Annotated in this window: 48 protein-coding genes (1 of these 48 running past the window's edge); 32 read left to right on the top strand and 16 right to left on the bottom strand. The window is 61.7% G+C overall.

The genetic code is table 11. The features are described from left to right. Positions 1 to 147: the end of a S9 family peptidase gene (locus tag V8G57_RS19285; protein ID WP_342830725.1), read on the top strand. The gene continues 2,004 nt to the left of window position 1, outside the view; the window shows 147 of its 2,151 coding nt (coding positions 2,005-2,151); its start codon lies beyond the left edge, outside the window; it ends in the stop codon at positions 145 to 147. A gap of 92 nt (positions 148 to 239) precedes the next feature. Next, positions 240 to 2,384: a prolyl oligopeptidase family serine peptidase gene (locus V8G57_RS19280; protein ID WP_342830724.1), complete on the top strand. Its 2,145-nt coding sequence runs from the start codon at positions 240 to 242 to the stop codon at positions 2,382 to 2,384. Between the two features lie 28 nt (positions 2,385 to 2,412). Here the strand turns inward: V8G57_RS19280 and V8G57_RS19275 are convergent, their stop codons facing one another. Both V8G57_RS19275 and V8G57_RS19270 read right to left on the bottom strand, forming a co-directional pair. Next, entirely contained in the window at positions 2,413 to 3,435 is a 1,023-nt protein-coding gene (locus tag V8G57_RS19275) for an alpha/beta fold hydrolase (protein ID WP_342830722.1), read from the bottom strand. A 31-nt stretch (positions 3,436 to 3,466) separates the two neighbouring features. Further along, entirely contained in the window at positions 3,467 to 4,528 is a 1,062-nt protein-coding gene (locus V8G57_RS19270; protein WP_175501103.1) for an AraC family transcriptional regulator, read from the bottom strand. A 183-nt stretch (positions 4,529 to 4,711) separates the two neighbouring features. On the opposite strand from V8G57_RS19270, the gene V8G57_RS19265 reads away from it, so the two are divergent. From V8G57_RS19265 to V8G57_RS19215, 11 genes are all read left to right on the top strand, one after another. Then, entirely contained in the window at positions 4,712 to 6,112 is a 1,401-nt protein-coding gene (locus tag V8G57_RS19265; RefSeq protein ID WP_342830721.1) for a flavin-containing monooxygenase, read from the top strand. Further along, the gene (locus tag V8G57_RS19260) at positions 6,109 to 6,957 is read left to right on the top strand and encodes an SDR family NAD(P)-dependent oxidoreductase (RefSeq protein WP_342830720.1); all 849 of its coding nucleotides are present in this window, start codon (positions 6,109 to 6,111) and stop codon (positions 6,955 to 6,957) included. The genes V8G57_RS19265 and V8G57_RS19260 overlap by 4 nt, the downstream gene beginning before the upstream one ends. A 129-nt stretch (positions 6,958 to 7,086) precedes the next feature. After that, positions 7,087 to 8,310 (top strand): MFS transporter, encoded by a 1,224-nt coding sequence (locus V8G57_RS19255; protein WP_092400195.1) that lies wholly within the window; start codon positions 7,087 to 7,089, stop codon positions 8,308 to 8,310. 64 nt (positions 8,311 to 8,374) lie between these two features. Further along, a complete protein-coding gene (locus V8G57_RS19250; protein WP_342830719.1) occupies positions 8,375 to 9,751 on the top strand; it encodes a DUF1329 domain-containing protein in 1,377 nt (458 codons plus the stop codon). 52 nt (positions 9,752 to 9,803) lie between these two features. Beyond that, the gene (locus V8G57_RS19245; protein WP_342830718.1) at positions 9,804 to 11,750 is read left to right on the top strand and encodes a DUF1302 domain-containing protein; all 1,947 of its coding nucleotides are present in this window, start codon (positions 9,804 to 9,806) and stop codon (positions 11,748 to 11,750) included. A 31-nt stretch (positions 11,751 to 11,781) separates the two neighbouring features. After that, entirely contained in the window at positions 11,782 to 14,199 is a 2,418-nt protein-coding gene (locus V8G57_RS19240) for an efflux RND transporter permease subunit (RefSeq protein WP_425458307.1), read from the top strand. 8 nt (positions 14,200 to 14,207) lie between these two features. After that, positions 14,208 to 15,203: a WD40/YVTN/BNR-like repeat-containing protein gene (locus V8G57_RS19235; RefSeq protein WP_342830717.1), complete on the top strand. Its 996-nt coding sequence runs from the start codon at positions 14,208 to 14,210 to the stop codon at positions 15,201 to 15,203. Between the two features lie 220 nt (positions 15,204 to 15,423). After that, positions 15,424 to 15,717 carry a nuclear transport factor 2 family protein gene (locus V8G57_RS19230; protein WP_342830778.1) on the top strand — a complete coding sequence of 98 codons (294 nt, stop codon included), beginning with the start codon at positions 15,424 to 15,426 and terminating at the stop codon, positions 15,715 to 15,717. Positions 15,718 to 15,767: 50 nt separating this feature from the next. Further along, complete coding sequence (locus V8G57_RS19225; protein ID WP_342830716.1) at positions 15,768 to 16,625, top strand: helix-turn-helix domain-containing protein; 858 nt, start codon at positions 15,768 to 15,770, stop codon at positions 16,623 to 16,625. Positions 16,626 to 16,694: 69 nt separating this feature from the next. Further along, entirely contained in the window at positions 16,695 to 17,240 is a 546-nt protein-coding gene (locus V8G57_RS19220) for a DUF3455 domain-containing protein (protein ID WP_342830715.1), read from the top strand. 192 nt (positions 17,241 to 17,432) lie between these two features. Beyond that, positions 17,433 to 18,317, top strand: coding sequence for an amino acid ABC transporter substrate-binding protein (locus V8G57_RS19215; RefSeq protein ID WP_254785183.1), 885 nt, complete (start codon positions 17,433 to 17,435; stop codon positions 18,315 to 18,317). A gap of 9 nt (positions 18,318 to 18,326) precedes the next feature. On the opposite strand, the gene V8G57_RS19210 is transcribed toward V8G57_RS19215, so the two are convergent. From V8G57_RS19210 to V8G57_RS19190, 5 genes are all read right to left on the bottom strand, one after another. Beyond that, entirely contained in the window at positions 18,327 to 19,313 is a 987-nt protein-coding gene (locus tag V8G57_RS19210; protein WP_342830714.1) for a nucleoside hydrolase, read from the bottom strand. A gap of 15 nt (positions 19,314 to 19,328) precedes the next feature. Next, the gene (locus V8G57_RS19205) at positions 19,329 to 20,474 is read right to left on the bottom strand and encodes a nucleoside hydrolase (protein WP_342830713.1); all 1,146 of its coding nucleotides are present in this window, start codon (positions 20,472 to 20,474) and stop codon (positions 19,329 to 19,331) included. 57 nt (positions 20,475 to 20,531) lie between these two features. Then, on the bottom strand, positions 20,532 to 21,479 hold the full coding sequence (locus tag V8G57_RS19200) for an alpha/beta fold hydrolase (RefSeq protein WP_342830712.1): 948 nt from the start codon (positions 21,477 to 21,479) through the stop codon (positions 20,532 to 20,534). A gap of 93 nt (positions 21,480 to 21,572) precedes the next feature. Continuing rightward, entirely contained in the window at positions 21,573 to 23,825 is a 2,253-nt protein-coding gene (locus tag V8G57_RS19195) for a TonB-dependent receptor (RefSeq protein ID WP_175501102.1), read from the bottom strand. 476 nt (positions 23,826 to 24,301) lie between these two features. After that, positions 24,302 to 25,030: a GntR family transcriptional regulator gene (locus tag V8G57_RS19190; protein WP_254785181.1), complete on the bottom strand. Its 729-nt coding sequence runs from the start codon at positions 25,028 to 25,030 to the stop codon at positions 24,302 to 24,304. Positions 25,031 to 25,334: 304 nt separating this feature from the next. Between V8G57_RS19190 and V8G57_RS19185 the strand changes: the two genes are divergently transcribed. From V8G57_RS19185 to V8G57_RS19170, 4 genes are read left to right on the top strand one after another with little or no spacing between them, the layout of a single operon-like run. Further along, positions 25,335 to 26,873 carry an ABC transporter ATP-binding protein gene (locus V8G57_RS19185; protein WP_342830711.1) on the top strand — a complete coding sequence of 513 codons (1,539 nt, stop codon included), beginning with the start codon at positions 25,335 to 25,337 and terminating at the stop codon, positions 26,871 to 26,873. Next, a complete protein-coding gene (locus V8G57_RS19180; RefSeq protein WP_342830710.1) occupies positions 26,866 to 27,954 on the top strand; it encodes an ABC transporter permease in 1,089 nt (362 codons plus the stop codon). The genes V8G57_RS19185 and V8G57_RS19180 overlap by 8 nt, the downstream gene beginning before the upstream one ends. 5 nt (positions 27,955 to 27,959) lie before the next feature. Further along, complete coding sequence (locus tag V8G57_RS19175; protein ID WP_092400169.1) at positions 27,960 to 28,880, top strand: ABC transporter permease; 921 nt, start codon at positions 27,960 to 27,962, stop codon at positions 28,878 to 28,880. 22 nt (positions 28,881 to 28,902) lie between these two features. Beyond that, a complete protein-coding gene (locus tag V8G57_RS19170) occupies positions 28,903 to 30,045 on the top strand; it encodes a BMP family ABC transporter substrate-binding protein (RefSeq protein WP_342830709.1) in 1,143 nt (380 codons plus the stop codon). Between the two features lie 99 nt (positions 30,046 to 30,144). Here the strand turns inward: V8G57_RS19170 and V8G57_RS19165 are convergent, their stop codons facing one another. Further along, entirely contained in the window at positions 30,145 to 30,549 is a 405-nt protein-coding gene (locus V8G57_RS19165) for a hypothetical protein (protein WP_342830708.1), read from the bottom strand. A gap of 991 nt (positions 30,550 to 31,540) precedes the next feature. Between V8G57_RS19165 and V8G57_RS19160 the strand changes: the two genes are divergently transcribed. Further along, positions 31,541 to 31,954 (top strand): GFA family protein, encoded by a 414-nt coding sequence (locus V8G57_RS19160; RefSeq protein WP_092400156.1) that lies wholly within the window; start codon positions 31,541 to 31,543, stop codon positions 31,952 to 31,954. Positions 31,955 to 32,364: 410 nt separating this feature from the next. Here V8G57_RS19160 and V8G57_RS19155 read toward each other — a convergent pair whose 3' ends face one another. Beyond that, positions 32,365 to 34,569 carry an OsmC domain/YcaO domain-containing protein gene (locus V8G57_RS19155; protein WP_342830707.1) on the bottom strand — a complete coding sequence of 735 codons (2,205 nt, stop codon included), beginning with the start codon at positions 34,567 to 34,569 and terminating at the stop codon, positions 32,365 to 32,367. Positions 34,570 to 34,884: 315 nt separating this feature from the next. On the opposite strand from V8G57_RS19155, the gene V8G57_RS19150 reads away from it, so the two are divergent. The 3 genes from V8G57_RS19150 to V8G57_RS19140 all read left to right on the top strand — a co-directional run bounded on the left by V8G57_RS19150 (position 34,885) and on the right by V8G57_RS19140 (position 37,116). Next, positions 34,885 to 35,274, top strand: a complete 390-nt coding sequence (locus tag V8G57_RS19150; RefSeq protein WP_342830706.1) for a hypothetical protein — start codon at positions 34,885 to 34,887, stop codon at positions 35,272 to 35,274. Between the two features lie 56 nt (positions 35,275 to 35,330). Continuing rightward, positions 35,331 to 36,746, top strand: a complete 1,416-nt coding sequence (locus V8G57_RS19145; RefSeq protein WP_342830777.1) for an SH3 domain-containing protein — start codon at positions 35,331 to 35,333, stop codon at positions 36,744 to 36,746. A 91-nt stretch (positions 36,747 to 36,837) separates the two neighbouring features. Further along, positions 36,838 to 37,116, top strand: coding sequence for a hypothetical protein (locus V8G57_RS19140; protein ID WP_092400150.1), 279 nt, complete (start codon positions 36,838 to 36,840; stop codon positions 37,114 to 37,116). A gap of 72 nt (positions 37,117 to 37,188) precedes the next feature. Here the strand turns inward: V8G57_RS19140 and V8G57_RS19135 are convergent, their stop codons facing one another. Further along, positions 37,189 to 37,635: a nuclear transport factor 2 family protein gene (locus V8G57_RS19135; protein WP_342830705.1), complete on the bottom strand. Its 447-nt coding sequence runs from the start codon at positions 37,633 to 37,635 to the stop codon at positions 37,189 to 37,191. Between the two features lie 254 nt (positions 37,636 to 37,889). Here V8G57_RS19135 and V8G57_RS19130 point away from each other — a divergent pair, with 254 nt between their 5' ends. The 5 genes from V8G57_RS19130 to V8G57_RS19110 all read left to right on the top strand — a co-directional run bounded on the left by V8G57_RS19130 (position 37,890) and on the right by V8G57_RS19110 (position 41,852). Next, positions 37,890 to 38,729, top strand: a complete 840-nt coding sequence (locus V8G57_RS19130) for an NAD-dependent epimerase/dehydratase family protein (protein WP_342830704.1) — start codon at positions 37,890 to 37,892, stop codon at positions 38,727 to 38,729. A gap of 145 nt (positions 38,730 to 38,874) precedes the next feature. After that, a complete protein-coding gene (locus V8G57_RS19125) occupies positions 38,875 to 39,630 on the top strand; it encodes an amino acid ABC transporter permease (protein WP_342830703.1) in 756 nt (251 codons plus the stop codon). After that, a complete protein-coding gene (locus tag V8G57_RS19120; protein ID WP_092400142.1) occupies positions 39,627 to 40,280 on the top strand; it encodes an amino acid ABC transporter permease in 654 nt (217 codons plus the stop codon). The genes V8G57_RS19125 and V8G57_RS19120 overlap by 4 nt, the downstream gene beginning before the upstream one ends. Then, entirely contained in the window at positions 40,264 to 41,004 is a 741-nt protein-coding gene (locus V8G57_RS19115) for an amino acid ABC transporter ATP-binding protein (protein ID WP_092400140.1), read from the top strand. The genes V8G57_RS19120 and V8G57_RS19115 overlap by 17 nt, the downstream gene beginning before the upstream one ends. A 50-nt stretch (positions 41,005 to 41,054) precedes the next feature. Continuing rightward, positions 41,055 to 41,852, top strand: coding sequence for a transporter substrate-binding domain-containing protein (locus V8G57_RS19110; protein ID WP_342830702.1), 798 nt, complete (start codon positions 41,055 to 41,057; stop codon positions 41,850 to 41,852). Between the two features lie 65 nt (positions 41,853 to 41,917). On the opposite strand, the gene V8G57_RS19105 is transcribed toward V8G57_RS19110, so the two are convergent. From V8G57_RS19105 to V8G57_RS19095, 3 genes are all read right to left on the bottom strand, one after another. Next, positions 41,918 to 43,495, bottom strand: a complete 1,578-nt coding sequence (locus V8G57_RS19105) for an aldehyde dehydrogenase (NADP(+)) (protein ID WP_342830700.1) — start codon at positions 43,493 to 43,495, stop codon at positions 41,918 to 41,920. 602 nt (positions 43,496 to 44,097) lie between these two features. Continuing rightward, the gene (gene kdgD, locus V8G57_RS19100) at positions 44,098 to 45,009 is read right to left on the bottom strand and encodes a 5-dehydro-4-deoxyglucarate dehydratase (RefSeq protein WP_092400132.1); all 912 of its coding nucleotides are present in this window, start codon (positions 45,007 to 45,009) and stop codon (positions 44,098 to 44,100) included. A gap of 270 nt (positions 45,010 to 45,279) precedes the next feature. Then, positions 45,280 to 46,038, bottom strand: coding sequence for a FadR/GntR family transcriptional regulator (locus V8G57_RS19095; RefSeq protein ID WP_092400130.1), 759 nt, complete (start codon positions 46,036 to 46,038; stop codon positions 45,280 to 45,282). Positions 46,039 to 46,351: 313 nt separating this feature from the next. Between V8G57_RS19095 and V8G57_RS19090 the strand changes: the two genes are divergently transcribed. The 3 genes from V8G57_RS19090 to V8G57_RS19080 are packed head-to-tail and all read left to right on the top strand — an operon-like array spanning position 46,352 to position 50,371. Then, positions 46,352 to 47,698 (top strand): MFS transporter, encoded by a 1,347-nt coding sequence (locus tag V8G57_RS19090; RefSeq protein ID WP_342830776.1) that lies wholly within the window; start codon positions 46,352 to 46,354, stop codon positions 47,696 to 47,698. Beyond that, positions 47,695 to 49,278 (top strand): galactarate dehydratase, encoded by a 1,584-nt coding sequence (gene garD, locus V8G57_RS19085; protein ID WP_342830699.1) that lies wholly within the window; start codon positions 47,695 to 47,697, stop codon positions 49,276 to 49,278. Before V8G57_RS19090 ends, garD begins: the two co-directional genes overlap by 4 nt. 10 nt (positions 49,279 to 49,288) lie before the next feature. Beyond that, positions 49,289 to 50,371, top strand: a complete 1,083-nt coding sequence (locus tag V8G57_RS19080) for a lactonase family protein (RefSeq protein WP_342830698.1) — start codon at positions 49,289 to 49,291, stop codon at positions 50,369 to 50,371. A gap of 31 nt (positions 50,372 to 50,402) precedes the next feature. On the opposite strand, the gene V8G57_RS19075 is transcribed toward V8G57_RS19080, so the two are convergent. The 3 genes from V8G57_RS19075 to V8G57_RS19065 form a co-directional block, all read right to left on the bottom strand. Beyond that, the gene (locus V8G57_RS19075; protein WP_342830697.1) at positions 50,403 to 51,446 is read right to left on the bottom strand and encodes a questin oxidase family protein; all 1,044 of its coding nucleotides are present in this window, start codon (positions 51,444 to 51,446) and stop codon (positions 50,403 to 50,405) included. An 83-nt stretch (positions 51,447 to 51,529) separates the two neighbouring features. Further along, positions 51,530 to 52,840 carry an ATP-binding protein gene (locus tag V8G57_RS19070; RefSeq protein ID WP_342830696.1) on the bottom strand — a complete coding sequence of 437 codons (1,311 nt, stop codon included), beginning with the start codon at positions 52,838 to 52,840 and terminating at the stop codon, positions 51,530 to 51,532. Continuing rightward, positions 52,830 to 53,498 carry a response regulator transcription factor gene (locus V8G57_RS19065; protein WP_092400122.1) on the bottom strand — a complete coding sequence of 223 codons (669 nt, stop codon included), beginning with the start codon at positions 53,496 to 53,498 and terminating at the stop codon, positions 52,830 to 52,832. Before V8G57_RS19065 ends, V8G57_RS19070 begins: the two co-directional genes overlap by 11 nt. Before the next feature lie 238 nt (positions 53,499 to 53,736). On the opposite strand from V8G57_RS19065, the gene V8G57_RS19060 reads away from it, so the two are divergent. From V8G57_RS19060 to V8G57_RS19050, 3 genes are all read left to right on the top strand, one after another. Beyond that, on the top strand, positions 53,737 to 55,890 hold the full coding sequence (locus V8G57_RS19060; RefSeq protein ID WP_342830695.1) for a TonB-dependent receptor domain-containing protein: 2,154 nt from the start codon (positions 53,737 to 53,739) through the stop codon (positions 55,888 to 55,890). A gap of 50 nt (positions 55,891 to 55,940) precedes the next feature. Further along, positions 55,941 to 56,660: an acid phosphatase gene (locus V8G57_RS19055; RefSeq protein ID WP_342830694.1), complete on the top strand. Its 720-nt coding sequence runs from the start codon at positions 55,941 to 55,943 to the stop codon at positions 56,658 to 56,660. A 148-nt stretch (positions 56,661 to 56,808) separates the two neighbouring features. After that, complete coding sequence (locus tag V8G57_RS19050) at positions 56,809 to 57,585, top strand: hypothetical protein (protein ID WP_342830693.1); 777 nt, start codon at positions 56,809 to 56,811, stop codon at positions 57,583 to 57,585. The last annotated feature ends 86 nt before the right edge of the window (positions 57,586 to 57,671 follow it).

Below are 57,671 nucleotides of genomic sequence, written 5' to 3'. Positions count from 1 at the left end.
ACCGGCCACAATCCCCTGCTGCTCAAAGTGAACATGGGAGCCGGCCACGGCGGCGCTTCCGGCCGCTACGACGCGATCAAGGAACGCGCGTTTGAAATGGCGTGGATGCTGTCGCAATGGGGTTTGCTGCAGCCGGGCAAACGCTAGGCTGCACCTCGCAAAGATCATTCAAGTCATTTAATTTACCAAGGATTGTCATGCAATTTTTGAACACACCATCGCGGCTGTTTGCAGTTACTGTGGCCACAGCAGTTGCAACACTCGTCACGGCCTTGCCTGCCCACGCAGCCAGCGTCGCCCCGGTGCAGGACGTCAGCGACGTCTTGCACGGCGTCACGGTCAAAGATCCATACCGCTATTTCGAGAATGTGAAGGATCCCAAGGTGCAGTCCTGGCTCAAGGAGCAGGGCGAATCGGCGCGCAAGGAACTGGACCGGATAGAACTGCGCAACCAGCTGGAACAGCGCATCGCCGATATTTCCGCCGCCACCGGCGACGACATCCGCGACATCACGCGCATGCCGGGCAACCAGGTGTATTACCTCAAGCGCGCCCGCGGCGAAAAACAGTTCAAGCTGGTGATGCGCGACAGCCTGCAAGGTCCCGAGCGCGTCCTGGTCGATCCTGAACTGGACGCCAAGCGCACCGGCGTGCCGCACGCCATCAATTATTTCGTGCCGGCCTGGGACGGCAGGCACGTAGCCTACGGCGTTTCCGCCGGCGGTTCGGAAGATGCCTCGCTATATATCCTCGATACGGCAAGCGGGAAAAATGTCGGTGAACCGATTCCACGCGTGCATGAAGCCCTGCTCGGCTGGCTGCCGGACAGCAAGTCGCTCACCTACAACCAGCTCAAGGCGCTCAAGCCGGGCGACCCGGATTCAGAGACCTACCTCGACAGCAAGGTGATGTGGCTCAAGGTCGGCGCGCCGGCCGCCGAAGCCAAGGCGGTGTTCGGCCCGACCGTTACTACCGACCTGGGCCTGGCCCGTCTCGATGTCGGCGCTATCCTCTTCAATCCGGGCAGCCGCTGGATGGTTGCGCGCACCACCGACACCACCTTGCCGGAAGGTTTCCTGTTCGTGGCCGATGTCGCCGACCTCGACAAGCCGGCCATCGCCTGGAAGAAAATTTCCAGCTTCGACGACAAGATCACCGATGCCGAACTGAAAGGCAACGACCTGTACCTGCTGACGCATGACCATGCGCCGCGCAACCGCGTGCTGAAACTCGACTTGCGCCATCCTGACCTGAAACTGGCGCGCGAAGTGGCCAGCGCGCCGCCAGACGCGGTGCTGGAAAAATTCTCGCTGACACGCGATGCGCTGATCGGCGAAGTGCGCGAGGGCACCTCGATCGTGCTGCGGCGCTATGCGGCCGGCGACACCAAGGGCCAGAACATCCCCTTGCCGTTCAAAGGTGCCGCCACCGTCCATAACGATCCGGCCCATGCCTACAGCGATGTGCTGTACACCTTGAACGGCTGGACCGAGCTGCCGCGCACCCTGCTGCTCAAGGGCAAGCTGTCGAGCGACCCCGGCCTGCGCGTGAATCCGCCCATGCCTGGCCTGCCCGAAGTGGAAGTGGTCGACGTCAAGGTGACTAGCCATGACGGCGCGCTGGTGCCGATGACCCTGCTGTACAAGAAGGGCCTGAAACGCGACGGCAGCAATCCGACCTTGCTGGACGGTTACGCCGCTTACGGTTTTTCCCAGACCGCCGGTTTCTCGCCTGCCCGCATGGCCTGGCTTGAGCGCGGCGGCGTGCTGGCATTCGCCAACGTGCGCGGCAGCGGCGTCTATGGCGATGACTGGTACCGGGCCGGCTTCAAGGCCACCAAGTCGAATACCTGGAAAGACGGCGTGGCTTGCGCCAAATACCTGATCGCCGAAGGTTACGCAACGCCCAAGACCCTGGGCGTGATGGGCACCAGCGCCGGCGGCATCTTCGTCGGCCGCACCGTGACTAGCGCGCCTGAGCTGTTTGCGGCAGCGATCTTCAATGTCGGCATCATGGACGCCGTGCGCGCCGAAGACAGCGCCAACGGCATCACCAACATTTCCGAATTCGGCAGCGCCAGGAACCCGAAGGAATTCCCGGCCTTGCTGGAGATGAGCACCTACCACAACATCAAGGACAACACCGCTTATCCCGCCGTCATGCTGGTGCACGGCATGAACGACCCGCGCGTCGACGTCTGGCACAGCGCCAAGACCGCGGCCCGCCTGCAGGCAGCCACCAGCAGCGGCAAGCCGGTCCTGTTGCGGCTCGACATGCAGGCCGGCCATGGCGTAGGCAGCACGGCTACCCAGCGTTATGCCTTGTCTGCCGATATCTACAGTTTCCTGCTGTGGCAAATGGGGAAGGCAAAGCAGGCGGATTAGGCAACCCGCAGCCGCCCGGCCGCCGGCGTCAATGCGCCGCGAGCCACCCTAGCAAGGCTTTGTGGAACTCTGCCGGCTGCTCCATCTGCGGCGCATGGCCGAGGCCGGCAAACTCGACCAGCGTAGCTTGCGAAATCAGCTTGGCGGCTTGTTTGCCCAGCACCTTGTACCGGCCTATCTTTGCCTTTACCTCCGGCGAAGCGGCATCGCTGCCGATGGCGGTGGTGTCCGCATCGCCGATCAGCAGCAGGGTCGGCATGGCGAGATCCTTGAATTCGTAGACCACCGGCTGCGTAAAAATCATGTCGTAGACCAGCGCCGAATTCCACGCCACCAAGGCGTGGCCCGGTCCCTGGTTGAGGCCCGCCAGCATGGTCACCCAGCGTTCATATTCCGGCTTCCAGCGGCCGACATAGTAGGTGCTCTGTTCATAGTTGCGCAGGCCGTCGGCATTCAGCTTCAATTCGCGCTGGTACCACTGGTCGACCGTGCGGTACGGCACGCCCAGCGCTTTCCAGTCTTCCAGGCCGATCGGGTTGACCATCACCAGCTGGGTCGCCTGGTCCGGGTATAGCAGGGCATAGCGGGTGGCCAGCATGCCGCCGGTCGAGTGGCCGACGATGACGGCTTTGCGGATGCCCAGCTGCGCCAGCAAACCGTGGGTATTGATGGCGAGCTGCTGGAACGAATACTGGTAATGCTCGGGTTTGCTCGAGGTGCAGAAGCCGACCTGGTCTGGTGCAACCACCCGGTAGCCGGCGGCGCCCAGCGCCTTGATGGTCTGTTCCCAGGTAGCGCCGCAGAAATTCTTGCCATGCATCAGGACCACGGTGCGGCCGTTGGCGGCGCCGGTCGGGGCGACGTCCATGTAACCCATCTGCAGCTGCTTGCCTTGCGATTCGAAGGCGTAGTGTTTCAATTCGTAAGGATAGTCGAAGCCTTGCAGTTCAGGACCGTAGGCAGGCGCAGCAGGAAGCGCCGGCGCGGCGGCAGCAGATAACGCGGCGCTGAGCAGCAAGCTGCCGAGCAAGAAAGGCAAGCAATTCGGCATGCGGCAATCCTCCGGAAACGAAGCGGCTATCTTACTCCCGGATTTCGGTCGGCGCCACGCCGGTCCAGCGCTTGAATGCGCGCCGGAAATTCCTCACATCCTTAAAGCCGGTTTCGGCGGCGACATCGGCCACTGAAAACTTGGAATGCGACAGCAATTCCAGCGCGCGCGATTTCCTCACCGATTCCAGCAGGCCCTGGTAAGAAAAACCGGCATCGTTCAGGCGGCGGCGCAAGGTCCGCTCGCCGATGTTGAGCGTGGCGGCGATGCTCTGCAGCGACGGCAGGTCTTTCAGGTTGTCGCGGATCGCGCGCTCGATGGTGGTGGAAAGATCGACTTTTTCCTGTTCCACCGTAAGATTCTCTTCGATCAGTTTAATGGCCGTCTTGGCTACCAGGGCATCGTGGGTAGGCAGCGGATAGTTCATCCAGTTGACGTCGGTGATCAAGCGGTTGCGCGAGCAGCCGAAGCGCACCGGGCAACGGAAAATCGTATCGTAGATGGCGGCGTGCGGCGGCGGCTGGTACACCAGTTCGATCGCCGCCGGCGTGAACTGCGGCCCGACCAGGTGGCGCACGATATTGACCATGCTGGAAAACGCTTCCTCGATCAGGAACATCTCGATATCGGGATCGTAGAACTGCGGGTCGGCCACGATCGCGACCTGCTGGCCGCGCAGCTCCATGGCGATATGGATTAGCGAACCTGCTCCTTTCTGGTAGTGGATGCCGATTTCGCTGGCTTCGCCCAAGGTGGCGCAGGTCATCATGCCGAAGCCGACCAGGCCCCACGACACCAGCGTCTGCCGGCTGCCTACCGCCAGCCCGAGCCCGGTATCGCCGATCAGCTTCTGGCCGCGGCGGATCATCATGCTGCCCTGGCGGTAGGAGATCTTGAAATTGGGCTGGTTCAGGTCTTCCGCGCTGAAACCGAGGCCGCGGCAGAGGGACGCGGTGTCATGGCCGCGTTCGTGGGCGACGATCGACAGATAGCGCGGCGTCAGGGGATTGATCGATGCTGTCGAGTAGCGCGGATCAATCCGTTCGGGTTTGGCGGCGGCCGGTTTTGCGGCAGGTTTCGCGGTCGGTTTCATGCTTGCCATTGTGTCGGCAAGACAGGCGGTTGTCTAGCCTGCATGCATGCGACGGACAATATTCTGTCCGTTAAAGACCCTTCCGCCGTCCGTTTCGGCCCTCACTCCGCGGCCCGGACTTCGTTACATTGGATGGACGCCAGACAATTCAAACCAGCCCAGCCGATGTCCAGGAGATTGCCAATGAGTGCTTCATCCGTTTCCAGCAGCAACGCAGCAGTGTGCATTATCGGCGGCGGTCCCGGCGGCCTGAGCGCCGCCCGCGCCCTCAAGCGGCAAGGCATCAGCTACGAACAGTTCGAGCGCCACAGCGACGTCGGCGGCATCTGGGACATGGACAATCCGGGCAGCCCGATGTACGAATCGGCGCATTTCATTTCATCGCGCGACCTGTCGGGTTATGCCGATTTCCCCATGCCGAAAGACTATCCGGACTATCCGACCAACCGGCAGATCGTCGCCTACGTCAGGTCATTCGCGCGCGCCTTCGGCCTGTACGACAATATCCGTTTCGGCGTCTCGGTGCTGGCCATCGACAAGCTGCCCGACCAGCGCTGGCAAGTCACGCTGGGGAACGGCGAGCAGCGCCACTATCGCGCAGTGATCTGCGCCACCGGCTGCAACTGGGACCCCAGCCTGCCGGAAATCAAGGGCAATTTCAGCGGCGATATCCGCCACTCGGTAAGCTACAAGTGCGGCGAGGAATTCAAGGGCAAGCGGGTGATGGTGGTCGGCGCCGGCAATTCCGGCGCCGACATTTCCTGCGACGCCGCCACCTACGCCGATGCCGCATTCATCAGCATGCGCCGCGGCTATCATTTCATCCCCAAGCATCTGTTCGGCGTCCCGGCCGACGAGTTTGCCGAAAAAGGGCCGCAACTGCCGATGTGGCTGGAGCGGCCGGTGTTCAGCGGCATACTCAAGATGATCACCGGCGACCTGACCCGCTTCGGCCTGCCCAAGCCGGACCACAAGCTGTTCGAAAGCCATCCCTTGATGAACACGCAATTGCTGCACCATCTGCAGCACGGCAACATCGCGGTGCGCCCGGACGTCGAGCGCTACGACGGCGATGAGGTGGTGTTCAAGGACGGCAGCCGGGAACAGCTGGACCTGGTGCTGTACGCCACCGGCTACAAATGGAGCGCGCCGTACGCCGGCAAATATTTCGAGTGGCAGGGCGGACGGCCGCAGATGTACCTGTCGGTGTTCAGCCGCCTGCACCGCAACCTGTTCGGCATCGGTTATATAGAAACCAACTCCAGCGCTTTCAAGCTGTTCGATGCGCAAGCCCACCTGATCGCCAGCTACCTGCGCGAGCAGGGCGCGGGCGCGGAGCGGGTGCGCGCCTTCGATGAGCTGATCGCGCACGACGATCCCGACCTGTCGGGCGGCATCAAGTTCGTCAAGTCGCAACGCCATACGGTGTACCTGGAAGTGCACGCGCTCAAGCGCTACCTGAAGAAGCTGCACAAGCGTATCGGCTGGCCGGCATTGCGCGACGGCGATTACCGGCAGATGATCCAGGCGCCGGCGGCAGTTGCGCCGCAGCCGCGGAAAGACGCCTTGCAGGAGGCGGCATGAAGCTCGGCCCGGAATTTGCCGGGCGGGTCGCCCTGCTGACCGGCGCCGCCGGCGGCATCGGCCGCGAGATCGCCAAGCGCCTCGACGATGCCGGCCTGCGCCTGGTGCTGTGCGATTTGAACCAGGACGGCCTGGCCGAACTCGCCGCCGAACTGAAACAGGAACCGCTGCTGATTGCCGGCGATCTATGCCAGCGTTCGCTGCTGGAGCATATCTGCCAGACGGTAGAGGAAAAGTTCGGCCGCCTGGACATCCTGCTGAACAACGCCGCCGTGGTGCGCACCGACCGCTTCGACGAATATACGCTCGACCATATCGAAAGCGACCTGCATATCAACCTGATCACGCCGCTGCTGCTGTCGCGCATCATGGTGCCGCTGCTCAAGCAGGCGCCGGACCCGCGCATCATCAACACGATTTCCCTGGGCGGCGTCTTGCCGATGCCGGAGAGTCCGTTGTACAGTGCAAGCAAATTCGGTTTGCGTGGCGCGACTTTGTCGATCGCGGTGGATTTCGAAAAGAAGGGCATCAAGGTCGGCGGCATCTTGCCGTCGTCGGTGGATACCGCACAGCTGCGCCATGAAGCGCTGACCGGCGGCAGCGCCCTCAATTTCATCGATCCGCCGCAGAGCCCGTCGCATGTGGCGGATGAAATGCTGCGCATGCTGCTGGAGCCGCGCTACGAGCGTTACCCGAAAGTGTCGGACGCGATGCTGGTGCGGCTGGCCATGCTGTTCCCGAACAAGATCGGCAAGATCATCAACTGGTTTGAAAAGAAAGGGCAGGCCGGGCGCAAGCGCTATCTGGAAGAGCGCGGCCTGACCAGCCAGGTGGTGCGCTGGTAGCGCAGTTGTAGAGTTGCAGAGCCGAGAGATTGGCGCAGCCGCATTCCGCGACAGACGGATGGCCGCGCAGGCAGGATGTTCGTCCCGCTGTAAAAACATCATATCAACCCGCCCGAGGGAGACCAAGAGATGGCTTCAAGTGCAGCGCCGGCCCCGGCCGTTGTGACACAGGCGCATGCCGCGCCGGCGTTCGCCGCCGACGGTCCCGGCACGGCCTTGGCGCCGGCCGCGCCCGGTCCGCGCGCCATGCTGCGGCTGGCGATCGTGTATGCGGTAGCGATCAACGGCACCATCCTGACGCCGTTCATCGTCTCTGCCCTGATGCGGCGCTTCGGCCTGGACGAGGGCCAGGCCACCATGATGACCGGCTTCGAAATGCTGGGCATGGCGCTCAGCTGCATGGTGCTGCCGCGTTGGGCGTCGCGCTACGCCTTGCGCTTCGCCTGGATCGGCGCCGCCGGCACTGTCGCCGCCCAGGTCGCCAGCGCGCTGCTGGCCGGAGCGCAGGCAGTCGGCGTCGCCCGCGGCCTGGCTGGCGTGTTCGAAGGGATGCTGTTCATGCTGGTGGCGGCCAGCGTCGCCAACCAGCCGTCGGCGGAACGCATCTGGGGCGTGATCATCCTGGTCGCCGGGCTGGTCAACGGCGCGCTGCTGATCGGCATTTCCTACCTGCCGGAGCGCTGGGCGGCGCAATGGCTGTTCCTTGCCATGGGCGCCTTGGTCGCCTGCGCCGCGCCGCTGCTGCTGCGCGCCAGCCGCGATATCGTCGACGAGCGCCGTCCGCGCAAATCTGCCGGCGCCGGCTTGCCATGGCTGCGCATCGCCGCCGTCTGGATTCTCACCGTATTGATCTACGGCGTGCAGGCAGGGCAGTGGGCGGTCACCGAACTGGCCGGCCAGCACGCCGGCCTGGCCACCTCGACCATCGGCATGCTGCTGTCGATTTCATCTTTCCTCGGTTTCGCCGGCTGCGTCGCCTCCTCCTGGCGCGGCAGCCATCGCCATCGCATCGCGATTATCTGCGCTGCCCAGCTGCTGATGATCGTTTCCCTGATGTGGTTCTTCTCGGCGCGCAGCGGCGCCGCCTATTTCAGCAGCCAGCTGCTGCTCAACATCGGTTTCTACGCATTGGTTCCCTTTCTGACCGGCTTGCTGTCGGAGATTGACGAAGACGGCTCGCTGGTGTCCCGTACGGTGGTGGTGACGCTGCTCGGCGTGGCGTTCGGCACCACCCTGGCCGGCTGGCTGCTGACCGCTCTTGGCGCCGAGCGGTTCGGCATGGTGCTGGGGGCAACGGTGCTGCTCGGGATGCCTGCGGTAGCCGTCGCGTTTGCTCCGCGCCAGCCGCAATAAAGAAGCAACAGGATTGTTCATCGAATTCCAATGATTTTGTGATGTGACCTGCGAGGAGATAAAAATGCACCCGATCAAACCGAGGGCATCCGTGGTGATGCTGTCCGCCGCCTGGGCCTGCTGCCTGTTGACCGCGCCGCTGTGGGCGCAGCAGGCAGCCAGGCTGGGCGCCGAGCTGACGCCGGTCGGCGCCGAAAAGGCCGGCAACAAGGATGGCACGATCCCGGCCTGGAGCGGCGGCGACCTCGCCGCGGCGGGCGGCTACAAGGCTGGCCAGCCGCGTCCCAATCCGTATGCGGCCGACAAGGCGGTGTCTTCGATCACTGCCGCCAATGTCGACAAATATGCCGCCAAGCTGTCGCCCGGCCAGGTGCAGCTGATCAAGAGCATCAAGGGTTACCGCATGGATGTCTATCCGACCCACCGTTCCTGCGGTTATCCGGACGTGGTGTACCAGCGCAGCAAGGAAAATGTCGGTTTCGCCAAGATCGGGCAAAACGGCTACGAGCTGGTGGAAGCCAAGACTGCCGGTTATCCGTTCCCGATGCCGGCCAACGGCGTCGAGGCAATGTGGAATTTCAAGATGCGCTACCAGGGCGAGGGCCTGACCTGGGCCTATGCCACGGCGATCCCGCCGAAAGGCGGCAGCGGCATCGGCGAGCCGCTGATCCAGGAAGACTACATCATGTTCCCGCTGTCGAATCCAAAGAACAACACGATCGCCGGCGCCAAGGGCATCGAATCGCTTTACCTGAGCCCGTACATCGCGCCGGCCCAGTTCGCCGGCGACGTCACCTTGTCGCATGCCTACATCGGCAAGACCAACGATATCTGGCTGTACTTCGCCAGCCAGCGCCGGGTGCGCCGGGCGCCGACCTATTCCTACGACGCGCCCATCCTGAACGATGAAAACCTGGAAACCATCGACCAGTACACCATGTACAACGGCCCGCTGGACCGCTACGACTTCAAGCTGGTCGGCAAGAAGGAAATGATCGTTCCCTACAACTGGAACAAGGTCAACGCCGTGGAAAACAAGATCGGCGACGTGGTGCAGCCGACGTTCCTCAACCGCGACATGACACGCTACGAAACCCATCGCGTGTGGGAAGTGGAAGCGATCGTCAAGCAGGGCGCACGCCACACTTTTCCGAAACGGACGTTTTACCTGGATGAAGATTCCTGGCAGATCCTGGTGCAAGACCTGTACGACGGCCAGGGCAAGGTGCAGCGCGTGATGGAAAGCGGGGTGGTGATGGCGACCGAACTGCCGGCCTGCGTGCAGGAAGGTTATGCCAGTTACGACCTGTCGATGGGACGCTACATCGCCGAACGTATCCCGGCCGGGCAAAAACAGTCCGATTGGCTGGCCGGGCGCGAAGGCCGGGTCAAGGAATCGATGTTTGAACCAGACGGCCTGCGCCGCTTTGCCAGCCGCTGACCGCCGTCCATAAAAAAATCGCGCAGTTTGTTCGTATCCCGGGGAGAGAAGGATGAAGAAGATGGCGAGGAAGATGAGGCAGGGCAGGCAGTCGGGTTTCAAGCCGGGCATGGTGGTGGCCCTGGTGTGGGGCAGCTCGACGGTGTTCAGCCATACGGCCAGCGCCGAGCAGTTCGACCTGGGCAACGGCCTCAGGGGCAGCTTCGACTCTTCCATTTCCTTCGGCATGGCGGTGCGCACCTCCAGCCCGAACTGCGCCTTCATCGGCCAGGACAACGGCGGCTGCGCCAGCAGCGACCAGGTCGGCATCGCGCACCGCGATCCGGTCAATTTCAACCAGTCGTATGACTTGACCAGGCTCAACCAGGACAACGGCAATCTCAACTACAAGAGCGGGCAGGTGTTCTCGGCGACCTTGCGCGGCGTGCATGACCTGTTCCTGAAAGCGCCGGACGGCTGGAGCGGCCTGATGCGGGCCGCGTGGTCCTACGATTTCGCCGCCGACCGCACCCGTTACGCCGACCTGGAACCCGATGCGCGCAGCCATGCGGTGCACGACATCCGCCTGCTGGACGCCTACGTCAACAAGGAATTCGAGATCGACCAGCATCCGGTGCGGGCGCGGGTCGGCAACCAGGTGATCAGCTGGGGCGAAGACATTTTCATTCCCGGCGGGATCAATTCGATCAATGCCATCGATGTGCGCCGCGCCCATAGCCCGGGGGTGCAGCTGAAAGAGATTTTCCGGCCGGCGCCGATCCTGTCCCTGAATGCCGAAGTGGCCAAGGGCCTGAGCGTCGAAGGTTATTACCAGACGCGCTGGAACGGTTATGAATTCGATCCGGTCGGCACCTTCTTCTCCACCAGCGATATCGTCGGCCGCGGTTCCACCGGCGCTTTCCTGCCGACCTCGCTGGTCAATTCGGTGACCGGCCCGCTCGGCCTGCCGCCGGCGCCGCCCGGCACCGTGGGCGATACCGGCACCCGCATCATCGGCATCAATCCGAGCACCGGGCTGCCGTTCAACCGGCAGCTGTCGGCGAGCGAACTGGCCGATCCCAACCTGAATCCCTTGTACGGTCCGCTGGTCCACAGCGGCAGCGTGATCCCGCGCGGCGTCGACCGCAATCCCAGGAACAGCGGCCAGTTCGGGCTGTCGACCCGCTATACCTTTCCCGACAGCGGCGACGAACTGGCGCTGTACTACATCCGCTATCACGACAAGATTCCGTTCGCCAGCATCCGCGTCAACCAGGGCGCCACCGCCAATCCATTCGGCTGGCAAGAGATTTACCTGGACTACGCCGAGGACCGCAACCTGTTCGGGGTCTCGTACAACACCCGCGCCGGCGACTGGGCTTTCGGCACCGAGCTGTCGTTCCGTCCGAAGGAAAGCACGCCCATCGATCCGACCATCGTCAGCAATCCGAACAATCCGTATTACTGCAATGCCGACCTGAATCCAGCCAACTACCGTCCCACCGGCTATGTCTGCCGCGGCGCGGTCGACCAGAAGAAATACCAGTTCCACCTGACCGCGCTCAACATCTTCACCCCGGGCGGCAGCTTCGGCGGCTTGCTGCGCGCGCTGGGCGCGACCGAGGGCACGTTTACCTCGGAACTGGCGGCGGCCTACTATCCTGACCTTGACCTCAACCGCGGCATCCCTTATTCGGTGGCGTCCGACTACCGGTCGCCGACCAAACTGTCGAGCGGCCTGGTGGCGCAGATCGGCGTCAACTATCCCGCCGCGTTCGGCGGCCAGGCTTCCTATGCACCCGACCTGTCGCTGTCGTACGGCATGTCTGGCGTATCCGCCAGCGCCTTGCCGGGTTTCATCCAGGGTGCGGGCGCGGTGGTGCTGGGCCTGACAGTGGACTTCAAGACCAAGCCGGCCACCAAGATGCGCGTCGACTACACCCACAACTACGGCGGCGGCTTGTCCAACCTGAGCCGCGACCGCGATTTCGCCACCTTCAGCTTCACGACTTCGTTCTGATGAAGCAGCTAACCAGCGATTGGATGCAGGCATGAGTAGTTCAACCCAGGGTCTTGGCAAGGATGGCCGGCTGCAGCGGCTGGTGGCAGGGCTGGAATCGGTCCTGTTCCGGCGGCGCTTTGCGGTGCTGCTGGCGTTCGCTGCATTTACGCTGTGCATGGCGGTGCTGGCGCTGGGGTTGCGCATGTCGGCCGGATTTGAAAAAACCTTGCCACAGCAGCACGCCTACATCAAGACCTTCAACCAGTACCGGGAAGCGCTGTTCGGCGCCAACCGCCTGATCGTGGTGGTGCACGCGCGCCACGGCACGATCTGGAATCCGCCGGTGCTGCGCCAGCTGATGGGCGTGACGGACGCGGTCAATTACCTGCAGGGCGTGGACCGCAGCAGCGTCATGTCGCTGTGGACGCCAAATGTGTTCTTTACCGAAATCACGGAGGAGGGTTTCAAGGCCCTGCCGATCACCGGCGGCGACATCATTCCTGACAAGCTCAACCCACAGGTGATCGCCGACATCCGCGGCCGGGTCGCCGCCGGCGGCTATCTCGGCAACCTGGTGTCGCGCGACCAGACCAGCGCCATGGTGCTGGCCGAACTGCAGGACAGCGATCCGCAGACCGGCCAACAGCTCGATTACCGCGCCTTCAACCAGCTGCTGGAAGACAAGGTGCGCAAGCATTTCGAGAACGCCGACGTCGAGATCCAGATCATCGGCTTCGCCAAGGCGATCGGCGACATCGGCGAAGAAGCCAGCCGCGTCATGGAATTCTTCGGCATTGCCTTGCTGCTGACCGCGCTTGCGGTTTACTGGTACTGCCGCTCGCTGCGCCTGACCATGCTGCCGCTGGCCTGTTCGCTCAGTTCGCTGGTGTGGCAGTTCGGCACTTTGCGGCTGCTCGGTTTCGGCCTCGATCCGCTGGCCATCCTGGTGCCGTTCCTGGTGTTCGCCATCGGCGTTTCGCATGGCGTGCAGCAGATCAATTTCATCGTGCGCGAAATCGCCGCCGGCAACAATACCGAACAGGCGGCGCGCCACAGCTTCACCGGTTTGCTGATACCGGGCACGCTGGCGCTGGTGACGGCTTTCATCAGTTTCATCACGCTGACCCTGATCCCGATTCCGATGATCCGCGAACTGGCGATTGCCGCGTCGATAGGGGTCGGCTACAAGATCGTCACCAACCTGGTGATGCTGCCGCTGGCTGCTTCGTATTTCAGCTTTTCGCAGGAATATGCGCAGCGCGCCATCGGCCGCCGCGAACAGCACAGCCGCTGGCTGGGCGGCCTGGCGCTGGTGGCGCGGCCGCGCAATGCGTGGATCGTGGTGGCGCTGGGCGCCGCCTTGTTCGCCGTGGCGGTATGGCAAAGCCAGGGACGCCATGTCGGCAGCCTGCAGGCCGGCGCCGCCGAGCTGCGGCCGGAAGCGCGCTTCAATCGCGACGCTGCCGATATCACGGCGCGTTTCGATGTCGGCCTGGACTGGCTGACGGTGGTGTTCGAGGTGGCGCCGGCCGGCAAGCTGGATGCCTGTTCGCGTCCCGACGCGCAGCTGTTCATGGACGATTTTGCGCAGCAGATGAACGGCGTGCCGGGCGTGCTGTCGACCCGTTCGGTCGCCGATGTGCTCAAGGGCGTGAATGCCGGCCTCAATGAAGGCAACCCGAAGATGGCAACCATCACGCGCGATGCGCGCGGGCTGGGTTCGCAGTTCGGCAGCGCCAACAACCAGCTGCACGGTTTTTCTTCGTCGGATTGCCGCGCCCAGGGCGTCAACCTGTACCTGGGCGACCACAAGGCGACCACCATCAAGGGCGTGGTCGCGGCGGTCGACCAGTTTCGCCTGGCGAACCGGCTGGACGGGGTCAATATCCGGCTGGCCAGCGGCAACGCCGGCGTCCAGGCCGCCACCAATGAAGTGCTGGAACGCAGCGAATTGCCGATGATGCTGTATGTGTACGCCGCCATCCTGCTGCTGGTGCTGCTGGCATACCGCGACTGGCGCGCGATGCTGGCTTGCTGCCTGCCGCTGACGGTGGCGACCTGGCTCGGCTACTGGTTCATGAAGGACTTGAATATCGGCCTCACCGTGGCGACCTTGCCGGTGATGGTGCTGGCCACCGGCATCGGCGTCGACTACGCTTTCTATATCTATAACCGCCTGCAGCTGCACCTTGGGGCGGGCATGGCGATCAGCGACGCCGTCGAGCGTACTTTGCACGAGACCGGCGTGGCGACCGTGTTTACTGCGCTGACCCTGTCGATAGGCGTCGCCACCTGGTCGTTTTCGCCGCTGCAGTTCCAGGCAGACATGGGCAAGCTGCTGACCTTCATGTTCCTGGTCAACATGGTCATGGCGGTGACTTTGCTGCCGGCTTTCGCGGTGGTGCTGGAGACTATCTTCCCGCGTAGCGCCGGCGCAGCGCGCATGTCGTCGTCGATTGCTCATTGAGGAAGCCCATGCCTTCAACATTCCATAATCTGCGCGTGCTTCCTGCCGCCTTGTGTCTCTTGCTGGCGAGCGCCAGCCCTTTCGCAGCGGAAGCGGCCGGCTCCGGCTGGCCCACCAGCCGGCCGGCCCAGCTGCGCCAGCAAGCCGCGGCCACTGCCATGCTGGCAGCAGTCAGCACGGCGGGCGGCAGGATCGTTGCCGTTGGCGACCATGGCGTCATCCTGCTGTCCGACGACGGCAAAGAGTATCGCCAGGCGCGCAGCGTGCCGACCCGCGCCATGCTGACCAGCGTGGCTTTCATCGACCGCAGCACCGGCTGGGCCGCGGGCCATGACGGCGTGGTGCTGAAAACCGTCGACGGCGGCGAGCACTGGAAGCTGTTGCGCCAGCAGTACGGCCAGGAGCAGCCGATATTGTCGATCTGGTTCGCGGATGCCGACAAGGGCCTGGCAGTCGGCCTGTTCGGCATGGCCCTGAGCACCAGCGATGGCGGCGCGACCTGGATCGAAGTCAAGCTGAGCAGCGGCGACGCCGCCGACCGCCACCTGTACCGGATTGTCGCAACCGCCAGCGGCACGCTGCTGATCATGGCCGAAGCCGGTACCGTGTTCCGCTCGGAAGACGGCGGCAAACACTGGGATGTGATCGACAGCGGTGAAAAGGGATCGCTCTGGAGCGCCACCGCGTTTACCGACAACGGCGCCAGCACCGTGGTCGCGGTCGGCATGCGCGGCCATGTCATACGCAGCGCCGACGACGGCAGGAGCTGGCAAGCGGTGGCTTCCGGCACGACCCAGTCGCTGACCGATATCACGCAGCTGTCCGGCCGCGAGCTGGCGGCCGGCGGCATGGGCGGCACCGTGTTGCGCAGCAATGACGGCGGCCGCCATTTCACGCTGGAACATAGCGCCGGCGACGAGCCGATCACGGCGCTGCTCAAGGCGCCGGATGGTCAGGGCGTGCTACTGTTTTCCATGGCGGGCGTAGTGGCGCCGGGACCCTAGTTTCATCCATTTGATTACCTGGGACGTAATCGACCGTGCCCGATGCTGGGCGGAAAATGCGCTTGTCGTCAACGACAAAGCAATTCTCCCAACCCATCCTTGAAGGAGCACGACCATGACCAGCACCGCCAGCGCCACGAATATCGCCAATGAAGCCGCGTCCATCGCCAGCCGCTACATCGCAGCCTGGAACTAACCCGACGCCGCGCGCCGCCGCGCACTGATAACCGCCGCGTTTACCCCTGAAGCAAGCTACGTCGATCCGATGATGAGCAACGCCGGCCATGACGGGCTGGATGCCATGATAGGCGCGGTACAGCAGCAGTTTGCCGGCTTGCGTTTCAAGTTGCACGGCAAGCAAGACGGCCATAACGATGTCGTGCGCTTTTCCTGGGCCCTGGCCGCGGACGGCGCCGAGCCGGTCGCCATCGGCACCGACATCGCGGTGGTGGCGGCGGACGGACGGATCAGCAGCGTCACCGGTTTCCTGGATGCGATGAACCTGCCGGTTTGAAATCCGTGGCTACCGGGCTACACTGCCCGGTAAATCTTTGGAGACAATTCATGGGCGCATCGCAAGCCGCAGAAAAAACAGGCATGGAGCAGGCCGCACACAACCGCTACTTCAACGACTTCGCCACGGCCTTGCGCTACTGGCGCGACAAGCGCGGCTACAGCCAGCTGCGCCTGTCGGCCGAAAGCCATGTCTCGCAGCGCCACATCAGTTTCCTGGAAAGCGGGCGCTCGCAGCCGAGCCGGGAACTGATCCTGAAACTCGGCACGGCGCTCGACATCCCGCTGCGCCAGCGTAACGTGATGCTGCTGGCGGCGGGTTTCGCGCCGGCCTACCAGGAGCGCAAATTGTCCGATCCCGAACTGGCCTCGGTCAAGCAGGCGCTGGATTTCATGCTGGCCCAGCAGGCGCCGTATCCGGCGCTGGTGGTGGACCGCCTGTGGAACCTGGTGATGAGCAACGGCCCGGCGGCGATGATGATGCGCTGGCTGCTGGACATGCCGGACAGCCAGCCGATTCCGCGCGAAGGCGTCAATATCCTGCAGCTGATGCTGGATCCGCTAGCCGTCAGGAAGCACCTGGTCAACTGGCAGGACGTCTGCGCCGACCTGCTGCACTGGATCCAGCGCGAGGCCATGAGCGACGGTCCCGGCAGCGAAGCCACCAGGTTGCTGGAACAGCTGGTGGCGCTGCCCGGCATCAAGGCCGCCAGCCAGACGCCGAACCTGGACACGCGCGTCTTGCCGTTCCTGGCGATGACCATCAGGAAGGACGGCGTCGAGCTCAACCTGTTCACCTCGATCACCACCATGGGCACGCCGCACGACGTCACCGTGCATGAGCTGCGGATCGAATCTTTCTTTCCGGCCGACGCCGCCACCGCAGCCTGGTTCAAAAGCAAGAGCTAGTGCAGCGCTTTACAATAGGCACGCTGGAAACAGGCAGGTCCTATCGATCCACACAATGGAGAAAGCAAAATGACAAGAAAAATGCTGGTCACGGCAGCAACGGCCTGGAGCGCGCTGCTGCTCGCAGGCTGCGCCAGTCCACCGGCCACGACAGCGATCGTGGTTCCCGACAGCCTGAAGGTCGCGGATACGCAGGCCTTGTCGCTCGAGGCCAAGGCGACCGGCGTGCAAATTTACCAATGCGCTGTCGCCAAAGCCGACGCCACCCAATTCGAGTGGCGCTTCGTGGTGCCGGAAGCTGATCTGTTCGACAACGATGGCCAGAAGATAGGCAAGCACTACGCCGGCCCGACCTGGGAGTCGACTGACGGCAGCAAGGTGGTCGGCGCACTCCAGGCGCACAGCGATGCGCCAGTGGCCGGCGCCATCCCGTGGTTGCTGCTCACTGCAAAATCGACGGACGGCATAGGCGTGTTTGGCTTGACGAAAAGCATCCAGCGCCTGCAGACCGCAGGCGGCAATGCGCCGGCCGATGGCTGCGACCAGGCCCAGCTGGGGAAAGAAGCGCGCGTGCCTTATACGGCGATATATCGTTTTTACTCCGCCAAATCGTAAACTCCCGGCGGCGCTCCGCCTGGATTCCCTGGCAGGAGCGCCGCCCTGGGCTGACGCAATCAATTTGCGCAACAAGCACCGCAAGCGCCAAAACTACTGATATATTTGTCGCGGGGAAATCTGCTCCTTAAACTATTTGTCGGCGGCCTGGTTTTTGCCGGGCCGGCGGCGCGACTCATTGGAGCTTACGATATGCATGGTGCCATCAAGCACGGCCTTACCCTGTTTCTTATCCTGGCGCCGCTCGCCGCCACGGCCGGCGATACGCTCGGCAAGATCCGCGACAGCCAGAGCATCACCTTCGCCTACCGCCAGACCGCGCCCTTCTCGTATACCAATGACAACAAGCAGATCGTCGGTTATTCAATCGACCTCTGCCAGAAAATCGCCGACGCCGTCAAACGCGAGCTGAAGCTGCCGAACCTGAAAGTGCAGTACCTGCCGGTCGATTCCGCGACCCGCTTCTCCAGCATCATCGACGGCAAGGCCGACATCGAATGCGGGTCGACCACCAACAACGCCGAGCGGCGCACCCGCGTCGGCTTCACCGTGCCGCATTTCTTTTCCAGCGTGCGGATGGTGGTGAAAAATGGCAGCGGCATAAAAAACTGGTCGGACCTGCGCAACAAGACCATGGTGATCACCAAGAGCACCACCACGATCGACCTGGTGAACGACCGCAGCAACGTCCGTTCGCTCAACATCAAGGTGCTGGAAGCGCAGGACGATACCGAATCGTTCGCTTTCGTCGAACAGGGCAAGGCCGATGCCTATGCGATGGACGACGTGCTGTTGTACAGCCTGCGCTCGACGGCAAAAAATCCCGCCGACTACACGATCCTTGGCGATCCGCTGTCGATCGAACCGTATTCGCTGATGTTCCGCAAGGATGACCCGGCCTTCAAGAAACTGGTGGACCAGGAAATGGTGCGGTTGATCAATGAAGGCGAACTGAAAAAAATTTACAGCTACTGGTTCACCCAGCCGAACGGCCCGAAAGGCACCAACATGAACATGCCGATGGGTTACCTGCTGCGCGACTCGCTGCAATACCCGTCGGACAAGACGGCCCAGTGAGCGCTGCGACTATTGCAGCAGGCGCCGCATGAACAGCTCCATGAACAGCGGCTTGTCGAGCGCCAGGCAGACCTCGGCGTTTGGCGCGCCGGGCTGTTCCCTGGTGTAGCCGTCCTGGTCCACCACGATATGCAGCGGCGTGGCAGGGCAGGTGCGGCGGTCGGCGAGATAGGCAACCGGCACCGCGTCGAACAGCGTCGGCGTATTGCTGGACCATGGCTGGTAGCTGTCGGCCCACTGGTGGTACAGCAGCGCCAGCGCGTCAGTCAGCGGCGAACCGTGTCCAAACAGGGCGCTGCGCTCCACTTCATCCAGCCTGACCTGGGTAGAGTCGAGCGGCATCATCACGATAGGCACACCTGAGGTAAACAATTTTTGCGCGGCCGGGATATCGGCCGCGATGTTGTATTCCTTGTCCGCCGGACGCGCCACCGCGTACTCCGACTTCCGGTAGCCGGCCCGGACCGATCCGCCCATCAATACCACCTGCTTGAGCTTGCCGAACGTGGCGGGGTCGCGGGTTATCGCGGCGCCGATATTGGTCAGCGGCCCCAAGGCGATCAGGGTGACCTGGCCCGGATGCCGGCGGATCTGCTGCAGCAGGAAATCCACCGCAGGCGGCGCGGCTGGCGGCAGGCTGCCGCGCTGGGCCCAGCGGGCCTGGGTGAACGGCGTCTGGCTGGTGGTGGCGATGCCGCGTGCGATCGGAATCGCGCCATGGCCGGTTTCGCGCAGCAGGCGCTCCAGCAGCTGCATGCGCAGTCCGGTATCGCCCCAGGCGGTGGTGAAACCCAGGATCTCGAAACCGGGGCTGTTCAGCAGCAAGCCCAGGGCGAACGCATCGTCGATATCGTCGCCGATGTCGGTATCGACGATCACCTGTTCGGCCGGCGCCGCATGCGCCGGCTGCGGCGCAGATAGCAGGTACAGCGATGGCGCCAGCAACAAGGCCGGCAGCGCGCTGTGCAATTTTTTCCTGGCCCAGGCAAGCATCATTGCGATCCCTTGCCGTTATCTGGCTGCCGGCGTCGGCAGGTTCATCAGCTTGATCATCAGCTTTTCAAAAGCCGGCACGTTGACTTCGCGCACCACCGTGGTCGGGCTGGCGATCAGGCCCGCCGGCGCGTAGGCGGCAGGCCAGGACAGGGTGTTGCCGTAACCGGCGCCGAAGTCGGTGTCTATGCTGACGAACAGCTGGTCGGATTTGCTGATCAGCGCGGGATCCAGCCAGACCGCCGTGGCCAGTTCATCCCACAGGGGGAAGCCGGTTTCGGTGACCTTCTTCACCATCTGCGCCAGCGGCGTGCCGGACCTGGTCATGTCGTTCAGCAGGCGGGCGCTGAGTTCGGTCGCGGTGGACGGATCGGCCGGCACCATGACGATCCGTTTCCACGGCGCGCGCAGGACGATCTTCGCGGCTTCAGGGTCCCAGCGGAAATTGAATTCCAGGCGCGGCGTATTGATATATTCGCGCGCAAACTGTTCCGCCGACTTGGACGGCAGCACCTGGTGCGGATTCAGGCTGCCGCCCATGTAGACGATTTCTTTCGCGGCCTCTGCAAAACTCGGATCGAGGCTGATCGCCAGCGCCACGTTGGTCATCGGGCCGGTGGCCAGGATGGTGACCTGGCCCGGGAATTCGTGCACCTTGCGGATCATGAAATTGGCGGCGATTTCGTTGGAAGCCTTGGCATGCGGCATGCCTTCCGGCAGCTGTGGCACCACGTCGTGGGCATGGTAGTTGGGCTGGCTCTGGATGGTGCCGTCCGGCCATTTCTCATCCATCCAGGCGCCTTTGTAGACCAGCTTGCCGTACAGCGCTTCCCAGCGCCGCGTTGCTTCCTGCGTATTCAGCAAGGGAAACGTCGAGCCGGGCACGACTGGGATATCGCTGCGGCCGATGACTTCCAGCGTGCGCAGGGCGTGGGCGATATTTTCGTCGCGCCAGGTCGAACCGCTGACGATCGTGATGCCGAGCACTTCCACGTCGGATGACTGGATCGCCATCAGCTGCGCCGCGCGCGGGCCGCCGATATCGTCGTCGATGATGACCTTGCGCTTGCCGGCGGCCTGCGCGTGCGATGGCAAGGCGGCAACCGCCAGTCCCAGCATGAATACCGTCGACAGCAGGCGGCGACGCATTGAATTCGATTTCATCGATTAGCTACTTTCAAATGGAAAATATAAAAACATGTTCGGCGCTGCCGCCGCAGGTTATCGCAAAAACGGCTGCAGCGCCGACAGGAAGGCATCCGGCGTTTCAATCATCGGCGCATGGCCGCTGCCGGGGATGATCTTCAGTTCGGCGCCGCCGATTTTCGAGGCGAAATAGCGGCCGTCTTGCAGCGGCAGCAGCTTGTCGTGTTCGCCCCAGATCACCAGGGTCGGAATCTTGATCGCGCCTAGCTGGCGGTCCACGGTTTCATCGAGCAAGGCTGGATTGCGCACTGCGCGGATGGCCCAGGCGTCGCCTTTGGCCAGGCTCCAGGCCAGGCCGTCGCGCAATGCCTGGTCCGTCTGGTAGGAGGGCGAATGAAACACGCTCGCCAGCAGCTGTTTCTCGCCAGCCAGCGAGGCGCCGACAATTGCCGGCTTGCCGGGCGGCGGAGGCGCGGACAGGCGCTTCATGGTCGCGTGCAGGCCGGCCGAATCGGACAGCACCAGCCGCGCCGGCTTGGGCAAGCCCAGGCTCGGACCGGCGGCGACGCCGCGCAACGCTTGTATCGTATATTGCGCCGAGATCCATCCACCCAATGATTCGCCTACCAGCGTGAAATCGGCTACCTGGTTCTGGCGCAGGAATTCGCCGAGGAAATCGACCCAGGTCTGGATCCCGTAATCGATTTGCGGCTTGTCGGAATTGCCGAACCCCAGCTGGTCCAGCGCCAGCACCCTGTGGTTTTGCGCCAGCGGCAGCATGACCTGGCCCCAGTCGCCCTTGGCGCTGCTGCCCAGGCCGTGCACCAGCACCAGCACCGGACCGCTGCCGATATCGTAATAGCGGATGTTGGCGCCAAACAGGACCGCGGTTTTCTGCTCCGGCAAAGCGGCTTGCCCTGCGGCGCCGGCCGGCGCCAGCAAGGCGATGCCGATCGCCAGCACGGAGCATGCGGCGGCCGCCATCCGCCGCCAGGGTTTGCCGCAGCCGTCAGCGTCATGCATGTGTCTCTCCCGATGGAATCTTGCGCGATCATCCAGGCGCGGCAGTTGCGCCGCCCCTGGATGATCGCTGCGATTGCACTGCCAGGCAGCAGCTTAGAAGTTCGACCGGAACTGCACGCCGAACATGCGCGGATCGTTGATGAACGCCGTCCGGTTGTCGAAGTCGATGCCGCCGACCGCCACGATCTTGTTGGTGATGTTGCGGGCGAAGGCAGCGACTTCATACTTGTCGCCATCCCACTTGTAGCCTACGCGCAAGCCGCCTTCCAGCAAGGGTTTGCCGGTGAACTCGGTCGAGTTGTACAGGAAGAAGTTGATCTTGCTGCGATAAGCCCAGTCGGTATAGAAGAACAGCTCGTCGTTGTTGCCCATCGGGATGCCGTAGCGCGCCGTGACGTTGGCAATCCACTTCGGCGCTTGCGGCAGGGAATTGCCGTTGATCGAATACAGCCCCGGCCGTACCTGGGTATTGAGCACGGTGCAGGACGCGCAGCCGGCCACCAGCAGGTTCGGATCGCGGATCTGGGTGTAGTTGTAGCTGCCGCCTAACGTCATGCGCAAGCGTTCGGTCACGTTCGCTTCCAGGTCCAGTTCGGCGCCGCGCCCTACGGTCTTGGCCGCATTCACCAGCATGATCGAGTTGGAGTTGCCGCCGACCGCCGTCAGCTGCTGGTTCTTGACGTCGAAACTGTAGACGCTGAAGTTGGCGCGGGCGCGGCGGTTGAACAGGTCGGCCTTGATCCCCGCTTCATAGGAAGTGATGGTTTCCGCGTTGGCCACGGTGATCGGCACCGAGGACGACGGCGCCGCGATACTCGGTGCGCGGAAGCCGGTGGCTACCCGTGCATACGTATTGATGTCCTTGGTCAAGGCATAGTTGGCGCTGAGGTCCCAGCTGACGTTCGATTTGCTTTCGCTGATCGAGCCGGGGCCGGTGAACGTCACGTTGTTGGCGACTTCGTTGGAGAAATCCTTTTTGTCCTGGGTGTAACGCAGGCCGCCGCGCAATTTGAGCCTGTCGTTGACGTCATAAGTCAGCGAGCCGAATGCCGCGTAGGCGGTGTTTTTCTGGCGGTTCTGCAGGTAGCTGGTCTGCAGCTGGGTGGTGCTGTCGAAGTTGGAGCTGTTGCCCGCTACGTCTTCATAGAAGTAATAGAGGCCGGTCTGCCAGTTGAGCGGTCCTTCGTTCTTCGATTCGACCCGGAACTCTTGCGAGAACTGCTTGTGGTCGGCGACGCCGCCGCCGGTCTGCACCTGGAACGGAATGAAGCCGGGGCCGGTCGGCGTGCCGCCGTCGATGTCGCCGCGGCTGAAATAGCTGGAAATGGTTTCATAGCCGGTGATCGAGTACAGCTTGACCTGGTCCAGGTTCCAGCTCAGCCGGGCGCTGCCGCCGGCGGTATGCAAAGCCTGCGTGTTCAAGCCGTTGAAGGTGACCTGGGAAGGACTGAAGCCGGCGACGAAGCCGTCGCTGCCTTTCTCCAGGATATTGGCGCGGAACAAACGCGCGCTGCCCTCGGTCGCACGCGAGTGGATATTGAACAGGGCGTTGAACGTGCCGTCCGGTTTGTACAGGAATTGCAGGCGTCCGGCGCGTTCGTTGTAGCCCTCCAGAAAAGGCGTGCCGCCGCCGTTGTTGCTGACCCAGTCGTCGCGGTGCTGCACCAGGGTCGAGAAGCGCATCGCCCATTGGTCGCTCAGCGGGACGTTGACCGCTGCTTCGGCATTGGCGGTATTGTGGGTGCCGTCGGAGATGCTGTAATAGCCGGAGACCTTGTCCAGGCTCGGCTTGGCCGAATCGAACTTGACCACGCCGGCCGGCGTATTGCGGCCGAACAGCGTGCCTTGCGGGCCGCGCAGCACTTCGACGCCGGCCAGGTCGAACATCGGGAAGCCTTTGAGGGCGGCGTTTTCCTGGACCACGTCGTCGAATATCAGGGATACCGGCTGCGAGGCGAAGGTGGAAAAATCGGTATTGCCGTAACCGCGGATATAGAAGCGCGGGAAGGTGCGGCCGTTCGACGATTCGATGTTCAGGCTTGGCACCTTGGCGGCCAGTACGCGGATATCCTGGCCGCCGGAATTGAGCACATCCAGGGTTTCGCCCTTGATCAGGGTCACCGAAATCGGCACGTCCTTGATTTTTTCGACGCGCCGCTGCGCTGTCACCGTCATGGTTTCCAGCTGCAGCGAAGAGCCGGCCTGCGGCGCTTCGGCGGTTGCCGCGGGCGCCGTGCTGCCTGCCGTCTGCGCCAGCGCTGCGCTGAACGGCAGTGCGGCTCCCAATGTCAGCACCATCTTTTGCGCGCAATAAATGCGGGCGCGTGCCCTCGCTCTTTTTCCCATTTTTCCCATCCCTCTGTTATCGACATTGATAAACCGGACTTGCTTGAATTCTTGTTTTGCCTTCGTCGCGCAAGGATCGGGCCATTGGCAGGCAATCCCCGCGATCGGCCCGGAACGGATTCATGTAACGCAAAGACCGTGCCAGAATTTTTTCGGGCAGGAAGAAAGGAAAAAACGGTATTACGGTTTATGTGGAAAACAGATTGTATACATATGAAAAACGGTTTCTGATGGCGAGCCGCGCCGTTTGGATGGGAAATTGCGAAGACGCCGGAAAGCTGGATTTTGGTGAGCGGCCACGCTATTTATTGGTGAGGCCCGCGCCAAATTAGGGATGGCCGCCGCCGGCTGGAACCGGTTTAGTGCGCATCCCTGTCTCGGATTAGCGACATTTTTTAATAATTTGTATACACTTTAAACCGCTTGGGGCAATGTCCGCCAAGAGAGGAAACGGGGCAACAGGCAAGCTGGTCCGGTTACGCGATATCGAGGATTTCGGCCAGGTCCACTTCGTGCTGGTCGTCGCTCAGGCGCAGGGCGCGTTCGATGTCCAGCAGGTGCTGGTCCATCATCCTGACCGCCAGCGCGGCGTCGCCGGCGGCGATGGCGTCGATCAGCTGTTCGTGTTCGTCGTTCGGGCAGGCGGTCTTGCCCGGCGCCTGGTACAGCGCGATGATCAATGAGCAACGCGACACCAGTTCGCGCAGGAAGCGGGTCAGCACCGGGTTGCCGGCGCTGTCGGACAGCAGGATATGGAACTCGCCGCCCAGGCGTATCCATTTGGCGTGGTCGCCGGAATGGAAGGATGCGTGTTCTTCCCGCACGATCTGGCGCAGGCGGGTGATCTGGGCGCGGGTGGCGTTGGCGGCCGCCAGCGGCACGATCGCCGCTTCGATGGCGCGCCGGGCGGCAAAGATTTCGCGGGTTTCCTGCGGCGTCGGCTGGGCGATGATGGCGCCGCGGTTGGGGCGCAATTCGAGGATGTGGTCGTGTGCCAGGCGCTGGATCGCCTTGCGCACGATAGTGCGGCTGACGGCGAACAGTTCGCACAGGCTGGCTTCGGTCAGCTTGGTGCCGGGCGGCAGGCGCTGGCTCATCACCGCCTTCAGCACGGAGTCGTAGATCTTTTGGTCGACAATGCCGCTGCCCCGCTTGGCGGCGGGCTTGGCCGGCGAAGAAACCGTGTCACCAGACTTTTTTCTCATGGGTCCCATTTCTGTTTCGGATAACAAGCCTGTGGCCATGCTACCGCAAATCCTGCTGCCGATCACACGCTAGCCGGTAGCACGAATCACGCCAGATGCGGCGGGCCGCGCGTATCCGTGTCTGGCATGCAGTTTGCTTTTGTAAGGGCTTTATGCCGACAAGACATTGTGGTCCAAGTCGGCGATTGGCACAGGAATTGATGTAGCATGTTGCTTGCTTTGGCGCGCTCAATGGCGCGGCTGGCAGGGCGGCGACGCTGGAATCATTTTGCAACAGTCTTTTTATCGGTACAGGCAAAAGAAAGTGACTTCAACCATACCGCGTCTGGAAATCGCCCATATCCGCAAAGCCTATCCGGGCGTGCTGGCGAATGACGATATCAACCTGCGCGTCGCGCCCGGCGAAATCCATGCCGTCCTCGGCGAAAACGGCGCCGGCAAGTCGACCCTGATGAAAATCATTTTCGGCACCGTGAAACCGGACGCCGGCGAGATTTTCTGGAACGGCGAGCAGGTCCACATCGCCAACCCGCATATCGCGCGCAAGCTCGGCATCGCCATGGTGTTCCAGCATTTCTCCCTGTTCGATACGCTCACTGTCGCTGAAAACATCGCCCTCGGCCTGGCCTCGGACGTCAGCATGCCGGAACTGGTGGCGCAAATCCGCCAGACCGGCGAAAAGTACGGGCTGGAGCTGGAGCCGCATCGCCATGTGCATACGCTGTCGGTGGGCGAACGCCAGCGCGTCGAGATCGTGCGCGCCTTGCTGACCAGCCCGCAGCTGCTGATCCTGGACGAACCGACTTCGGTGCTGACGCCGCAAGCGGTAGACAAGCTGTTCGTCACCCTGCGCAAGCTGGCCGCGGAAGGTTGCAGCATCCTGTACATCAGCCACAAGCTGGATGAAATCCGCGCGCTCTGCCACAGCGCCACGGTGATGCGCAACGGCAAAGTCAGCGGCAACTGCGATCCGCGCAACGAAACCAGCGCCGGCCTGTCGCGCCTGATGATCGGCGATGAATTGGTGCGTCTGCAGCGTGAGCGCAATCCAGATTCACAGCGCAGCGAACGCAAGCTGCATCTGAATCGCCTGAGCTTGCCGAAGGCGCATCTGTTCGCCACCGAACTGCACGATATCGAATGCGAGGTGCGGGCCGGCGAAATTGTCGGCATCGCCGGCGTTTCCGGCAACGGCCAGCAGGAGCTGCTGGCGGCGCTGTCGGGCGAAGACCAGCGCGCCGCGCCCAACATGGTGATGCTGGCCGGCCGCGCCGCCGGGCAGCTGGCGCCCAATCCGCGCCGCGCGCTCGGCCTCGGCCTGGTGCCGGAAGAGCGGCTGGGGCGCGGCGCTGTGCCGGGCATGACGCTGGCCGCCAACATGCTGCTGTCGCACCAGAAACCGCCTTACGTCAAGCGCGGCATGATCGATTTCGACTACACGCGCAAGATCGCCGCCCATATCATCGACCGTTTCAAGGTCAAGGCCGGCGGCCCCGATGCGCTGGCGAAGAGCCTGTCCGGCGGCAACCTGCAGAAATTTATCGTCGGCCGCGAGCTGGAGCGCAAGCCTGCCGTGTTTATCGTGGCGCAGCCGACCTGGGGCGTCGATGTCGGCGCCGCCGCGCAGATCCACGCCGAAATCCTGGCATTGAAAAAAGAAGGCTGTGCAGTGCTGATCATTTCCGAAGAACTCGATGAACTGTTCGCCTTGTGCGACCGCTTGCATGTCATCGCCAAGGGCAGGCTGTCGCCCTCGATCCCGATCGAACAGGCTACGCGCGAGCAGGTCGGCTTGTGGATGAGCGGCCTGTGGCAAGATGCGCCGGAGGCTGCGCATGCGTAATTTCTGGCCGTGGAAACTGGAATTGCGCGGCACGCCGTCGCGCGCCATGACCTACCTGTCGCCGGTGCTGGCGGTGGTAATGACGATGCTGCTCGGCGCCTTGCTGTTCATCGCGCTGGGCAAGGATCCGCTGGCCGGCCTCAAGGTGTTCCTGATCGATCCGTTCAACGGCAAGCGCGCCATCAGCGAACTGCTGCTGAAATCGGTGCCCTTGATCTTGTGCGCGCTGGGCCTGGCGGTATGCTTCCGTGCCAATGTCTGGAATATCGGCGCCGAAGGCCAGTTCACCGTCGGCGCCTTGTTTGCCGGCGCTACGCTGGTGCTGGTCGATGTGCCCGGCCATGCGATTCCCGGCGGACTCGGCTTGTTCCTGATGACCGTTGCCGGCATCCTCGGCGGCGCCTTTTGGGCCAGCATCACGGCGCTGCTGCGCGACCGCTTCAACGCCAATGAAATCCTGGTGTCGCTGATGCTGACCTATGTCGCGCAACTGCTGCTGATGTATGCGGTCAACGGGCCGCTGAAAGACCCGAACGGCATGAATTTCCCGCAGTCGAAAGTGTTCTCCAGCGAATTCATGCTGCCGGCGCTGCTGGGCGGAACGCGCCTGCATATCGGTTTTGCCGTGACGCTGGTGCTGGCGGTGGTGATGACGGTGTTCGTGGCGCGCAGCTTGCGCGGCTTTTCGCTGTTCGTCGGCGGCACGGCGCCGCATGCGGCGCGTTATGCCGGCTTTTCCAGCCGCAGCGCGCTGTGGACCTCGCTGCTGATTTCCGGCAGCTTCGCCGGCCTGGCGGGCGCCTTCGAGATCGCCGGACCGATCGGCCAGCTGCTGCCGTCGGTATCGCCCGGCTACGGTTTTGCCGCCATCATCGTTGCGTTCATTGGCCGCTTGCATCCGGTCGGCGCGGTGCTGGGCGGGCTGGTGATGTCGCTGCTGTACCTGGGCGGCGAGCTGGCGCAATCGCGGCTCGGCTTGCCGTCGGCAATTACCGGCGTGTTCCAGGGCATGCTGCTGTTTTTACTGTTGGCCAGCGATACCCTGATTGATTATCGCCTGCGCCGCAAAGCCAAGGTCTGACGGATATGGAACAATTCGCTTCTCTCATCGCCGCCTCGATCAACGCCGGAACGCCGCTGCTGCTGGCGGCGCTCGGCCTGCTGATCAACGAGCGCGCCGGCGTCCTCAACCTTGGCGCGGAAGGCATGATGCTGGTAGCCGCGATCGCCGGTTTTGCGGTCGGCTACACCACCCATAGCCCGCTGCTCGGTTTCCTGGCGGGCGCGCTCAGCGGAGTGCTGATGGCGGCGCTGTTTTCCTGGCTGGCGCTGGTGCTGGCGACCAACCAGGTGGCCACCGGGCTGGCCTTGTCGATTTTCGGCGCAGGGCTGTCGGCCTTCATCGGCCAGCGTTTTGTCGGCCTGGCCTTGCCTTCGCAAACGCTGGCGATTCCGCTGCTGAAGGATATTCCCTTTATCGGCCAGGCGTTGTTCCAGCAGCATTGGATGAGTTACCTGGCTCTGCTGCTGTGCGCCGCCATCGGCTGGTTCATTTACCGCACGCGCGCCGGCCTGGTGCTGCGCGCCGTCGGCGAATCGCCGGAATCGGCCCATGCGCTTGGTTACCCGGTGCGCTGGATACGCTTCGCCGCGCTGCTGTTCGGCGGCGCCTGCTGCGGCCTGGCCGGCGCGTACCTGTCGCTGGTGTACACGCCGATGTGGGTGGAAGGGCTGGTCTCCGGGCGCGGCTGGATCGCGCTGGCGCTGACCGCGTTCGCCACCTGGCGGCCGGCGCGCGTGCTGCTGGGCGCGCTGCTGTTCGGCGGCGTCACCATCCTGCAGTTCTACCTGCAGGGCATAGGCGTGACGCTGCCGTCGCAAATCCTGTCGATGCTGCCGTATGTCGCCACCATCGTGGTGCTGGCGCTGATTTCGCGCAACCCGGACTGGATCCGCCTGAACATGCCGGCATCGCTGGGCAAACCTTTTAAACCTGATGCAAGCTGACCAACCACCAAGGGAGATACACATGAAGATTTCACGCAGGGCATCACTCGCAATGCTCACAGCGCTGGCTGCCGCCACGCTGATCGGCTGCGGCAAGAAAGACGAAACCCCGGCGCCGGCCGCCAGCGCTCCTGCAGCGGCAGCCGCGCCGGCCAAGGCCGAGCCGCTGAAAGTGGCTTTCGTCTACATCGGACCGGTGGGCGACGCCGGCTGGACCTTCGCCCACGACAAAGGACGCAAGGCGGTCGAGGAAAAATACGGCGACAAGGTGAAAACCACGTTCGTCGAGAACGTGCCTGAATCGGCCGCCGACGCCGAGCGCGTGATCCGCCAGCTGGCGGTCGACGGCAACAAGCTGATCTTCGGCACTACCTTCGGTTACATGGAAGCGATGCTGAAGGTGGCCAAGGAATTCCCGGACGTCAAATTCGAGCACGCGACCGGCTTCAAGACTGCCGACAACCTGGCCCAGTACGATGTCCGCACTTATGAAGGCGCCTACCTGGCCGGCGTGGTGGCAGGCAAGATGAGCAAGTCGGGCAAGCTCGGCGTGGTCGCTTCGGTGCCGATTCCTGAAGTGATCCGCAACATCGATTCCTTCACCCTGGGCGCGCGTTCGGTCAATCCGAAAGCCACCACGCGCGTGGTGTGGGTCAACAAGTGGTTCGACCCGGGCAAGGAACGCGAAGCTGCGACCACGTTGATCGGCCAGGGCGTCGATGTGCTGATGCAAAACACCGACTCCGCCGCCGTGGTGCAGACGGCCCAGGAAAAGGGCGTATACGCCTTCGGCTGGGATAGCGACATGACCAGCTTCGGCCCGAAAGCCCACCAGGCGGCATCGATGATCAACTGGAGCGTGTACTACAACAAACGCGTCGGCGAAGTGCTGGACGGCACCTGGAAGACCGGCAGCAGCTGGCTCGGCCTGAAAGAAGACGGCATCGACCTCGGCGCCTTCAATCCAGACCTGCCGGCCGACGTCAAGGCCCTGGTCGCCGAGCGCAAGAAAGCCATCATCGACGGCAGCGCGCCGATCTGGAAAGGCCCTGTGGTCGACAACACCGGCAAGGAAGTAGTGGCCAAGGACGCCGTGGCGGACGATGCTTTCCTGCATGGCATCAAGTTCTACGTGCAAGGCGTGGAAGGCAAAGTGCCAGGTTGATCGCTTGTTACGCGGATCGGCCAGCCTGAGGGATTGGCCGATCCGGATTTCCTGCGCCGAGGGAAACAGGAAAGCAATCATCAGGCAGAGTTCACCAGATCAGGATCCGGGTTCTCGCTGCCAACACAAAAACCTTGCATTGTCGGTACTCCCCATGGCTTGGATGACCGCCTCGTTGTTGAATCCAGGAAGTTCCTGCAGCTTCGACAGCAATTCCTTTATGCCTTCCGCCTCGCTTGGGACCAGGCATCCATGTGAAGTGCCGCGCAACTCCCAGAACACATCGTCAACATATGGCCCACCATCGGTTGTGATGATGCTGATCTCTTGAAGTTCGCTCCATAAAAGAGTTTCTCGTATCCCGTCTGCCGTCGTGCGAGTAACTTGCTCGTCGTTGAATTCAACGACATTTAGCTGCGGAACTATCGAAGATTCTGGCCTTTTGCCAAGCGGAACGACCGGAGGTGCTGGCTTTTTTTTGAATAGACGAAATAGAAAATTCATATGAGCTCTAACGATTAGCCAGGCAAGATAATCTCAATATTGTAAGAGGTGCAAGGTTAGATCGTCTATAACGTAGTAAGACGCATCCTGTAGGGCGTAATAGCGCAGCGTATTACACCGCATGTGGAATGTGTAAATGAGGAAAACGATGCCAAAGAAATTGGAGCCAATAGCAATAAGAGAATGCCAGGTTATCTGAATAAAACCATGCGGCGTAATACGCTGCGCTATTACGCCCTACGCCTTACCGCGTTGCAATCGAGCGCTTAAAGCCCGTTCATGAATGGGCTTCGAAGGTGAGCGGCGAGTAGGGTTTTGCATTTGAAGGGAATCGACTGTGAACGTCTGCTGCTCAACTTGCCGACAGTCTCCTTCGGAGCGAAATCAACCCGTCACGACCGTCTCAAAACGGCCAGAATCCGCCATTAAAACATCGATTGAAGGAGCAGAAATATCTATGTCACTCTATTACGCGCAATTTGTGATTGTTGAGGAGAATCTATGGTGGAGACCCAACGCGCCGCATGATGTTATTCGACAAGAAACACTATATCGGATTCAGACGCAACTCTTCACGGCCTCTGACGCAGAGCGGGCATATAGCCGGGCAATAGAAATGAGTCGCGGTTTTGAGGACAGTCACAATGATGGGCCAGGAGACAGGACAAACTTCAAATGTATGGGAATTTATGACTTGGATGAAGTTTTTCTCGGAGAGCGTTCTTTAACTGAGGAGCTTAACGGATCATGCGGAGTTGATGTCGGTCTTGTTCGAGTTGATGGCGGCATACCAACGATACCATCTCGCAATGCGCTATCTATATTCTCGAGTTTCGCGTCTTGAGTTCGAACAGCCGGGTACCATCACACATACAGAACAGAAGTCCGCAACCGGCCAAAAGCCGACTCCCGAATTCTATTAATCGGGACTTAAACCTGCACAACTCTTGCTAGAAATTAGACAAACCAATAAGCAAATATGGAGATACGCATGACCTCAAAATATTCAGGACGATGTCTTTGTGGAGAAATAAATTATTCAACTGACGCGGAGCCGCTATTTACTGGAAATTGCCACTGCAAGGATTGCCAGAGGTCGTCAGGTAGTGCATTTATTCCCGCAATGCTTTTTCCAGAAGCAAGTGTCTCCATTCGTGGCGAAGCAAAATATTTCGAGTCTGCATCTGATAGTGGAAGTGTTCACCGAAGGGGTTTCTGTCAAAATTGCGGTTCGCAGCTGTTTGCAAAATTCAGCGCCATGCCCGGAATGCTCGGTATTAAAGCAGGCACATTAGACAGTTCTTCGAACTATGTACCTAAATTAGATTTTTATGTGGCTAGTGCTGCGCCTTGGGACCATATGAGCCCTCAGCTACCAAAAAAACAAGGCGCGGCCCAAGGTTAAGTGGGTTCCTAACAAGGCGTTCAACGTGGACAGTTTGCAGCGCGGCATTGCTTCGCAAATTTTACTCCCCACTGCAAACCACTTCGCCGGAATGCCGGCTCCGTTCTGCCGGTTAACCTGGCGTTGAGTGTCCGCTTTTCAAAGGCAGTTATGACCGCTTAGGGTTGTGGATTCAACCGGTCGATGCGTTTCTCCGATGCACAGGTATGCATTTTTAGATGAATCGCTGACGCACAGGGATGGAATCCGCTCATGGACATTGACTATCAGTGAATTGCCGCAGCTCTCGAGATAGAAACATTAAAGCGAAAGCCGGCATCCACACTGATGCGCGCCGGCACAGACGCTCGTTCTGGCAGCGGGCGCTGGGAGAGGACCGCCATCAGCGCATCAAGCCATGACTCGTAACCCTAACTGGCCGTAGCCGCCACATTGGCCCGGGCCTTATGCAATTTCTTGTAGCTGTCGATCAGGCGCTGGTGCCTGTCGAGCCCCTCCAGTTTCATGCTCGTTGGCGTTAAGCCGAAGAAGCGCACGCTGCCGTCCACCGACCCCATCACCGCGTCCATCCGAGCGTTGCCAAACATCCGGCGGAAATTGACCACGTAATCGTCCAGTTCCAAGTCGTCATCCAGCAGCACCTCCAGCACTACATTCAAGGCTTGATAAAACAATCCGCGCTCGGCCGTGTTGTCGTTGTACTGCAGGAAAGCTCCCACCAGCTCATGCGCCGCCTCGAATTGCTGCAAGGCGACATGAATCAGCAGCTTCAACTCGAGAACCGTCAGTTGCCCCCAGTCCGTATTCTCGTCAAATTCGATGCCGATCAATGTGGCGATGTCGGAATATTCATCGAGCTCATTGTTATCCAGGCGCTCGAGCAGCGCTTCCAGGCTGGCATCGTCCAGGCGATGCAGATTCAAAATATCGGCGCGGAACAACAGCGCCTTGTTGGTGTTATCCCAGATCAAATCTTCTATCGGATAAATTTCCGAATAACCGGGCACCAGAATCCGGCAGGCCACGGCGCCTAAATTGTCGTACGCTGCCATGTACACCTGTTTGTCCATGTCTTCGAGAATGCCGAACAAGGTCGCGGCTTCCTCGGCATTCGAGTTTTCACCCTGGCCGGAAAAATCCCATTCGACAAAATCGAAATCCGCTTTGGCGCTGAAAAAGCGCCATGACACGATGCCGCTGGAATCGATGAAGTGTTCGACAAAGTTATTTGGCTCGGTCACGGCTTCACTTGCAAAGGTGGGCCGAGGCAATTCGTTCAGGCCTTCAAAACTGCGGCCCTGCAGCAATTCCGTCAGGCTGCGCTCCAGCGCCACCTCCAGGCTTGGGTGCGCGCCGAACGAGGCAAACACACCGCCTGTCCGCGGGTTCATCAGGGTGACGCACATCACCGGGTACACCCCTCCCAGCGACGCGTCCTTCACCAGCACCGGAAAGCCCTGCTCTTCCAGTCCCTGGATGCCGGCCAGAATGCCAGGGTATTTCGCCAGCACTTCCTGCGGCACATCAGGCAATGCGATTTCACCTTCCAGGATTTCGCGTTTTACCGCCCGTTCGAAAATTTCCGACAGGCATTGCACCTGCGCTTCGGCCAGCGTATTACCGGCACTCATGCCATTGCTGACGTATAGGTTTTCGACCAGGTTGGATGGAAAATACACCACCTCGCCGTCCGACTGCCGCACATACGGCAGCGAACAGATACCGCGCTGCAGATTGCCGGAGTTGGTGTCGACCAGATGCGAGCCGCATAACTCGCCGTCGGGATTGTAAATTTGCAGGCAGTACTCATCCAGAATTTCAGCCGGCAGCGCATCTTTAGGGCCCGGCTTAAACCAGCGCTCGTTCGGGTAATGTACAAACGCCGCGTTGGCGATGTCTTCGCCCCAGAACGTGCCGGCGTAGAAATGGTTGTTATTCAGCCGCTCGATATATTCTCCCAGCGCCGACGCCAACGCGCTTTCCTTGGTTGCTCCCTTGCCATTGGTGAAGCACATCGGCGAGTGCGCATCGCGGATATGCAGCGACCACACATTGGGAACAAGATTGCGCCACGAAGCGATTTCAATCTTGATGCCCAAGTTCGCCAAAACGCCCGACATATTGGCGATGGTTTGCTCCAACGGCAGATCCTTGCCCGCAATATAGGTGCTGACATCAGAAGCCGGCTTCAATGTCAGCAGCGACTGGGCGTCGGCATCCAGGTTCTGTACTTCTTCAATGACAAACTCGGGTCCGGCTTGCACCACTTTTTTCACCGTGCAACGGTCGATGGAGCGCAAAATACCCTGGCGGTCTTTGGCAGAGATATCCGCCGGCAACTCGACCTGAATCTTGAAAATCTGCTGGTACCGGTTTTCCGGATCAACAATATTATTCTGCGACAGGCGGATATTTTCAGTAGGAATATTGCGAGTTACGCAATACAGCTTCACAAAGTACGCTGCACACAAGGCCGATGAGGCCAGAAAATAATCGAAGGGACCAGGCGCCGAGCCGTCGCCCTTATAGCGGATAGGCTGGTCGGCCACTACCGTGAAGTCATCGAATTTGGCTTCAAGACGTAGCTTATCGAGAAAGTTGACCTTGATTTCCATGGGGGAATTCTAAAAATGATGTAGCCGCTATTATCCGTCGCCAGGCCGGTACCGTGCAAAGTATCGATGGTTTCCTCAAACGCAGCCGCATACGGATAATTTGACAGGCGGACGATTTCATCAATCTGTTGCCTCCGCCGGTTGAATCCACAGCCGTAAACAGCCATCCAGCAATGCCGCCATCAGCCAAATGTAGAAGTACAGGCACTCGTCTCATTTAATATTGATCGCCCCCCTTATTCGTGGCAGCATAGGCAAATTATTTGCCTGCGGCAATTTTGCGGATCGTTTGATGCGCGAGCACATGGGAGGTCAATGATGGGGTTTGACAGGAAGTTCCTGGTTTCCGGACTGGCTTATGCGGTTCTCGGACTGGCGTTCGGAATCTACATGGGCATGTCGCAGAACCACTCGCAGCTGGTTACGCATGCCCACATTCTGCTGATCGGCTTCGCGATTTCCGTCGTTTACGGCGTCATCCACAAGCTGTGGCTGGCCGGAGTCCGGCCCGGCGTGGCGACATTGCAATTTGTCCTGCATCACGCCGGCGCCTTGATCATGCTGGCCAGCCTGTTCCTGCTGTCGGGACAATTCGTCCCCGAAGAGACTATCGGCCCGGTTCTCGGCTTGTCATCGATCGCGGTCCTTTTGGGCATGTTGCTGATGCTGTTCATGGTGATACGCACGCCGGCGGGAAAGGTTTGAATGCCCTGGGAACCGGGCATGTCTCGGCGCCTTCCGCGGGGGATTGCCAATTGAAAATGACGCTGACCCGGCCGAGGAGATCGGTGTTCCATGGGTTCGTGTTTCCTCTCCTGTTCTGTATCGCGGCCACTGCCGCAGCGCAAAACAACAAGCTTGCGATTCCCCCATCGGGAGTGATCGGTTTCGACCAGGCGATGCTTGTGCCCGACTATTGGATTGCGCGAGCTCCCAGCCCGGACAAAGTCTTGATGTCGCGGCAGCAGATCGATGACCTGAATGCCAGAACATTTGCAGCGGATCCCGCCATGCACGATCTCGCCAAGGTCGGGCCGGCCTTGTCCCGCGAGCAGGTGCTCCTGTGGTTGAAGGACGCTGCGGAACCGCTGACCAAGCCGCTGGTGGACGCAGCCGGAAATGCGATCCCGAAAGCGGCGATGGAGGCAATCGAGGCCAATATCGGCGCCGACCGGATCCCGGCCACCACGCCCACCCGCTACGGGCTCAGCGTGCGGCGCGCGCAGCTGCGCACCTACCCGACATCGCTCCAGGCTTTTCCGTCGAAGGACCTGCTGGATTTCGAAAGCTTCCAGGGCGGCACGCTTTTCCCAGGCGATCCCGTCGTCGTTGCGCATGCGAGCGCCGACGGCCAGTGGCTGCTGGTCTTGAGCGAACAAGCTCCTGCGTGGGTAGCGCGCGCGGACATCGCCGAGGGAGCCGCCGCAGAAGTGTTTGCCTATGCCGGCAAGCAGCCGTTCCGCGTAGTGACCGGAGACAAGGTGCGGACAGTATTTACGCCGGAAGCGCCCGAGGTTTCGGAGCTCCAGCTCGACATGGGGGTGAGGGTCCCGCTTGCGCGGCTGGCTGAGGGCGAGCCGGTGAACGGCCAGGGGTCTTACGTATCCTGGACGGTGGATCTTCCGGTACGCCGCGAAGACGGATCGTTGGCCTTCAAGGCCGCACTGCTGCAAAAGATCAAAGACACTTCTCCCGAGTATCTGCCGCTCACCAAAGCCAACATCATCCGCCAGGGATTCAAGTTCCTCGGTGAACGGTATGGCTGGGGGCATCTTTACAATGCCAGGGATTGCAGCGGATTCACCGGCGAGGTGTACCGCAGCATGGGCATTATCCTGCCTCCGAATTCCGGCGCCCAGGGCCGCAGCCCGGCGTTGCAGCAGCGCGTTTTTTCCGCTTCGGATTCTCACCAGGCCCGCGTCGAGGCGGTATTGGCCGCCCAGGTCGGCGACCTGGTCGTGGTTCCTGGACATGTGCTGATGATTTTGGGGCAGGTCAATGGCGAGCCCTATGTCATGCAGGACGTGCCCTATGCCGTTTTCCGCGATCCGGCGGGAAAGGTCCGCATGACGAAGCTGAACCAGGTTTCGGTCACGCCGCTGCTGCCGCTGCTTGCGGACGAGCAGCACTTGTATGTCGATGCTATGACGAGCCTGGTGCATGTGGTTGCCAGGTGAAACAATGCAAAGGCGGTAAATCAGCGAACGGGATGATCGCGGATACGCAATTTAAGCTGGTAATTCAATAATTTATAAAAGGGAAAAAATCATGAAAAAACAGATCTTGAACATTTCGCCGGTGCAGACAGCCAAGGTGGTGGCGATTCTTTATTTCGTTGTTTCCTTGCCGATCATTATCCTCATGATCCTGTTTCTTTCAGTGATGCCGGGGAGCAAAGCGCCGGCGATCGGCGCGATGCTGGCGCTGCCGTTCATTTACCTGGTCGTCGGTTTTCTCTTTACGCTGTTCGGCGCATGGGTTTACAACCTCGTTGCAAAATGGGTCGGCGGCATTGAATTCACCACTTCGGAAACTGAAAACTCCTGAGGCGGCCAGCAAGCCGGAGCGCGCCGGCAATATGGCGCGCGGTCCTGCCCGCATCCGACCCGGCTCAGTAAATCAGGCGCTGAAACGCACCGCCTGGCGCGCCAGCAAACGCCAATGGCCGTCGTGCTTCTTCCATACCATCAGGATTTTCAGGGAGACATTGCCCGCTTTGCCGGAGTCATTGGTGACCGCCGCCAAGGTGTGGCGCACCACCGCGGTATCTCCCGAAATCTTGACGCTCTGGTCCGACAGGGCGATGCTGACGAAGTCCGATTCGCCGCTGGTCAACGCGCCGATGAATTCCGCCTTGTCTTGCACTTTGCCGTTCGAGTGGCCGTAACTTAGCTCGTCCATGACCAGGCGGTCGAGCGCCGCGCGGTCGCCGGGGTGGAGCATCGCTGTCCGCAGCTTTTCGACCTGCTCCGCTACCGATTCTTCATCGGGGGCGGCCGCTGCGCCTTGGGCAATGATCATGGAGCAGACCATCGCTGTGCACAAATACATCCATTTCTTAAACATCGGGGTCTCCTTGGTGGTGGCTTGTTTTCTTATCAGTCATCATACAACATAAAATATCGCCGAGAATAGCCGGTTTACGCGGCCTTATCCAATATATCTAGCGATATACCCAGTGATTTGACAAGAAGGGCGCAGGCAAGACATAATCGATTAAGTTGTATGACAACGTATAACAATAGGCGAGAGCACGACAATCACAGATACGCGACAATGTCTGCGATCTCTCTCAAATCGGCATCGGCACGGGACATGGCATGAGCGACAAGACAAATAGTGCGGAGGGCGGCGCGCAGTACCGGCGCCTGTTGTTGACCGGCGCCGGCGGCGGCCTGGGCAAGGTATTGCGGCCAAGGCTGGCAGCGTTCGCCGCCACCGTCAGGGTTTCCGACCTGGCGGCGGTGTTGGCGCAGGACGCCGCGCCGCATGAAGAAGTGCAGCCCTGCAACCTGGCCGACCGGGCCGCGGTGGACGCGCTGGTGACCGGCTGCGACGCCATCGTGCATCTCGGCGGCGTATCGGTGGAGCGGCCGTTCGAGGAAATCCTGGAAGCCAATATCAAGGGCGTGTTCCACATATACGAAGCGGCGCGGCGGCATGGCGTCAAGCGCGTCGTTTTCGCCAGCTCCAACCACGTCACCGGGTTTTACCGGCAAGACCAGGTCATCGACAGCCACGACCTGCGGCGGCCGGACGGTTATTACGGCTTGTCCAAATCGTACGGCGAAGACATGGCGCAGCTGTATTTCGACCGTTACGGCATCGAGACCGTCAGCATCCGCATCGGCAATTCCTTCCCCACCGCCAAAGACCGGCGCGCGCTGGCCTGCTGGCTGAGCTACGACGACCTGACCGAACTGTTGCGCTGCAGCCTGTTCACGCCGCAGGTCGGCCACACGGTGGTGTACGGCATGTCCGATAACAACGGCGTCTGGTGGAATAACCGCCACGCCGCGCATCTTGGTTTTGCGCCGCGCGACAGCTCGGAACAGTTCCGCGCCGCGGTCGAGGCGCAGCCTTTGCCGGCCGCGGACGATCCGGTGCGCATGTACCAGGGCGGCATGTTTACAGCGACAGGACCGTTCGAGCCGCAATAAGCCGGCTTGAAAGGCAAGTCCCCGGAACAAGCGCAAAAAAAGCGCAGCCGGGGCGGAATGCAGGGAGACCGCGGCAGTCGGCAGATGAAAATCGCGATTGGCGTGCCGAGACAAGCAGAAAAAGCTACAGGAGCATTCGTCGGTCATGAGTTTTTCTCTTCACTTTAGCGATCTTCTTCCCTACTGGCCGGTATTCCTCGAGGGCGCATGGCTGACCCTGAAGATGACCGGCGTCGCGGTGGTGGCCGGAGTGAGCATCGGCACGCTGGTGGCGTTCGCCAAGCGCGGCCGCCGCAAATGGCTGTCGAAAGCGTGTTCGGTCTACATCGACGCGGTGCGCAACACGCCGTTCCTGGTGCAGCTGTTCCTCTTGTATTTCGGCCTGGCCAGCCTCGGCATCCACATGCCGACCTTCGCCGCCGCCGTGCTGGCGATGATCATCAATATCGCCGCCTACGCTGCCGAAATCATCCGCGCCGGTCTGGAAGCGGTGCCGCGCGGCCAGATCGAAGCGGCAGAATGCCTCGGCCTGTCGCGCTGGCGCATCGGCTGGCACGTGATGCTGCAGCCGTCGATAGAGAAGGTCTACCCGGCGCTGACCAGCCAGTTCCTGCTGATGATGCAGGCTTCCGCCATGGCTTCGCAGATCTCGGCCGAGGAATTGACGGCGATCGCCAACACCGTGCAGTCGGATACCTTCCGTTCGCTGGAAACCTATATCGTGGTGGCCTGCCTGTACCTGGCGCTGTCGCTGCTGGTCAAGCTGCTGGCCTGGGGTCTGGGCGAATATTTCTTCAAGCGGCGCCGGGCGATCCGGCGCGCCGCGGCGCAAGCCGGCAGGAAGCAACCCGCTGTCGCCGAGGCTGCCGCGATCGGCGCCGGCAAGCGGAGGACGACATGATCGGCAACTTCAGCTGGACCCACCTGATTTACCTGGCGCAGTCGATCTGGTGGACGCTGCTGCTGTCGCTGATCGCCTTCCTGCTCGGCAGCATCGGCGGCTTCGGCGTCATGCTGGCGCGCATTTCGCCGCGCCGCTGGCTGCGTTTGCCGGCCTTGCTCTACATCGAATCGATACAAGGCATCCCGCTGCTGATCCTGCTGTTCATCGTCTACTACGGCTTGTCGGTTTACGGCTTTGCCTTGCCGGCGCTGGTGGCGGCCGGGCTGGCGATGATGGTCTACACCAGTGCTTACCTGGGCGACATCTGGCGCGGCTGCGTCGAAGCGATGCCGAAACCGCAATGGGAAGCGGCCGAATGCTTGTCGCTGACGCGCTGGCAGACGCTGCGCCTGGTGATCATCCCGCAGGCGCTGCGCTTGTCGTTGCCGCCGACCGTCGGTTTCCTGGTGCAGGTCATCAAGATGACTTCGCTGGCCTCGGTGATCGGTTTTGTCGAACTGACGCGCGCCGGCCAGATCATCAACAATTCGATCTTCCAGCCGTTCCTGATCTTCAGCCTGGTCGGGGCTTTTTATTTCGCACTGTGTTACCCGCTTTCGCGCTGGAGCGAAGCCATGGAGAATAAGCTCAATGTCGGCAATCGCTAACCCAATCGTCAAGCTGGACCAGATCTACAAGAGCTTCGGCGCCAACCAGGTCCTCAAGGGTGTCTCGTTCGAAGTCGGCAAGGGCGAGATGATCGCCATCATCGGCGCCAGCGGTTCGGGCAAAAGCACGGCGCTACGCTGCATCGACCGGCTCGAAACCATCGATTCCGGCAGCATCGAGGTGTGCGACATCCGGGTCGACGATCCGCAGGTCGACCTGCACCGGCTGCGCCAGGAAGTCGGGATCGTGTTCCAGAGCTACAACCTGTTTCCGCACCTGACGGTGCAGGAGAACATCATGCTGGCGCTGCGCCATGTCAAGCGCCAGCCGCGCGCGGAAGCGTTGCGGGTGTCGCTGGCGGCGCTGGAGCAGGTCGGCCTGGGCGACAAGGCGGCGGCGTACCCGGAGCAGTTGTCCGGCGGCCAGCAGCAGCGGGTGGCGATTGCGCGTTCGCTGGCGATGGCGCCGAAAGTGATGCTGTTCGATGAAGTGACTTCGGCGCTTGATCCGCAGCTGACCGGTGAAGTGTTGCGCGTGATGGAAGACCTGGCGGCGGGCGGCATGACGATGCTGTTGGTGACGCATGAAATGGCGTTCGCCAAGCGGGTCGCCGACCGCATCATCTACATGCATCAAGGCAAGGTATGGGAAGTCGGCCCCGGCGAAATGCTGGACGCGCCGCAAACCGCGGAACTGCGCGCTTTCCTCAACAACGGCTTGTAGCCGGAGCAAATTTGGCATCGCATAACTATTCCATAAAACAGGAGACAGGCATGAAACTCAACACACTTTTTACCCGCGGCTGCATCGCCGCTTTGCTATTCTGCGGAGCGACTCACGCCGCATTGGCGGACCAGCTGGACGACATCAAGAAAGCCGGCAAGGTGCGGGTGGCGATCGCCATGGGCACGCCGCTGTTCAGCTACGCCGACGCCAACCTGCAGCCGACCGGCTCGGATGTCGACACCGCGACGCAGCTGGCGCACGACCTGGGCGTCAAGCTGGAGCTGGTGCCGATCACCAACGCTGCCCGCGTGCCGACCTTGCAGGCGCAGCGCGCCGACCTGGTGATCGCCGACCTGTCGATCACGCCCGAGCGCGCCAAGGTAGTGGATTTCTCCGTGCCGTACGCGGTGATCACGATCATCGTCGGCGGACCGAAGAGCATCAAGATCAAGGACTACGCTGACCTCGCCGGCAAGCGCATCGGCCTGACCCGCGCCACCGTCAACGATACGCTCACGACGCAGTTGGCCAAGGGTGCGGAAATCATGCGCTACGAAGACGATGCGACCTTGATCACCTCGATGGTGACCGGACAGATCGAGATCTTTTCCAGCACGCCGTCCAACCTGGCCGAAATGATCAAGCGGGCGCCGGCCAAGAACCTGGAATTGAAATTCGCGCAGAAGGATTTTGACCTGGGCATCGCCATGAACAAAGACCAGCCGAAGCTGAATGAATGGGTCAATGCCTGGGTTGTCGCCAATCACAAGAATGGCAAGCTGAATGCGATCTACAAGAAATACCATGGCCGCGATTTGCCGGCTACCATCGCGAACGCCGGCTGAGCCGCGCAACACAGGAAGCAGTGTTGCCATCGCCGGCCCGAAGCGGCCGGCGATGGCCGGGATCGTCAAACCGTGATGTACTTTCCATCCACCAGGCGCGACAAGCCTGACGGGTTGCCGTCCTGCAGTTCGGCCGGCAGCAGGGCTGCCGGCAAGTCCTGGTAGCACACCGGCCGCAGGAAGCGGTCGATGGCGGTGGCGCCGACCGAGGTGCTGCGGCTGTCGGACGTCGCCGGGAACGGGCCGCCGTGCACCATCGCGTAAGACACTTCCACCCCGGTCGGGAAACCGTTCACCAGGATGCGGCCGGCCTTGCGTTCCAGCGTCGGCAGCAGCTTGCGGGCCAGTGCGTGGTCTTGCTCGTCCAGTTGCAGCGTGGCGGTCAGCTGGCCGGCCAGGTGTTCGGCGACGGCGCGCATTTCATCTTCATCCTTGCAGGAAACCAGCAATGAGCTGGGACCAAAAATTTCATCTTCCAGCTGCTCGGTGGCGAGGAAGGTGGCGGCGTCGGTGGCGAACAGCGTCGCCTGGGCTGCGCATGGCGCGGTTGCCGGCTGGCCGTGGCCGAGCGTATCGACGCCGGCTGCTGCGCCCATGCGTTCGATGCCGGCGGCGTAGGCGCCATGGATGCCGGGTGTCAGCATGGTGCCGGCTGCCTTGGTTTTCAATGCCTGCAATGCCGCTTCCTGGAACTGCGCCAGGTGCTCGCCGGCCAGGCCGATCACCAGGCCGGGATTGGTGCAGAACTGTCCCACGCCCATGGTCAGCGAGTCGACGAAAGCCGCGCCGATTTTCGATGCGCGCGCGGCCAGCGCGTGCGGCAGCAGGAACATCGGGTTGATGCTGCTCATCTCGGCGTACACCGGGATCGGTTCACGCCTTTGCGCCGCTGCGCGCATCAGCGCAAGGCCGCCGTGGCGCGAGCCGGTAAAGCCGACTGCCTTGATCGCCGGGTGGCTGACCAGGGCTTGGCCGACTTCGTTGCCGGTGCCGATGATCAGGGAAAACACGCCTTCGGGCAGTTTGCAGGCGGCGACTGCCTGCTGGATTGCGCGTCCTACCAGTTCCGAGGTGCCGGGGTGGGCATTGTGGGTCTTGACCACGACCGGGCAGCCGGCTGCCAGCGCCGAGGCGGTGTCGCCGCCGGCTACCGAGAACGCTAGCGGGAAATTGCTGGCGCCGAAGACGGCGACGGGGCCGATGGCGATCTTGCGCAGGCGCAGGTCGGAGCGTGGCGGGGTGCGTTCGGGCAGCGCCGAATCGAGGGTGGCGCCGAGGTAATTGCCGGTGCGCAGTACGCTGGCGAACAGGCGCAGCTGGCCGACGGTGCGGCCGCGTTCGCCTTCCAGGCGGGCGGTGGGGAGGCCGGATTCTTGCGTTGCGCGTTCGATCAGGGTTGGGCCTAGCGCGAGGATGCCGTTGGCGATTTCTTCGAGGAATTCTGCGCGTTGTTGTGCCGTGGTTGCGCGATAGCTGTCGAAAGCTTGTTGTGCGAGGGCGCAGGCGCGGGCTACTTCGGTTGTGCCGCCGGCGCCGAAATCGGGGGCGATGGTTTCGTTGGTGGCGGGGTTGACGGCGCGCAGGCTGCCTTCTGTGCCGCGTACTGCGGATTGGCCGATGAGCATTTCACCAGTGATATTCATGTATGTTCCTCAATTCGATTATGTGTACTACATCTATCAACACAGCAGCAGTTAAATGGGGTCAGAGTTTTTTTTCGCGCCTTTTGCGAAAATTACTCTGACCCCATTTAACGGGCCACGGAGTGCGTTCGGTGGCATGCGACGACTTCGTTCGTCGTTATCTAAAACGTTTGCTACTCCGTGGATGCTAGCCGGGGGTAGCCCGGCAGCTACTCACTTTCTTTGCTTCGCCAAAGAAAGTAAGCAAAGAAAGGCGACCGCAAAGCCGTTGCCCTCCCTTCGGTCGGGTCCCCAAATCCGGCGCGTGCCAGCCGGGTGGGGAAAGCAACTCGCCTTCGGCTCAAACATCTTTCCCCACAATTCCCGGCTGACACGCGCCGGATTTGGCAACGTCTCAATGCGGAATTCAAAAGCAACAGCAACGTCAAAAGCAACAGCAACGTCAAAAGCAACAGCAACGTCAAAAGCAACAGCAACGTCAAAAGCAACTGCAACCCCAACGTCAAAATCAACTTCAACCCCAACGTCAAAATCAACAGCCGCGCATTTGTTCAGCCGGGGGACGTATTACCTATCGGCGCCGCTGTTGCTTGTTTGGATAATTACTGCGGCCCCTGCGTCAGGATCAGTGCTTTCAATTGCTCGCGTTCTTCCGCATTAAGGTCGATCAGCGGTGTGCGTACCGGGCCGCCGTCGTGGCCGGCGATGGTGGCGCCGGCTTTGACTATGCTGACGGCGTAGCCGGCTTTTTTGTTGCGGATGGCCAGGTAGGGCAGGAAGAAAGTGTCCAGCAGGCGGCCGGTGGTGGCGTGGTCGTCGTTCTTGATTGCGGTGTAGAAATCGATCGCCATCTTTGGCAGGAAATTGAATACTGCCGAGGAATAGACCGGTACGCCGAGCGCCTTGTAGGGGGCGGCGAACAGTTCTGCCGTCGGCAAGCCGCCGAGGTAGCTCAGGCGGTCGCCGAGGCGGCGCCGGATCGATACCATCAGCTCGATGTCGCCGATGCCGTCCTTGAAGCCGATCAGGTTAGGGCAGCGCGCCGCCAGCAGTTCCACCGAGTCCGCGTTCAGGCGGCAGATGCCGCGGTTGTACACGACTACGCCGAACTTGACCGAATTGCAGATGGCTTCCACGTGCGCGACCAGGCCGTCTTGCGAGGCTTCGGTCAGGTAGTGCGGCATCAGCAGGATGCCTTGCGCGCCGAGGCGTTCGGCTTCCTGCGCAAAAGCGATGGCGGTACGGGTGGGGCCGCCGGCGCCGGCCAGGATCGGCACTTTGCCGCGGCAGGTTTCGACCGCCACCCTTACCACGTTGGAATACTCGGAGGTGGTCAGCGAAAAGAACTCGCCGGTGCCGCCTGCCACAAACAAGGCGCTCGCACCGTAGGGAGCCAGCCATTCGAGCCGAGCTGCATAAGTGCTCGGGCGGAATTCGCCTTGCGCATCGAAATCGGTGATCGGGAAGGACAGCAAGCCGGCGGAAAGCGTTTGTTTGAGTTCTTGAGGATTCATGGTCTCGGGATGAAGTAGTGCTGCGGTTGATAATCGGACGCTTTCGCCGCAGGAGGGCGTCCGGCGTCCGGATGATTAAGTTATCAGTCATCGTACAACAAAGATTTGCAGTATGCAAGCCGGAAAATGTTGTTTGTTGCAGCGGGAAGCGGGTGGACCGGACACGGGAAGCCGGGTCAGGCCGGGGAGGAAAGCGTGGCCGGCCGGGAGGATGGCGGCGCCTGTCATGGAGCTGCCGGGCGCGCCGGCAGCGAGGTTTTCAGTGTTTGATTACGACGCCAGCGCCATGCTGTCCTGCACCTTGCGCAAGCGCTCGCGGCTGTTGCTCAGGTGGGTGCGCATTGCCGCCCGCGCTGTCTCCGGGTCCTGGCGCACGATGGCGTTGTAGATATCTTCGTGTTCGCGGTGGACGCGGTCCAGGTAGGCCGCCGGATCGTCATGCGCAAGCCTGGCGGAGTTGATCCGGGTGCGCGGGATGATGGTGGTGCCGAGGTGGGTCAGGATGTCGACGAAATAGCGGTTGCCGGTCGCCTGCGCGATGTGCAGGTGGAACTGGACGTCGGCCGCCACTGAGTCGCCGTGCTCATGGGCGCTCTTCTGGAAGGCGTCCAGCGCCATCCGCATCTGCGCCAGCTGCTCGTCGCTGCGCCGCGCCGCCGCCAGCCCCGCGGCTTCCGCTTCGAGGCTGATGCGCAGTTCCAGGATGGCCAGGATGTCGCGCATGGTGATCACGGTTTCCGGATCGATGTCGAAGCTGCCGGAGCTGCTTGCCGCCAGCACGAAAGTGCCGATGCCGTGCCGCGTCTCTACCAGTCCTGAAGCTTGCAGGTGCGAAATCGCCTCGCGTATCACGGTGCGGCTGACGCCCTGGGTGCGCATCAGTTCCGATTCGGTCGGCAGCTTGTCCCCGGGTTTGCTGCTGCCGTTCCTGATGCCGTCGGCAATGTTGGCGACCACGCTCTGCGCCAGGTTGCGATGTTTCTTGCGCGGTGCGCCAGGGTCGGGCTGAGTGGTGAGCGGTGTATTCATGGGGTAGGGGCCGCAGGAAAGGTAAATCTAGTTGCTAAATTATTTTGGGCTGATTATACTACGATTCAAGTTGTAGGATGACTGATAACATCAAGGTAGTTTAACGCAGGTTAAACATCAAGAATAATAAGAACGGCGCCTTGTAACAACCCCTGGCCTGGACCCGCAGCATGCGGCCAGGGCCGCGGGTGGTGGAAGCTGCGCATTCCAGGCCGCTCTGCCGCAGGCGCCGACTCTGGCGAAACAGGAGACGCAGGTGAATATCGATAAAACGGCCGGGCCGGCAGCGGCCCCGCGCGGCAAGCTGCGCTACATGATTTTGTTCATGCTGTTCGTGGTGACCACTTTCAACTACGCGGACCGCGCCATCCTGTCCATTGCAGGCACTGCAATGAAGGGCGAACTGGGCTTCGACGCGGTCACCATGGGTTTCATCTTCTCGGCTTTCAGCTGGGCCTATGTGCTCGGGCAGCTGCCGGGCGGCTGGCTGCTCGACCGCTACGGATCGAAACGGGTCTACGCCGCCAGCATCTTCATCTGGTCGCTGTTTACGCTGCTGCAGGGCGGCGTACATTTCCTCGGCGTGCTGTGGGCGGTGCCGGCCTTGTTCATGCTGCGCTTCATGGTGGGCCTGGCGGAAGCGCCTTCGTTCCCCGCCAACGGCCGCATCGTCGCCGCCTGGTTCCCGACCACCGAGCGCGGCACCGCCTCGGCGATCTTCAACTCCGCGCAATATTTCGCCACTGTGCTGTTCGCGCCGCTGATGGCCTGGATTACGCACGCTTACGGCTGGTCGGAAACGTTTGTCGTCATGGGCGTGGTGGGCCTGGTGCTGAGCATGATCTGGATGCGGGTGATGCACAGCCCGCAAGACCATCCGCGCATGACGCCGGCGGAACTGGCGCATATCCGCGACGGCGGCGGCCTGGTCGAGATGGACCAGGGCCTGGGACAGGCGGCAGGCAAGGGAGCGCAGGTGAACCGCGGCGTCAAGCTGGGCTATCTCAAGCAGCTGCTCGGCAACCGCATGCTGGCCGGCGTCTACCTGGGCCAATATTGCATCAATACGATTACCTATTTTTTCCTGACCTGGTTCCCCATCTACCTGGTGCAGGAGCGCGGCATGTCGATCCTGAAGGCCGGCATCGTGGCGTCCTTGCCGGCGATCTGCGGTTTTCTCGGCGGTGTGCTGGGCGGCCTGATCTCGGACCGCCTGATCAAGCGCGGCTTCTCGCTGACCTGGGCGCGCAAGATCCCGATCGTCGCCGGCTTGCTGCTGTCGACTACCATGATCTTGTGCAATTACGTCGATACCCAGTGGATGGTGGTCGGCATTATGGCGCTGGCGTTTTTCGGCAAGGGCGTCGGCGCGCTGGGCTGGGCGGTGGTGGCGGATACCTCGCCGAAGGAAATCATCGGCCTCACCGGCAGCCTGTTCAACATGTTCGGCAACATCGCAGGCATCACGGCGCCGATCGTGATCGGCTACATCATCAAGCAGACCGGCTCCTTCGAGTGGGCGCTGGTGTATGTCGGCGCCAACGCCTTGCTGGCCGTGGTCAGCTACCTGGTGATCGTGAAAGACATCAAGCGCGTCGAGCTCAAGCCGCTGGACGATGCAGGGCAGCCATACAAGAAATTATCTGGAGTGGAATCATGAGCAAGGCAGCAACCGACAAAACAGACAGCAACACGCCGCTGTATATCCGCATGCAGGAGCAAGACAATGTCGCCATTGTCGCCAACGACGGCGGCCTGCCGGCCGGTTCGGTGTTTCCCTGCGGGCTGGTGCTGCGCGACAAGGTGCCGCAAGGCCACAAGGTTGCCCTGGGCGACCTGGCTGAAGGCGAGGCCATCGTGCGCTACGGCGTGGTGATCGGTTATGCGCAGCGGCCGATCGCGCAAGGCAGCTGGATCGAAGAATCGCTGGTCAGGATGCCGCCGGCACGGGAACTGAGCAACCTGCCGATCGCCACCCGCAAGCCGGTGGCGGCGGCGCCGCTGGAAGGCTACACCTTCGAGGGTTACCGCAACGCTGACGGCACGGTCGGCACCCGCAATATCCTGGCGATCAGCACCACGGTGCAATGCGTGTCGGGGGTGGTGGAGCATGCGGTCAAGCGCATCAAGGCCGAGCTGCTGCCGAGCTATCCCCATGTCGACGACGTCATCGGCCTGGAGCACACCTACGGCTGCGGCGTGGCGATCGACGCGCCGGGCGCGGAGATTCCGATCCGCACCCTGCGCAACATCAGCATGAATCCGAATTTCGGCGGCCAGGCGATGGTAGTCAGCCTGGGCTGCGAAAAACTGCAGCCGGGCCGGCTGTTCCCGCAAGGCTCGATTCCGATCCAGAGCACCGGCGGCAAGGAAGACGGCTTGCGCGTGGTGTGCCTGCAGGATGCCGAACACGTCGGTTTCGAATCGATGATCGTTTCCATCATGGCCACCGCCAGGGAGCAATTGGCCGAACTCGACAAGCGGCGCCGGGTTACCTGCCCGGCCTCGGAGCTGGTGGTCGGCGTCCAGTGCGGCGGCAGCGACGCCTTCTCCGGCGTGACGGCGAATCCGGCGGTAGGGTTTGCTAGCGACCTGCTGGTGCGCGCCGGCGCCGCCGTGATGTTTTCCGAAACCACCGAAGTGCGCGACGGCATCGACCAGCTGACCGCGCGCGCCGCCAGCGCCGAGGTGGCGCAAGCCATGATCCGCGAGATGGCCTGGTACGACGATTACCTGACCCGCGGCGGCGTCGACCGCAGCGCCAACACCACGCCCGGCAACAAGAAGGGCGGCCTGGCCAACATCGTCGAAAAAGCCATGGGCTCGATCGTCAAATCCGGCAGCAGCACGATTTCCGGCGTGCTGTCGCCGGGCGACAAGCTGCGCCAGAAGGGGTTGATCTATGCCGCCACGCCGGCCAGCGATTTTGTCTGCGGCACGCTGCAGCTGGCCGCCGGCATGAACCTGCACGTATTCACCACCGGCCGCGGCACGCCTTACGGCCTGGCCGCGGTGCCGGTCATCAAGGTCGCCACCCGCAACGACCTGGCGCGGCGCTGGCACGACCTGATGGATGTCAACGCCGGCCGCATCGCCAGCGGCGAGGCCAGCATCGAAGAGGTCGGCTGGGAATTGTTCCAGCTGATGCTGGATGTGGCCAGCGGGCGCAAGCAGACCTGGGCGGAACACCACAAATTGCACAATGCCTTGACGCTGTTCAATCCGGCGCCGATTACCTGACAGGACAGAAATGCACCATAACCTCGGCCGGCTGTGTACCTCCCTGGCGCTCATGGCGTGCGCTACATCGGCTTCGGCCACAACCATGGTGTACGTGTCCAACGCCGACAGCCGCGACATTTATGTCATGGCGCTCCGCCAGGCGGACGGCAGCGTCGCCCTGGTGGAGAAAGTGGCGACCGGCGGCACGGTGATGCCGCTGGCGGTCAGTCCCGACCGCCGATTCCTGTATGCCTCCTTGCGTTCGCTGCCGTATTCGGTCAGCAGCTTCTCCATCGATCGGCAAAGCGGCAAGCTGGGCTTGCTGTCGACCGTACCGCTGGCCGACAACATGGCCAACCTGGCGACCGACAGGACCGGCCGTTTTTTGCTGGCGGCGTCCTACACCGGCAGCAAGATTTCCATCAATCCGATTGCCGCCAAGGGCGAGGTCGAGGCGCCGCCGCTGGCCGTGATCCCGACCCGTGAAAAAGCCCATGCGGTAGCAACCGATCCTGCCAACACCCATCTGTTCGCCAGCAGCCTGGGTGGCGACGTCATCCAGCAATATCGCTTCGATGCGGCCAGCGGCCAGGTCACGCCTGGCGTTCCGCCGTATGTGGAAACCAGCCATGGCGCCGGTCCGCGCCATTTCGTGTTCGACCGCCGCGCCCGTTTCGTCTACGGCACCAATGAACTGGACGGCAGCCTCAATACCTATCGCTACGATGCCGCCGCCGGCGCCATGACGCTGCTGGCTTCCGTTTCGCTGCGGCCCAAGGATTTCCAGGGCGCGGCGCTGGCGCCCGCCGACCTGCACCTGACGCCGGACGGCCGTTTCCTGTATGCCTCGGAGCGCACCTCGAGCACGCTGGCCGGATTTGCCGTCGACCCGGACAGCGGCGCATTGACGCCGATCGGCAATTTTGCTACCGAGACCCAGCCGCGCGGCTTCAATATCGACCCAAGCGGCCGCTACCTGCTGGCGGTCGGCCAGCAGTCAAACCGCATGAGCAGCTACGCCATCGACCAGAAGAGCGGTGCGCTGCAGCTGCTGCAGCGCTACGACATGGGGAAAAATCCCAACTGGGTCGAGATCGTCGAGCTGCCATAGGCGTCGCCGGCAAGGTCGAGACGGCCGCTTGTCAATGCATCTGAAACATGCGGCCGGCCCGCCGCGCCGCTGCCGCCAGGTACAGCGGCGACGGCGCGCGCAGGTTTTCGCAATAGCAGGTGTAGACCATCTTGATCACGTGGTCGTCGTCGGAGGCGATGGCGGTGGTGAACAGGTCTTGCCAGGTGTCCGCGTTGTCGATCAAGGTTTCTGCATCATCCGAGATCGCATCCGATGCCGCCAGGGGCGGCGCGCCTATCGATACGTACGCGGCGCAAACCGCCACCCACAGGTCTGGCAGCAGGCGCTGGACCAGCGCCTCCGGCAGATGGGACAGCACGCGGCGCGCGGCGTGCAGGCCGGTGACGATGTGCAGGGCAGTGAAATTATTGGTCTGCCAATACAGGGAAATGGCCGCCCGCGCCATGGCGTCGAGCAGCTGGGGCTGCATTGGCGCCGCCGGCAGCACTGCGTAGAACAGCGGATAGCCGGCCACCGCCCGCAAGCGCGTAACAATCAGGCTGCCGGTGAATACCGTGCCATGCAGCACGCGCGACAAGATGGCCAGCCCCTGGTTGACCGAGGCAGCGGGTATTCGCTGGTGCGATCCCGCGTCGATATGCAGGTTGCCGCAGACCAGCGCCGCCAGCCCGGCAGCGATTTCGCTCAGGTGCTGCGCTTCCAGGCCATATGCAAGCCGGATCAAGGCATGGAAGGCGCCGCTTGCGGGGGCAAACGGTATCCTGCCCAGCACTTGTTCAAGGACGGCGTCGGCGCCGGCGCTCCAGATCCATTCTTCAAAATATTCGCGCAGGGCGCTGACGGCGCTGGCGTCGCCGATGCAGGCCAGCCATGTATCGCGGCCGACCGCCTTGAGCACAGGCCGGGCCGGTACGGCCGAGCGGTGTTGCCACGTATCGAAAAATTCCTGCAGGCGCGCCGGCTGTGCGCCCATTCCGGCCAGCGCGCACAACGCCATCGGACAGTGGTTGGTCAAGCCTTTGTTGTCGTCGGCATAGCGGGCATTGGCGTCAAGCAGGCGGTGCAGGGTTGGTTCGCGTAGTCGTTGATTCATGTGATGGCCCCAAGATCAGTGGTTGACCGGCGCAGTATGCAAGTTAAAGTACACTTGAGGTCAACAGGAATTTTTGCTGCGCCCTATGCAGCTCTTTTGAAAATGATGCTGGCTTTCAGGCCGGCCAGCCGCGGCGCCTGGCCTAGCTTCACTTCAGCCTGGTGCAGCTCGGCCACCTGCTTGACGATGGCCAGGCCGAGGCCGCTGCCGGTGGCCTGCGGCACCAGGCAGCGGTAGAAACGGTCGAACACGCGCTCTCGTTCATCCGCGGGAATGCCAGGCCCGCTGTCTTCGATTTCCAGCAGGATGTCGTCCTGGCTGGCGCGGATGGTGACGTCGACCTGGCCGCCGCTGGGGGTGTAGCGCACCGCATTGTCGATCAGGTTGCGCAGCAGGATGTGCAAATGATGCTCGGATCCCATGATGTGGCCGGCATCCAGCTGCTCGACGCCGAGGTTGATTTTGCGCGTGTTGGCATAGGGGATCAGGTCGATGGTCACCTCGCGCGCAATCTCGTGCAGCTGCAGGCGGGTGTGCGGATCATGGATGCCGCCCGACTCCAGGCGCGACACCATCAGCAATTGTTCGACCAGGTGGCTGGTGCGCTTGACCCCGGCCTTCAGGTCCGCCAGCGCGCGGGTTTCGCGCCCGCTGCCGAGCGACTGTTCCACCAGCTGGGTCTGGATCTGCAGGGTGGCCAGGGGAGTGCGCAATTCGTGCGAGGCGTCGGCGATGAATTTTTTCTGGCCTTCGAGGGCGACGCCCAGGCGCTGCAGCAAGGTATCGAGCGCATGCGTCAGCGGCTTGATTTCAGCCGGCTGGTCTTGCGTGGCCAGCCGGCCCAGCTTGTCGGGAGTGCGCTTGGCCAGCTCCTGCGACAGGCGGGTCAGCGATTGCAGGCCGGTGCCGACGCTCCAATGGATCAGCAAGCCCATGATCAGTAAAAAAATCAGCAGCGGGATCAGTGAACGCAGTGCGTGCTCGACGGCGATGTTGCGCCTGCCGCTGAGCGATTGCGCTACCTGGATCAGGTTGTGGTCGGTCTTGCGGATGAACAGTTTCCATTCGCTGCCGCGCCAGGTTATTTCGCTGAAGCCGGGTGTTGAAAAACGCGGCAGGACGATCGCCTGGTGCGAGCTGTAGCTGAGTTTCCCATCCTGGTCCCAGATCTGCAGGATGCTGTCGTCGCCGTCGTATTTCAGCGCCGGCTCGTTGACGCCCAGGTCGTTGCCGCTGAAATGCACCGGAATGGCGGAGGCGATCTGGCTCATCTGGTCGTCGTAGATATCGGCCAGCAGGGCGCGGTCGATCAGGTAGTCGGCCAGCACAAAACATGCGCCCAGGATGGCCAGGCCGGACAGCAGCCAGAACAGCAGGCGGTTTCTAATCGACACACGCGCTTTCGAGCATATAGCCCAGGCCGCGGATATTGCGGATCACGCCCGGCGCCAGTTTTTTCCGCAATGCGTGGATATGCACCTCGATGGTGTTGCTCTCCACTTCATCGTTCCAGCCATATACCTTGTCGACCAGCTGTGCGCGCGACAGCACCGCGCCCGGCTTTTCAATCAATGCCGCCAGCACCATCAGTTCGCGGCTGCTCAAGGCAATGTTTTTTCCTTTGTAAGCGACGGTATTGCTGGCCGGGTCGAAATGGATGTCGCCGTGCACCAGCAGCGGGCTGGTGCGGCCGCCGCTACGGCGCAGCAAGGCGCGTATGCGGGCTGCCAGTTCATCCAGGTCGAACGGTTTGCTCAGGTAGTCGTCGGCGCCGGCGTCCAGTCCTTCGATCCGGTTCAGCACGCGGTCGCTGGCCGACAGGATGATGACCGGCGTGCTGTTGCTGCCGGAGCGCATTTTCTTCAGTACTTCCAGTCCCGATTTGCGCGGCAGGCCCAGGTCCAGCAGCACCGCGGAATAAGACTCGGCGGCCAGCGCGGCTTCGGCGGCAATCCCGTCCTGGGTCCAGTCGACGGTGAAGCCGTAGGGATAGAACCCCTTGCGGATGCTGTTGCCCAGCATGTAGTCGTCTTCAATCAGAAGTAAGCGCATCGGGTTACCCGCCTTGGTCGACCCTTGAAGATAGCAGCCGATTATGACCAGCGCGTGAAATGCGGCGCCGGTTGACGTAAATCAGACAGATTCCGCACAGCTCATTTTCGCTTAATTTTCAAAGCTTATGCTTCGCCCCGAACTACGGCTGACGACTGCAGATGCTGGCAGCAAGCCATTCGCCGGACAATTTCTTTCGATTTTTTTGCGACAACGATTCTAAAAAGGAAACATGGAAATGAAGCGCCTCAGTTTGAAGCCAGGTACCCAGCAGGTCTTGTACGCGTTAGTGTGCATGGCGGCGCCGATGATGGCCGCCGCCCAGCAAGCAGCCGACGGCGGCGGCGATACCGCCGTCGTTGAAGTTACCGGCAAGGCAGCAACCGCAGCCAAGACCGCGCTGTCGCAAGGTTCGCTGACGGCGCGTTCGGCGCAATCGATAGTGAGCGATGAATTCATCCGCAACCTGACCTCGCCGGTGGCCGATTTCAGCCAGGTGCTGCAGATGACGCCAGGCATGTACAGCTACAGCCCGAACGGCGTCGGCCTGGGCGATACCAAGACTTTCTTCCGCGGCTTTTCCGACGGCGACTACACCATCAGTTTCGACGGCATCCCGTTCCAGGACACCAACAGTCCTTCGCACCACACCTGGGCTTTCTTTCCCAGCCAGTTCCTGGGCGGCGCGGTGATCGACCGCAGCCCCGGCTCGGCCGCCACCATCGGCCCGGCCAACTTCGGCGGCTCGGTCAACCTGCTGTCGCGCAACCTGGAGCCTGAACAGCGCATCAGCGTATTCGATTCCTACGGTTCGTTCAACACCAAGATCTACGGCGCCGAGGTTGAAAGCGGCCAGTTCGGCGCCGATGGCGCTTCCAACCTGCTGGTCAACGCGCACCAGATGACATCGAACGGCTACCAAAGCTACAACAAACAAACACGTGATGCGGTGTCGCTCAAATATCAATATGCGATCACCAGCAGCACGGCGCTGACCCTGTTCGGTTCCTATATCGACCTGAAAGCCAATACGCCCAACACCAAGGGCGCGACCCGCGCCCAGATCGCGCAGTTCGGCGACGACTACCTGCTCAGCAACGATCCCAAGCAAGCCAACTACTGGGGCTACAACTTCTACCATGTGACTTCGGATTTCGAATATGCCGGTCTCAGCTCCGACCTGGGCGGCGGCTGGAAGCTGGACGACAAGCTGTACACCTATGCTTATCACAACCAGCAGAACTATAACGGCAGCACCATCACCGCCACCAGCGCCACCGACAAGCTCAACAGCTACCGCACCTACGGCAACCTGCTGCGCCTGAGCCAGGAATCCAGCTTCGGCATCCTGCGCACCGGGCTGTGGGCGGAAAACGCCGACACCAACCGCTACCAGATCCCGTCCGATCCGCGCACCTGGGTCGACGCCGCGCTGCCGAATTTCCATGAACGCTTCAAGACCACGACCCTGCAGCCGTTCGTCGAATATGAATTCCAGGTCGCCAAGGACTTGAAAATCACGCCGGGCGTGAAGTATTCGTCTTACCGCCAGGACCTGACCCAGTACGCCGACAACGGCAAGACCGTCGGCAACCTGGGCGGCAAGCCTAGCGTCCAGCACGCGGTGACCTATAACACCGTGTTGCCGTCGATTGACGTGCACTACATGCTGCAGCCGAACTGGTCGGTCTACGGCCAGTATGTCGTCGGCGATGAAATTCCGCCGAGCAGCGTGTTCGACGTCAAGAACGCCAACGTCACGGCCTTGCCGTCGTCGATCAAGAGCAAGACTTTCCAGGTCGGCTCGGTGTGGAAATCGGACAGTTTCACGTTCGATATCGACGCTTATCACATCAAATTCGATAACGCCTATTCGTCGTTCACCGACAATGCCGGCAATACCACTTTCTTCGCCAACGGCGGCTCCACCACCCAGGGCATCGAAGCCGAAGGCAACCTGGTGCTGGGCGCCGGCTTCAGCCTGTACGCCAACGCCACCTACGGCACCGCCAAGTTCGCCAATGGCCAGTGGATCGCCGGCGCGCCTAGCGATACCGAAACGCTGGGCCTGAACTACAACCGCGGCGGCTGGGATATCGGCTGGCTCAACAAGCGGGTCGGCACCATGTATAACGATAACGGCAGCGTGCACCAGGCGGTCAAGATCAGCCCGTTCACGATCTCCAACCTGTTCGTCAACTACACCATCAAGCGTCCGACGCAATTCATCAAGCAGGCCAAGATCCAGTTCGGCATCAATAACCTGTTCGACAAGCACAGCGTCGTCGGCGTCAATCCGGCCAGCACTACCACTTCGGCGCCGGCGCCGGGTGATGTGCTGACGCTGCTGCCGGCGCGCAGCCTGTCGCTGACGCTGAACCTGGATTTCTAAGCAACGAGCGGGAGCGCCGCTCCCGGTTTTTTTATTTGAAAGTACTGTTCATGCGTAAATTCATTGCTTCCCTGCTGCTCCTGTCCTTTGTCGCCTGCGCCGGCCCGGTGCTGGCGCGCGAGGAAAATCCATTCATCACGTCGAAAGAAATCGACCTGGTCAAGCTGCTGCCGCCGCCGCCCGCCAACGATTCGCCGCAAACCAAGGCTGAGCTGAGCGAAATCCTCGCCCTGCAAGCCGCGCGCACGCCGGAAATGGCGGCGCGTTCGCAAGCCGACGCCACGGAAGACATCTGGCGTTTTGCCGACGTCATGGGCGTGAAATTCAAACGCGACCAGCTGCCGCTGTTCGCCATGTTTTTCCAGCGCGTGGTTGATTCCGAAGGCGCCGTGGTCGATACCTACAAGGATGTCTGGAAGCGTCCGCGTCCATTCATGTACAGCGACCTGGTCAAGCCCGTAGTCAAGTTGTCGCGCTCCGGCGCTTATCCGTCGGGCCATGCCACGGCCGGCACGCTGATGGGCATCGTCCTGTCCAACATGGTGCCGGAAAAACGCGCCGAGATCATGGCGCGCGCCGCCGAATACGCCAACAACCGCATCGTTGGCGGCGTGCACTACCGTTCCGACATTGAAACCGGCCGCATCACCGGCACCGTGATCGCCGCCAGGCTGCAGGCTCGCGACGATTTCAACAGCGCGTTCGACGCCGCCAAGAAGGAGCTGCGCGGCGTGCTGGAACTGGGGGCAGATCCGGCTGATAACAGGTAACTGCAAGCGAGTCCCCGGATTTCAAAAAACCAATCCTCGGGGTTGGTTTTTTTTAGCCCTCGTTTATATGTTCGGCCCGTATTTTTACGATATCTTTATGCGCGTTTCTCTAGACTTAAGTCATCAGAGACAGCGTGCGAGCCCTATCATGATCATCACGGTTTTCAGCGAAGACGAGTTTGCCAAACGCTCGATCATTGCGCTCAGCCTGGCGGCCTATTGCGCGCAGAACCGGCGCAGGGTGCTGCTGACAGACGCCACTGCGCTGCAGTATGCATTGGGCTGGGATGCACGGCGCCGGGCCGCGGGCGGCAAGCCGAAGGTCACCGTGCGCGGCAGCGCAGACCTGGAATCGGACCTGGAAAATCCAGCGTCCTATTATCGCAACCACTATCCGGAAACCATCGTCGACACCGACGGCAGCAACGCGCGCAATACCAACGCGGCGCTGGTCGCCACCGACGTGCTGGTGATCCCGGTCCATTCCCGCCAGGCTTGCAACCGGCAGGCGCTGGTCGAGCGCATCGAAGCTGCGCGGCTGTTCAATCCCGCGTTGCGCATACTGGTGGTGGAAGTCCAGGCCATCAGCGCCTTCGACGCTGCAGCAGGCACGGAAACCAGCCCGGCCCGGGCCTTGGCAAAAGAAATCCTGACCGCAACCCCGGCCGAGACGGTGATCCACGAGTGGATAGACGATCGCAGCACCTTCGACCGCGGCCTGAGCGTATTTGAACCAAGCCCGCGCAATGAACGCGCCGTCGCCGAGATCAAGGATCTTTACCAGGAAATAGCAAGGACCAGGACCCAGCCGGTCGAGCAAGAAGCCAACAGCCTGGCGATATTGCACGCCTTGCAAAGACGGACGCAAGAGAAGGAGCTGCGCCACGTCAGCGTCGACGCGCTCCACGGATCCATCACCCATTAATTAGGGTCAGAGTGAGGTGTCCCGGTTTTGGTGGACAGGTTAATTAAGCACTTTTGAACTGTGCCTCGACTTCGGTAGGTGTGCGG

Origin of the sequence: Collimonas rhizosphaerae (assembly GCF_038896935.1) — a bacterium.
In the GTDB taxonomy this organism is placed as follows: domain Bacteria; phylum Pseudomonadota; class Gammaproteobacteria; order Burkholderiales; family Burkholderiaceae_D; genus Collimonas; species Collimonas rhizosphaerae.
Note: the sequence above shows the minus strand (reverse complement) of the source record. Positions and strands in the feature narration are given on the sequence as shown.

Coding starts and splice junctions, on each gene's coding strand:
- V8G57_RS19065 (WP_092400122.1), bottom strand. CDS start 53,498: ATGCGCTTACTTCTGATTGAAGACGACTACATGCTGGGCAACAGCATC.
- V8G57_RS19055 (WP_342830694.1), top strand. CDS start 55,941: ATGCGTAAATTCATTGCTTCCCTGCTGCTCCTGTCCTTTGTCGCCTGC.
- V8G57_RS19120 (WP_092400142.1), top strand. CDS start 39,627: ATGATCGGCAACTTCAGCTGGACCCACCTGATTTACCTGGCGCAGTCG.
- V8G57_RS19135 (WP_342830705.1), bottom strand. CDS start 37,635: ATGTTTAAGAAATGGATGTATTTGTGCACAGCGATGGTCTGCTCCATG.
- V8G57_RS19170 (WP_342830709.1), top strand. CDS start 28,903: ATGAAGATTTCACGCAGGGCATCACTCGCAATGCTCACAGCGCTGGCT.
- V8G57_RS19140 (WP_092400150.1), top strand. CDS start 36,838: ATGAAAAAACAGATCTTGAACATTTCGCCGGTGCAGACAGCCAAGGTG.
- V8G57_RS19215 (WP_254785183.1), top strand. CDS start 17,433: ATGCATGGTGCCATCAAGCACGGCCTTACCCTGTTTCTTATCCTGGCG.
- V8G57_RS19245 (WP_342830718.1), top strand. CDS start 9,804: ATGAAGAAGATGGCGAGGAAGATGAGGCAGGGCAGGCAGTCGGGTTTC.
- V8G57_RS19180 (WP_342830710.1), top strand. CDS start 26,866: ATGCGTAATTTCTGGCCGTGGAAACTGGAATTGCGCGGCACGCCGTCG.
- V8G57_RS19080 (WP_342830698.1), top strand. CDS start 49,289: ATGCACCATAACCTCGGCCGGCTGTGTACCTCCCTGGCGCTCATGGCG.
- kdgD (WP_092400132.1), bottom strand. CDS start 45,009: ATGAATCCTCAAGAACTCAAACAAACGCTTTCCGCCGGCTTGCTGTCC.
- V8G57_RS19235 (WP_342830717.1), top strand. CDS start 14,208: ATGCCTTCAACATTCCATAATCTGCGCGTGCTTCCTGCCGCCTTGTGT.
- V8G57_RS19260 (WP_342830720.1), top strand. CDS start 6,109: ATGAAGCTCGGCCCGGAATTTGCCGGGCGGGTCGCCCTGCTGACCGGC.
- V8G57_RS19165 (WP_342830708.1), bottom strand. CDS start 30,549: ATGAATTTTCTATTTCGTCTATTCAAAAAAAAGCCAGCACCTCCGGTC.
- V8G57_RS19200 (WP_342830712.1), bottom strand. CDS start 21,479: ATGCATGACGCTGACGGCTGCGGCAAACCCTGGCGGCGGATGGCGGCC.
- V8G57_RS19195 (WP_175501102.1), bottom strand. CDS start 23,825: ATGGGAAAAAGAGCGAGGGCACGCGCCCGCATTTATTGCGCGCAAAAG.
- V8G57_RS19270 (WP_175501103.1), bottom strand. CDS start 4,528: ATGAAACCGACCGCGAAACCTGCCGCAAAACCGGCCGCCGCCAAACCC.
- V8G57_RS19240 (WP_425458307.1), top strand. CDS start 11,782: ATGAGTAGTTCAACCCAGGGTCTTGGCAAGGATGGCCGGCTGCAGCGG.
- V8G57_RS19225 (WP_342830716.1), top strand. CDS start 15,768: ATGGGCGCATCGCAAGCCGCAGAAAAAACAGGCATGGAGCAGGCCGCA.
- V8G57_RS19265 (WP_342830721.1), top strand. CDS start 4,712: ATGAGTGCTTCATCCGTTTCCAGCAGCAACGCAGCAGTGTGCATTATC.
- V8G57_RS19125 (WP_342830703.1), top strand. CDS start 38,875: ATGAGTTTTTCTCTTCACTTTAGCGATCTTCTTCCCTACTGGCCGGTA.
- V8G57_RS19075 (WP_342830697.1), bottom strand. CDS start 51,446: ATGAATCAACGACTACGCGAACCAACCCTGCACCGCCTGCTTGACGCC.
- V8G57_RS19205 (WP_342830713.1), bottom strand. CDS start 20,474: ATGAAATCGAATTCAATGCGTCGCCGCCTGCTGTCGACGGTATTCATG.
- V8G57_RS19155 (WP_342830707.1), bottom strand. CDS start 34,569: ATGGAAATCAAGGTCAACTTTCTCGATAAGCTACGTCTTGAAGCCAAA.
- V8G57_RS19250 (WP_342830719.1), top strand. CDS start 8,375: ATGCACCCGATCAAACCGAGGGCATCCGTGGTGATGCTGTCCGCCGCC.
- V8G57_RS19090 (WP_342830776.1), top strand. CDS start 46,352: ATGATTTTGTTCATGCTGTTCGTGGTGACCACTTTCAACTACGCGGAC.
- V8G57_RS19130 (WP_342830704.1), top strand. CDS start 37,890: ATGAGCGACAAGACAAATAGTGCGGAGGGCGGCGCGCAGTACCGGCGC.
- V8G57_RS19060 (WP_342830695.1), top strand. CDS start 53,737: ATGAAGCGCCTCAGTTTGAAGCCAGGTACCCAGCAGGTCTTGTACGCG.
- V8G57_RS19190 (WP_254785181.1), bottom strand. CDS start 25,030: ATGAGAAAAAAGTCTGGTGACACGGTTTCTTCGCCGGCCAAGCCCGCC.
- V8G57_RS19105 (WP_342830700.1), bottom strand. CDS start 43,495: ATGAATATCACTGGTGAAATGCTCATCGGCCAATCCGCAGTACGCGGC.
- V8G57_RS19220 (WP_342830715.1), top strand. CDS start 16,695: ATGACAAGAAAAATGCTGGTCACGGCAGCAACGGCCTGGAGCGCGCTG.
- V8G57_RS19095 (WP_092400130.1), bottom strand. CDS start 46,038: ATGAATACACCGCTCACCACTCAGCCCGACCCTGGCGCACCGCGCAAG.
- V8G57_RS19110 (WP_342830702.1), top strand. CDS start 41,055: ATGAAACTCAACACACTTTTTACCCGCGGCTGCATCGCCGCTTTGCTA.
- V8G57_RS19255 (WP_092400195.1), top strand. CDS start 7,087: ATGGCTTCAAGTGCAGCGCCGGCCCCGGCCGTTGTGACACAGGCGCAT.
- V8G57_RS19160 (WP_092400156.1), top strand. CDS start 31,541: ATGACCTCAAAATATTCAGGACGATGTCTTTGTGGAGAAATAAATTAT.
- V8G57_RS19145 (WP_342830777.1), top strand. CDS start 35,331: ATGACGCTGACCCGGCCGAGGAGATCGGTGTTCCATGGGTTCGTGTTT.
- V8G57_RS19115 (WP_092400140.1), top strand. CDS start 40,264: ATGTCGGCAATCGCTAACCCAATCGTCAAGCTGGACCAGATCTACAAG.
- V8G57_RS19210 (WP_342830714.1), bottom strand. CDS start 19,313: ATGATGCTTGCCTGGGCCAGGAAAAAATTGCACAGCGCGCTGCCGGCC.
- V8G57_RS19150 (WP_342830706.1), top strand. CDS start 34,885: ATGATGGGGTTTGACAGGAAGTTCCTGGTTTCCGGACTGGCTTATGCG.
- V8G57_RS19175 (WP_092400169.1), top strand. CDS start 27,960: ATGGAACAATTCGCTTCTCTCATCGCCGCCTCGATCAACGCCGGAACG.
- V8G57_RS19050 (WP_342830693.1), top strand. CDS start 56,809: ATGATCATCACGGTTTTCAGCGAAGACGAGTTTGCCAAACGCTCGATC.
- V8G57_RS19275 (WP_342830722.1), bottom strand. CDS start 3,435: ATGCCGAATTGCTTGCCTTTCTTGCTCGGCAGCTTGCTGCTCAGCGCC.
- garD (WP_342830699.1), top strand. CDS start 47,695: ATGAGCAAGGCAGCAACCGACAAAACAGACAGCAACACGCCGCTGTAT.